Origin of the sequence: Desulfopila sp. IMCC35006 (genome assembly GCF_005116645.1) — a bacterium.
GTDB lineage: Bacteria > Desulfobacterota > Desulfobulbia > Desulfobulbales > Desulfocapsaceae > Desulforhopalus_A.
On sequence record NZ_SWCM01000004.1, the window covers coordinates 115,344 to 173,014 of the forward strand.

Sequence of the window (57,671 nt, forward strand, 5' to 3'; positions counted from 1 at the left end):
ATTCAATGGAAGAAAAGCAGACTTTCCTGGCAGGCCTTAACGGCTGGTGCCAGAGCAAGGGGTGGCATCCAAGCCCTTCAGGGTGCTATGGGACAGCGATAAAAATCTACACTGAGAAGTTTGGCAAAGAACCTTCCTCGCAGATCAACTGGCAAAAGGTTGATGTTGTTACAGAGGATGTTCGGAATTTCCTCAAACACAGAGCAATACGCAAGAAGAAGTCTGGGGTTCATACGAGGAAGGTCTCACCGAGAACGGTTGAATAGCACCTGTCTGACTATTACCGAATACGTTTGCAGATAGCATGGAAGTCTGACATCTGTACCACAACGATGTCAATTGGTTATGAGTAGGTCGACAAGGTTTAAATCTGGTGGGCGCAACAAAGTAAAGGAGGAAGCTACCAGTAAAGGAGTAGACAACACTCACGTCAAAGACACGGTCGTGAATTGCGTTAAAAATCGAGAAATCGGCGAAGAACCGTTTATTGGCCTTTTTCCACAAATGGAGTTGGCAATTTCTCAATGATCCAGACGAATCACCAGAACAATATTTTTAACTTAATTTAGGAGTAATGTAATGAACAGAATACCTTTTCAAAGTTTTGAATATAATTCAACAGTAGTAGACCAATGTGATTTTTGCAAATCCTTGCCTGATGAATTCCACGCATATGGCTGCTACTGTGAGGTATGCCCAGCGTGCGGATTTATACTTGGCACTTGCAATTGCCGAGCGTTAGACCACTCTGATGAAACAAGAACCATCAATGCTATCACAGAAAAGCTTAATCTTTTCCATGCATTTTCAAACTTGGAGGAAATGGCACTGGGAGAAAAATATTCTTACCCTGAATCCGGAGCAATACAGTTTATTGAAAAGCATTTCTCCGGACAATTTCCCAAATTGTCTAAGAAATTAAATACGTTTTTTCATGAAATGAAAATTACAGGAGATGATGCCAACAGTTTGCAAACGGCGGAGTCTTTGGCTGACAGTGTTGCTCTTGTAGATGAAGTCGTAAGGATTATCGAAATAATTCACCGTGCAGCAGAGTCTGAAATTATTGACAATAATTTCATGACCGAGGAGCGTTTGGCAGAAATTAACCCTGACCAGTTAGGATAGACCAACATCAAGGCACACTCCCTCTTTGAGATGATTAAGTGGGAGACGACCATCGACCTGAGAGGTATCAGCTCGATGGTCGATGCCTCTGGACATCCGGATGTAGAAAATGTCCAGAACATAAGAAAAGTATTACCCCATTAAATAATTATGACACAGGGAAGACTATGGCTGAAAATACAGGAGAAAAACAGCGGGGCAAACCATTTAAACCGGGCCAGTCAGGGAATCCTGCAGGTAAGCCACCGGGGGCAAAGAACAAGGCAACCATAATGGCCCAAGCCCTGTTTGATGGCGAAGCAGAAATCCTGACTAGAACTATCATTGAATTCGCCAAGAAAGGCGATATGCAAGCCTTGAAAATATGTATAGATCGACTTTGTCCACCTATGAAAGCCCAGGCCGCTCCGGTGCAGGTAGAAATTCCCGAAAGTGACAAGATAAGTGACATGGCCAACGCTTTCATCAGGGCTGCAGCGGAAGGCAAATTACCGCCAGATGTTGCGGCACAACTGGTATCAGCAGTTGGTACTCTTGCTCGGGTGGTGGAAATTGATGAACTAAAAGAAAGGCTGACTGCACTGGAAACAGCGGTAGGCCGAAATTAGGAGAAGGTTATGGATATTCACAAGAAAATCTACCAGGATTTGACACCGAAGCAACGGGCAATAGCTTGTTATTCGGCAGTCAACCGAGAGGACCAGGACGAGATCAATCGACTCATAGGGCATGTTCCTCAAGGCAAAAATAACGGACAAGCTCTTTCGGCAATATGCCAGGCTCTGCATGCCTACAATTACCTCACAGCAGAGGCAATGCACACTTACCTCCTTGTATCATGCAGGTTGCAGTCGGCACTGTCGTTCTGTTCAGCATGGCTTGCCGCCGGTGGTGCACCTGAGTCTGCAGAATATAGAAAAAAAGAGACACTGGTTGAAAAATTATTGCCGTTAAGTGAAAAGCTGGCAGGCGAGGTCGATGCTATTCGACAGGCTGCAGTGGAATGGTGCAAAATCAATAAAATTCCTATTGATATTTTTATGGGATCACTCTGTTTATTTCCAATGCCCAAAGATATAATAGAACAAAACGACAGCAAAACACTCGAGGCGAAAAGGTTAGTATTTAGCGAAATAACCTTTGATTGATCCAGGGTGGTGACTCGCTTACTCAGGAACACTAATACCAGAAGTGGCCCCGCTTCTTTGTCTTCACTGCATTGGTATCATGACGATAATCAGCTTTCTCTACAAACGAAAGGTGATAAAAATAATCTTGATTCATCTCGAGCTATTCGAAGAAGCCCAGCTTTAGCGGGAAAGGGCACCACTGTTTCCTTGAATGTATGAGCCGATAATAGAGCTACATGACTATGGGCGACCAGAGTATGAAGAGCCTTTTGTTGATGTCCAAACACTTTGATTACAGCGAACGGGGAAACATTGTCATTCAAAAACGTTACGTAAACTCGATGATATCAGAGATATGAGATGTTAGGTGAGAATGTATGACAGCGTCGGAGCCTGGAAGGGTCGGTTTGAAACAGTGGTGGATTGAAAAGACGGGGCACCTAACATGTGGATAATAGGTGGACTAAAAAATCTTGCAATATTGAGCTGAAAAAGATAAACTTTCGACCGTAAATGCAGTGGCTTTGACAGGGAAGCCGATAAATTAGGAGCACCATAGAAAGCGACTATTTATCACCATCACCATGATGGAGCCAGCATGAATAAAGCCCACCAAGCTGAACTTTTCAACCAGGAAGCGGTCAGGCTCCAGTCCCTTGGCTATTACCCCCAATCTCTCTCAGCCTTTCAACAAGCGCTGGAATTATTTAGAAAATTAAAGGACCGGGAAGGTGAGGGCAGATGTCTGAATGGTGTGGGGGCCCTCCATAAAGATCTGGGAGAAATGGCCAAGGCCAGGGAATATCTAGAACAGGCCTTGCTCATACGCCGGGAAGTTGGCAACCTGCGCGGGGAGAGCCTAACCCTGCTCACACTCGGCCCTGTATATCAGTATCTCGGGGAATTAGAAAAAGCCCTGTCCAGCTTATCCAGATCCCTCTCCCTCTATGAAATTATGGAGGATTTACCATCTACCGGGATGGCAAAGTACAATTTGGGGCAGGTTTATTACGGTCAAGGGCGGCTCCGTGAGGCGCGCCAGAGCTTTGCTGACTCTCTCCAGATAGCCCGCACAGTAGGCAACATCCTTGAAGAACAAAAATGCTTAAATGCTTTGGGCACTGCTTGTAAAGATCTGTGTCAGTACCAAGACGCGCTCCTTTTTTTCGATCAAGGTCTAGATCTGGCCCGAAAATTACGCAATCATCCGGGAGAGGCCTCAGCCTTACACAATCTGGGCAGTTTATATATCACCCTTGGTCAAAGCGGGGAAGCGGAACACTATCTCAAAGCCGCGCTAATGCGTTACTACCACTTGGATATGGTGAGTCTGACCTTTGAAACTCACTATTCTCTAGCCTGGCTATACTTTGATGTCGGCAACTATAACAATCCCCAAATGGCCGTCCCCCATATGCTCGAGGCGTTAGAAATTGCTCAACAGACCGGAAACCAATATAATATTGCCGGTGCTCTCAACGGCTTGGCCGGCCTTTACCTAAGACTGGGTGAGTTCGAAGAAGGATTTTCGCTGGCGAAACAAGCGAATGCCCTTTATCAGCAGTTAGGCAATGCATTTCTGCAAACCGGTTGCTTGATTACATTAGGGTCGCTCTATCTGTCCAAAGGCGAACCTCAAGAAGCTCTCCCTTGTCTGGAGACGGCATTGCGCTTGGCCAAAGAAGTGGGCAGCTCTCTAACCGAAGGGGAGGCCTACTATAATTTGGGAGCGCTGTACAGTAGCCTCGGCAAGACCGAACAAGCTTGCTCCATGTTGCAAGAGGCGACCGCTATTTTTGACCGAATGCGATACGAACTTAGGGGAGATGACTTTCGATTAAGCTTCTTCAATAAATCGTGGGTACAGGAATCTTACTACGTTTATACAGCTCAATTAATCAAGCGGTCTCAAGAAACCTTAAACCAAAGTTTCGTAGCACACGCTTTCCACGTTTGTGAAAGACGGCATGCTCGCGCTTTTCTCGACCTGCTTTTTAGCCGACGGGTTAGCCCCAAAGGTCACATCTCCAGCGAGTTGTCCAAACAAGAAGAGGCCATGCTCCTGGAACTCGCAGAACTGCAAAACCGATTGTCTAATCCGGGTCTATCCCTCCCTGATCGCCTGCTCCTCCTGGATCAACGGACTGAATTGAACTCCGCGTTTCAGCGTTTGCTTGCTCAGATAAGCAAGGCGGATTCCCGACTGGCTGAGATTACAGAGCATAACCCTTGGCAGGTTCACAAGATACAGAAACTTCTGCGGAATGAAGATACTACTTTGCTCCAGTATTCACTCCACAATCACGAAAGTTATCTGTGGGTAGTGACAGGAAACAGCCTGAATTTTTATGTCTTACCAGACGGACTCAAGATAAAAGCCAAAGTTCAAGAACTCTTGTCTATCTTAATAAAACCCAATGTGGAGGGCTTTGCCTCCTGCGCCCATGACCTCTACCAAATGCTCTTGGAACCGGCTGCCGCTGTTTTGTCAGGGAAGAGGCTCCTTATCGTGCCTGACCACCTGTTGCACCTCGTTCCCTTTGAAGTGCTCCTCATTGAAGCTCCAGTAAGCCAGAAGGAGCAAGGAGGAAGGGGGTTCAGGAAGTTCTGGCGGGATCAATCGGAACTCGGCCTAGCCGACCTGCCTTTTTTAATTAAGAAGTACGAAATTATATACTCTCCCTCGGCGACAATCTTCGCGGCGCTGCGGGAAGACCGCCCCACGCGGTTCCCAGCCCAGTGGAAAAAAGATTTTATCGGCTTCGCTCCAGTTCACTTTCAAAGAGATTCACATCACCCCGGGCCTTCTCCTCTTCCAGGAACTGAGAAAGAAGTCATATCCATATCCAAGCTTTTTTTGCAGAACCGGATTACCCTGAAATTAGGGGAGGACGCCAGTAAAAAGGCTGTACAATCACCAGAAATAAGTGATTATCGCTTTGTCCATTTCGCCACCCACGGTTGGGCAGATCAAAATAATTCTCAATTCTCATATCTCCTCTTAGCACCAACAGACGATGAAAGCGCTCTCCATGCGTTCGAAATAACCACTTTATCTCTAAACGCTGATCTGATCGTCCTGAGTGCCTGCGAAACTGGCCTGGGAAAGCTCCATCATGGCGAAGGCTTCGTAGGCTTGATGCGGGCCTTCTTTTACGCCGGGGGCCAAAGCGTCCTGGCCAGTCTTTGGCAGGTGCATGACGAATCCACCGCCGAACTCATGAAGCATTTCTATTCCTTCATGATAACCAAACGTCTAGATAAAGGCTCAGCCCTGCGAGAGGCTAAATTGGCTGTGCTGCAGAGCAAAGAGTGGTCTTCCCCTTATTATTGGTCTGCCTTTATCCTCTCCGGGGACTGGCAGTAAAGGTTGGTAACATGAAACTCTACGGGTTCTTAAACGTTTTCCTGGCCGGATGCTTCGGAGGGGTTCTGATCGAGTTGTTAAAATGGTACAACCTTCGGGATAGTCCCAACCTCCCCCATTATGTCAAACTTTGGCGTTATTGGGGGTGCACGGTTGCGATGATAATCGCAGGCGGCCTTCTGACTACGCTTTATGGCATCGAAGAGGTGGAAGCCTTATTGGCCGTTAATGTAGGGGCATCTGCCCCACTTCTCATTGCCTCACTTGCCCAATCGTTACCCAAAACCCTCCCTGCCGAACGGTCGGCTTTCAAATCAAAAATGCCGACACTCATGGATTTCTTGCGCAATCGTTAGTCTGGGAGACTCAAGGAAGATAACACCATAGGAGTAAACCTGTAGGAGGTTGATATGGGATTTTTCAAAAAAGTTTTTAAAGGCTCCGATCTCCTTAAGCAGAAGGAGAGCTTCACCCCGGTTAACATTAAAAACAGGACCGTTATTCATCTCACCTGCCCCCAATGCCACGAGATTTCAGACATGCTCCTGGGAGATCCTAAATGCACTTGGCACATGAGAGATGAAGAGAAAGGGACCTTAATCCCGGCGGAATGCCCTTACTGTCAGATTGGCCTGTTAGTATGTATAAAGAATAGCATTTTTTATCATCTGGAGCCTTTTGATGATGCCCCCCTGAGCTTCATGAACGCTATTCAAAAGGTGCCCAACCCTGTATAGTTGATAGGAAGTAAGGTAGATATCTTGCTTTATGGTCATATAGCAACTCCGTCACTCCATGCCTGATCACGAAGCGGTTCTGGAGTGTGAAAAGGAGCGCAGCGCTTTAGCGGAATTTGTCAGTCGCCCCGCAAGTTGTCGATTAAATCGGCGACGCCCATCATTGGGCATAAAAAAACCCACTCGACCAAGGGCCAAAGCGGGTGAGTAATTATCTCATCCCTCTTTAGCTGAATTTTTATAGCGCCCGCAAGCCGAGTTACAAATCGGCGCTTTTAATAACCTAACATTACAATATCAATTCAGTGCCATCAATGGCAATTTAATGTCAGATCGTATCTGGAGTCCTACCTTTTAGTAGCATATCTTGCACATACTCCATCCAAGTCAATTGATTCCCTTTTTTAAGTTAAGTACTTACCCCAAACCAAGTCTCATTTTTCACAATTTTCATTCTTTCTGCAATTTCATAACAGCCTGTTTCAACTGATTTTTATCGTTATGAGCATAGCGTTCTGTCATTTTCAAATCTCCATGTCCGAGCAATTCTTGGACCTTATAAATATCAGTCCCATCTTCAACTAACCAGCTCGCAAAAGTATGACGTAAGGTGTGAAAATTGACCCATTGCTTTTTGTCAGTAACTCCTTGATTGAAAAGTTTTTTAACTACTTCATAGTACATATGACTTATCATGTAATGTGGCTTGTTATCTTTTCCACGGGCAGGAAAAACCAGCCGACCGTGCTCTCCAGGGCCACGTCGTGCAAACATCTGTTGGACGTCCTGATTCATGTACGCAGTCCGATCTTTTCCATTCTTTGTCTGTCTCAATTTCATAGTTCCCTGAAAAACATCAACATTTTCCCATGTCAGCTTAGCTATTTCTCCAAATCGTAAACCTGCATAAAGACCAAGCATAGCCATGTCGTGAACCTCACTGGATCTCTTGGTGAGCTCCTTCAGCAATACATTGGCCTCTTCTCTGCTTAGGTATCGTTCTTTCTTATTGTCTTCTTGCGGATATTCAATACCGGATCTCTTCTTACTGACCGCCCTATTACTTTTTTCTAATGCTGGGTTAGTTCCAGAAAAATATCCTTCATCCATCGCGAAGTGAAAAACAATCCTAATCACATGAAAAGCATAGCGAATAGTTCGCGGAGTTAGACTCTTCGCCTCCATGTTTTTTTGGATGGCTCTAATATGTGGAACATGAGCGATTTTTGTTAAGGGAAGATCGGAAATTACAGGAAAGATATGCAACCTTGCTAACTGTTCTTCTCTTTTCCAAGAGCGTGGATTTTTCTTTTTTTCTTTTGATGCAACAAGGAATAGTTCAAAAATTCTTCCAAAGGATATGTTCTTATTATCCTCTTGCTGCTTACTCTCTTCAGTTTTTTTCTCAGCAATAGCACGAATTTCACGCTTTTCACACAGACTGACAGGTCCTATACCAATAGTGCTATTTGCTTTCAGTTCCGATAATACAGCTGCAGCTTTCTTTTCAGTCCAACCATCAGTGGCCCAACCAAGCCCCTCCTCTTTTTCCTTCCCTGCAATTTTATATCTGATTGTGAAATATTTATCGAATCCAACACCGTGCTTTCTTTCTTCATGATGTCTATATCTAATGCCAGTGGTCTTGCATTTAATCCATTTTGACATATTGTGCCGTCCACTTATTTGGGTCCGCTTATTTATTTAGTCCCGCTCCTGTCCCGCCTTTCATGTGTTAAGCAGGGTGAAGACAAATTATGTTACATTAGACATAGTACACGACATGTCACTGTTAATACAATATAAAAAACATCACTTATGACCTTAAATGAAACTATGAGAAACGCTATTCAGCGGACTCTGACTCCGCTTATCAAGGTTCGAGCCCTTGTCCCCCAGCCACGCAAATTCAAGCACTTGTCGGTTTATTCCGGTGGGTGCTTTTTTATTTTCTGCACCTCGTCCCGCCTCTGCATCGCCCGATTATATCCCGGCAAATACAGCAAACAATCCAATAAGTGTCTAGACCGTGTCTCCGTTCCATCGGAGGGTATCATATCGGCGGGGCTATGGTGACCACGATTCTCATGTCCGTTGTCGCCCGGACACCATGGGGTTCGCGTATCTGCGAGATGAGAATATTGCCGGTTTTCGCCGGAAGTTCTGCATCGTTTGCACCGATAAAGACGCCTTCCCCTTCGATCACCTGAATGGAAAGTTCACCATCCAGATCATGAGAATGGACGGGGAAGGTGACACCGGCTTTCAGATTAAAGTTTATTATTTTAAAGAATTCAGAATCTTCTACCAGAAAAAACCGTTTCATTGCCCCTTCGGTAAATTCACGGGTCGTATTCAGATCGAGCACTTTCATTGTTGCCTCCACCTACTTGGTTGTTTGGTATAGCTGTACTCTATAATAAGCATAGATTATCTGCTGTCCCCGCCTTACACAGACTATTTCCGCTGCAGCAATAGAACCTTGAGGGGAGCCGAATGTAGATTTTCATCAGGCGGCAACGAACAACACTGGAAAAAATCTTCAATTTGCCGTATTAATTGAAGGTTATAAGGATGGCTTGACAGGTTATTCTTAACCGTCGCCTCTGTCGCTTCTATGACGAATTGGCCTTCTTCATGCGACAGAGGCGTACTTATTTTTGAAATTATAAATTTTTACAGGTGCTTTTATGGCTCACCCGGAAAAAAACACCCCAGAAAGAGTACAAGCCAACACGGTTACCGATGAAACTATTTTAAAGATTGCTAAAGAAATATCGATAAAATTCATTGAAGTCGGTCGGATAACGCCGGCTACCTTTGAACAGTCTTTTAAAAATATTTTCTCGGCAATCGATGCGACAATAAAAAAAGGTAAATGATGCTTTCTTTAGAAAAAAATCTCAACGCCGCCCCAAAACAGATCAACCACATCCACCTGATGGGAATTTGCGGTACCGGCATGGCAGCGCTGGCCGGGATGCTGCAGAAATCAGGCTATACCGTTACCGGCAGCGACAGTCATGTCTACCCGCCGATGTCCGATTTTCTCGCATCTTTACACATCAGCGTCTGTAACGGCTATAGCGCCGCCAACCTCAGTCCGGCGCCGGACCTGGTAATCGTCGGCAATGTTATTACCCGGAAAAATCCGGAGGCGATAGCCCTCGGGGAACTGCGGCTTCCGTATCTCTCTTTTCCCCAGGCCCTGGCCCATTTCTTCATCCAGTCCCGGACCTCTCTGGTAATTTCCGGCACCCACGGCAAGACGACCACCTGTTCCCTGCTGGCCACGGCCCTCTATCATGCCGAACTTGACCCGTCCTTTATGATTGGCGGCATTGTCGGTGAATTCGGCACCAATTTCCGTCTAGGAGAAGGTGCTTACTTTGTCGCCGAAGGAGATGAATACGACACTGCCTTTTTTGACAAGGAATCAAAATTTCTGCATTATCGACCGAAGGTTGCGGTGATCACCTCCATAGAATTTGATCATGCCGATATTTTCAGTGATCTTGAGGCAATTAAGCGATCTTTTAAAAAGTTTGTCGCCCTCCTGCCTGCCGACGGTTTGCTGATTGCCAATCTTGATGATGCAAATGTTGCTGAAATCGCGGCAAATGCTCCCTGCGCTGTGCAGGCTTACGGTCTCAACCCTTCTTTCACCTGGACTTTGCAGAATATACGAATCGAAAATGCGGTCAGTCATTTTGACGTCGTAAAAGACGGGAAACCATGGGCCTCCATGACCGTCAATCTGCCCGGCAGACACAATTGCCTCAACAGCCTCGCGGTGTGCGCGGTTATGCATCACCTCGGGGTAAGCCCTTTACTTATAAACAGGGGGCTGAAAAATTTTGCCGGCGTCAAGAGAAGACAGGAGGTGCGCGGTATCGAGAATGGAATTACCGTTATCGACGATTTTGCCCATCACCCGACCGCTGTTCGGGAAACCCTGGCGGCATTGAAAAGCGGCTATGCCAATCGGCGACTGGTCACGGTCTTTGAACCGAGAACTAATTCATCAAGACGCGCCATTTTTCAAAAAGATTACGCCGGCGCATTCGATTCAGCCGATATCATTCTGCTGCGGGAACCAAATCCCATTGAAGGACTGGCAAAAGAAGAGCTGTTTTCCTCGGCCAAACTGGCATCGGATCTCTGCGCCAGAAATTTAACCGCCGAACCATTTCCAACAACCGACGATATCCTCAATCGACTGAAAACCATCCTCAAAAAAGGCGATGTCGTGGCCGTTCTTTCCAACGGAGGCTTTGACAATATCCACAGCCGTCTGTTGGAACAGATTAGGAATTCTATCGGCGGGCAAGAAGAGACCGTTTAGCGGAGGGCACAGCAGACTCATATACACTCAGGAAGGAAGTGTTTTCCAGTGCCCAAGACATAACGGATTCACTGCTGGTGAACACTCACGGCAAGGAGCTACTACTCGATGATGGGATCAAGCGCGTCACGCAGTTTCTCGAACAACTGCTGGTAATTGGCCGATCGATCCCCGGCTTTCCCCCGTTGTTCGATGTGCAGGGCAATGGCGGCGCAGTCGTCAAGACCAAGATTCAGGAATGCACCTTTTATTGTATGGCCAATCTCGCCTATTGCCAGGGGATTATCTGTCTTCAGAGCCATCTGCAGATTCTGCATGTGCGACTGCAGCGTGGCAATAAAACTTGGCATCAGCACGTCGATCTGCTCAGCGGGAAGGCTGAACTGTTCTGTGAGATGTGCCTTGATAGAGTCAATTTTCTGCTGCTGCATGGTACCTACCTGAAAAGAGTTCAAGCCACCAGATCATGCTTTGTTTATTAAAAAAGAAGGCTCCATATCATCAATCAGCTGGAGGTGGTGCAACTGTTCCAGCAGGCAGAGCTGGTTGATCGGTTTTGTCAGATACGCCGCACATTTGCCTTCAACCATTGCTTCCATGATATTTTTTGCATCATCCAGGGCTGTGACCATAATCACCTTGACGACATCAGGACCATAAATCCCTTTTTCCCGTTCGATTCTCCGTATTTCACGCAATACTTCATGCCCGCTCAGCTTGGGCATCATGATATCAAGACAGACAAGGTCGTACCGGGTACCGGAGGCGCAATAGGATTCCTCCATGGCATCAATTGCTTCAACTCCATTGATAACCACATCACAATCACCAAAAGGAGAAAGCATCTCTTTCAGCAAGGTTCGACTGATAAATTCGTCCTCAGCAATCAGAATTTTTATTTTATTTGCCATACGCTTTTATTCAGAGAAGATTCTGCGGATGCCAGGCCTTGCCGACCATGGTAAAGTATCATTTAGATATAACAACCAGAAACGAAGAATTAAACCAAAACTGTACTTTCAATCAAAAAAATCCAGCCTGATACATTTTTCATGGATATCCTCGACAGGATTGCACATCTCATCCGTTCCCATAATCTGTTTGTCGAAAATGACCGGATAGTTGTCGCCGTTTCCGGAGGGGCCGACTCCATGGCACTCCTGCATATTCTCGCCGGCATCACTCTGCCGCTGGAGCTCATTGCCGTCTATGTCGATCATGGGCTCAGACCGCAGGAAACGCCCCATGAACGAAATATTATTGCCGGCATATGTCGAACTCTTAATATTATTTTCAAGGTTCGGGCGGTAAATGTACAGAAAATTATGGCGAAGGAAAAAAAATCTCTGGAGGAAGCGGCCAGGATCCTTCGCTACAGGGCACTGGAAGAAGTCAGGCAACAACACGACGCCCGGTACATCGCCGTCGGCCATACTGCCGATGACCAGGTAGAAGAGTTTTTTATCCGTCTGCTCCGGGGCAGCAGCAGCAGAGGACTCTCCGGGATGAAAACCAAGAGGGACCGTATCGTTCGTCCGCTGCTCTTTGAAAACAAGGCCAGCCTGGTCACATTTCTGACCGATCGGGGGCTGCCCTGGTGCCTCGATTCGTCCAATATGGATCACCATTTTCTGCGAAACCGTGTCCGGCTGCATTTACTGCCGCTCTTGGAAAAAGAGTTCAATCCATCTTTGCGCAAAACGATCCTGCAACATATGGATATCCTGGCCGAGGAAGACAACTACCTTGACAGACAGGCCGCAAGTATCTTCAACCAATGCGTCGAGCTATCGGAGATGTCGGTGGAAAACGACAGGCGACCACAACTTGTCGTCAAGAACGAGTTCTTTCGTGCGGTGCATCCGGCAATCCAGAGAAGAATAATCGAAAAAAGCTGCTGGCGGATGGGCGTCCGCCCGACCTATGAGCAGATCTGCGCCATCATTGAGTGCATACGAAGCGGTAGAAACGGCAGTGAACTGCATCTTGAAAATGGTGTCCGGGCGGAAAAATCACCCCTTGGGCTGCGCTTTGCCAGACCTCTTCCGGGAGATCTGCTTCGCGGCTCAGCGCCGCCTGCCGCTTCCATCAGTCAATTCATTCCCGGACCAGGGACATACGCGGTAACCGGTACCGGCAAGGAACTTGTCGTCAAGGAAATATCGGCCGCTGACACCAAGGAAAAAAGCCCAGGAGAACTGAGACTCGATCTGGCCCGCATCTCCTTTCCGCTTCTGCTTCGTTCTTGTCGGGCGGGTGAAAGATTTCATCCCTGCGGCGGTCCGGGTAGCAAGAAAATATCGCGATACCTCAATGAACGAAAGATCCCGGCAAAAGAGCGGGCTGCATGGCCGGTTGTTCTCAGCGAAGACAAAATAATTGCCCTGGTCGGCCTGCAACTCGATCACAATTTCCGGATTTTGCGCTCAACCAGCAGGGTTCTTTCGCTCTGCTGGCAAGACCGCAAATCTTGAAATTCCGTCAGGACTTCTTCCTGAGAATCCGCTTGTCGCCAATCCTCATGGTTATTTTGATTCGATCCAGATACTCCAGAATCGGAATAGAGAATTTCCTGGTGAGCCCGGTGAGCTCTTTGAATGCCGGAGCATCGATCTCACCGTTTTTTTCCATATAGGCAACGACGGAATTTATGAGGGGCTCGATTATTTCCTTCTCATAGTAAAGCGATTCACTGATCTTCAACAGGGTGCCATCGCGCAGCTGAAGATCAAACACGTCTTTCAGCAATCGCTCCGGATATTCGGCAAAGTGTTCCATGGTCTCTTTTATTGTCGGGGTGGAAAGGCCTTTTTCCCGATACCATTGCTTGAGGTCCTTGCGCAATTGCTCCTCATCGGCCTTCAGCGCCACCTGATGCCCGGCCATGCGAACGACCGACTCTTCCTGCACGATTATCGATTTTTTGATAAGATCGTTAATGCAGTAAGTAAAGACTTTCAGATCAACCTTTCGGCCCAGACCGGTGCGCAGTTCTTCTTTGGCAAGACCTGCCTGCAAGGGATTTTTCTGGTGGTATGCCTGCAGATGATCCACCAGCATTGTCTTGATTTTTTCGGCAATTTCAACGACGACATATCGCTGGGTAGCGGAATCGACCACGGCAATTTTTTTGGTTGAAATAGGATCATTCAACGCCTTTTTCAGTTGTTTGCCAAACAGCCCAAGTCGAATACCAAGTTCATCGGCAGTTAACCCAAGTTCCCTGCTCTCCCGGAGTAAAAACAACGCTTTGTCTTCAACCGAGCCGTGTTGCAGAATTTCCAGTATTGTTTGATTGTACTGGCGATCTTTCTCGGAGAGTCGTTTTCTTTTGCGCGGGGAAACATTACCGAGAACCATTCCCCCGCCAATTGTCATAACTGGCGAGTAACTGCGAATAACATAACGGTCTCCGGGCCAGACAGACGCTTTATCTTCGAGCAATAACTGGACAGCCGCTTCTTCTCCGGGTTGCAGTTCATCTCGGTCCAGAAGCGATACCCTGCCGATAATTTCCGCAGTACCCAGATGCACGCGTACCCTGGCCCTGTGTTTCATTGGTTTGACATTGGAGGCGAGATACAGGAATTGGCAATCGAGCATATAATTGGGCTGCAGGGTCCCTGGCTGCGCCAGCACCATACCCCGCTCTATGTCTGCAACATCCACTCCCTGCAGATTTATTGCCGTCCGGTGCCCTGCCTCCACCTCGTCTACCGCCTCGGAGTGGACCTGTATCCCTCTTATTTTGGCAATTCTCTCGGTGGGATAAATACGCAGCTCTTCGCCAATGGCGGTTCTACCGGAAATTGATGTTCCGGTAATCACCGAGCCAAAGCCCTTCATGGCGAATATTCGATCGACGGACAACCGAAAGGGCCCGAAGACTTCATGAAAATCAAACACCTTGACTATTTTGTCCAGGGCGTCACGAACTCGATCAATACCTTCTCCGGTGGTCGAGGAAACATTGATGATCGGTGCGCCTTCAAGAAAGCTCCCGGCACAGAATTCCTCAACCTCATCGTTGACCATCTCCAGCCATTCCGGGTCGACCATATCCTTTTTGGTGACAATGACTATCCCCTGCTGGACTCCCATCAGGCGGCAAATCTCAAAATGTTCGATGGTCTGGGGCATGATCCCTTCATCGGCAGCAACGATGAACGCCAGAATATCGATCCCCGATACGCCGGACACCATGGTCTTGACGAACTTTTCATGCCCGGGTACATCGACTATGCCGATGCGGTGCCCGCAGGGCAGATCAAGATACGCAAAGCCGAGTTCAATGGTGATGCCGCGTTTTTTTTCCTCTTTGAGTCGATCTGTGTCAAAACCCGTCAGGGCCCGTATGAAGCTCGTTTTACCATGATCAACATGGCCGGCGGTACCAAGAACAATTTCGCGCATGAGTGCCTTACTCCCTGAAAGCTGCGATAAAAATAACAAATCCTGCGATACATTTGAAATCAGAAGCCAATATTCGCCTCCAAGGCACTTATCCCCGCAAAGCACGGGGGCTGAAAAGAGCACCCCTTAAAGGGGTATTATAAAAAATCCCGGCTTATTTCCCGTTTACCGGGATTTGTCATGTATTGGGGGAAGATGTCAATCTGACGGAGCTGTGCAGGTCCATCGGCAATCTCAGCGGCTCTCAATGGACATGGCCATCCCGATTTATAAAAAGGGATTCGAGCGCTTTTCTTCACCTATGGTCGATTGATGTCCACCATAACCATGACCGGGCCAGACTATTGTTTCCGGAGGCAAGACCAGTAATTTGGTGCGAATGGACGCTAGAAGTTCTTCATGGGAACCCCCGGGAAAATCCGTTCGACCAAGGCCCCCGACAAAAAGCGTGTCCCCTGTAATCAGATCAGGTGGGTTATACAGGCACATCCCACCAGGAGTATGGCCAGGGGTATGCAGAACCTGCAATCGCACTTCGCCGATGACTATTTCATCCCCTTCAGCAACTTCGACGTCGGCTGGCGGCGATGCCTCCAGGCCGAGCATGGAGAAATAATGCTTCACCTCAGGTTTACCAAAAAACCGTTCATCGGCACGATGCATGATGATCTTCGCACCGGTTGCTTGCTGAATTTTTCTATTACCGCAGACATGATCCGGGTGGCCGTGAGTGGCTATGATATACTCAACCGTCACGCCCATTTTTTTCACCTCGGCGAGAATTTTTTGTTCATCCCCTCCCGGATCGACCACGGCGGCCTTTTTCGTCTTCTCACATGCCACTATATAGCAGCAGACAGCCATGGACCCAACAATAATCTGTTTTATTATCATAGACTTATAGTTATAAGTAGTCATAAACAAGGTTGGTGACGCTCCCCCTTGTCACCAACCTTTTATTTCAAACCATCAGTTTTTGGCCTGCGATCCACATCCACCGCCGCCACAGGCGCAACTGCTCTCTTTCGGAGCCATGACTATGGGTGAAGCAACAGCGACCGGCGGCAAACGCACCGCAATCGCCTCGACCACCTTCATAAAGGCCCGGGTAGCCGGACTGTCTGCATCTGACGACAGATAAGGCGTCCCGTCATCTCCGGCCATGACGACCTGGGGGTCCATCGGAATTTTGCCGAGAAAAGGCAGGTCCAATTCGCGTGCCAGACTTTCTCCGCCCCCGGATTTGAAAATATCAACGGTCTCACTGCAGTGCGGACAAACAAACCCGGACATGTTTTCAACAACCCCGGCGATTTCCACCTTTACAGTCTTACAGAAATTAATTGATTTGCGCACATCTGCCAGCGCGACCTGCTGTGGAGTCGTGACGACCACGGCCTTCACGTTGGGAATGGTCTGGGCAACGGTAAGCGGCTCGTCCCCTGTTCCCGGGGGAGCATCGATGATGAGATAATCCAGTTCCCCCCAATCCATGTCCGATATAAACTGTCTTATTGCCTGAATTTTCAGAGGTCCGCGCCAGATTATGGCTTCATTTCTGTCGCGCATCATAAATTCCAGGGAGACAACTTTCAGGTTGTCACTGTACTTAAGCGGCGGTACCAGAGCATCTTTGGTCGCAGGCGGCTCAACACCACCTGTCAGGTTAAGCATCCGTACCACATCGGGTCCATGAATGTCGACATCCATCAAACCGACCTGATATCCTCTATTGGCAAGTCCCAGGGCCAGGTTAACGGAAACAGTAGATTTGCCGACGCCTCCCTTGCCACTCATGACTAAAATTTTATTTTTTATCTTTCCAAGCGATCTTTTTATTGCGAGTTCCTGCTGTGCAGCAGCAGCTTGCTGTGATTCCTGTGTAGCACAGGATCCTCCACAAGATTCAGCCATTTCCAACCCTCCTTAACATGAATAAGCGATATTACCGCAGACTGACGATTGCAGCCCGGCAATATCCGTCCCCAAAAAACAACATCCTCTAAAGTAATGCTGTTCCCTGGAATTGCAATCACTTTCATGGATATCGTAAACCGCCGGCGGCCCCAGAAAACCTTACGATGCACCGTGCTGCTCTTTTTCCAGGGTGACTTTTTGTTGCTTTCTTTGAAGTCTCTACGTAATATGCGATATTGTGCCTTCATCCCGGCGAAAGTGAAAGAAGTCGGGATTCTCTTTAATACTCGCTTGTCGTGTGCTCTGTTTTGTACCCCCTTGAGGGGTGCTCTTTTCAGTCCCCGTGCTGTGCGGGGATACGTACCTTGGGGACACATTGTATTCTTGCAGAAGCAACCAGAAACCAATTTGTAACGTACTAATAAACGGTAAATAGCCGAGATTTACTGACAAACTCCATCAGGAATAAACAATGCTAGGTTGGTTTAAGAAAAAATTTAAAAAACAAGAGCCTGTTGCGCCAGTAGTCGACACTCCCCCCGCCGCACCGGAGCCGGTTGACAAGACCGAAGCGCCAGTAGAAAAATCGCCGCCTGTGGTTAAGGAGCATGTACCAGGCACCGCAGTACTTCCAGAAGCCGCGCCAGTGGCTGAGGTTGAGGAGAAAGTTGAAGCCGTACCTGCCGCGAAGATAATGAAGCAAGTGCCCGAGCAGAAACCCGAAACGCTAGTGCAGCCTGAGCCTGATCAGGAAAAAAAGCCAGCACCCGCGCCACCACCTCCCCCGGAAGAAAAACCTTTAAAGATACGCAAAGAATCGGAAATCGACAAAGAGCCGGTTAAAAAGAAGAGAACCCTTTTTGCCCGGCTTACCGAACGGTTGGGGAAAACACGAGAAACTTTCACGTACCAGCTGGACGCCCTCTTTCTCGGCAAAAAAGAGATTGACGGCGAAATGCTCGATGACCTCGAGGAGATTTTGATCGCAGCCGATCTGGGCGTCGGGACCACCCAGGATCTGCTCGAAACCGCCAGGCGCAAGGTCAAAAGAAAAGAGATGTACGATCCTAAATCGCTGAAAGAGACACTGAAGGTCCAGATCAGAAAACTGATCGCCGACAACGATCAGGATGCTGCCCTGGTAATGCCCGACAAGGGTCCCTTTGTCATCATGGTTATCGGCGTAAACGGGGTCGGCAAAACCACCACTATAGGGAAAATTGCCAGAAAATTTCAACAGGCCGGCAATTCTGTACTGCTTGTGGCCGGCGACACCTTTCGCGCCGCAGCGGTCTCCCAGCTGAAGATATGGGGCGAGCGAAGTAATGTACCGGTTGTTGCCCACAAGGAAGGTGCCGATCCTTCATCGGTTGTCTTCGATGCACTGGGTATAGCGCAGGCCCAAAATATCGACGTTGTTCTGGTCGATACCGCCGGCAGAATGCACACCAAAGACAATCTGATGGAAGAATTGAAAAAGATAAAACGGGTTATGGGCAAGAAACTGAAAGGTGCACCCCATGAAGTCATGCTGGTCATTGACGCCACCACCGGCCAGAACGGCATATCCCAGGCCCGACTCTTCGATGATGCGGTCGGTGTCACCGGCATAACCCTCACGAAACTTGACGGCACCTCCAAGGGAGGTATTGTCGCCAACATCTGCAAGGAACTGAAGATCCCTATCCGCTTTATCGGTATCGGCGAAAAGACCGCGGATCTCCGGGATTTTGATGCAGGTGAGTTCGTCGATGCGCTCTTTCACAGCGGAACCAACCAGTCAGAATAATACATTACCCCACTTTCTCTCATGCAATATCAACGACAGCAACAACCCGGTTGCGGCGGATGTCTGCTTATAGCCCTCCTGATTGTTTTTATATCCGGCGGGGCTCCCGCCCTGATCCAGTTTCTGGGTACCATAATCTACACGGGTCTTGCCGGTATCCTGCTCTTTATCGCCCTGTTTTTCGGTTTTTCCTACTGGATACAAAAAAAGGTTGCCACCTATGAGCAGTCTCAGTCAGAGAGCCATAACCGGTTTGTCTGGCTCCTGGTCCAGATCCTGATTCATACCGCCAAGATCGACGGGCAGATCACCAAAAACGAGATCCAGACCATTCACCGGTTCTTTCAATATAACCTGCGCTACAGCCAGACACAGATGAACTGGGTCAAGGAACTGATCAAAGAGGCGATCAACTCGACCCAGTCCCTTGATGCGCTGCTCCAGGAATTTAAATCGACCTTTGCCTACGAGCCCAGAATTATCCTGCTGGAGCTTGTTTATCAAATACTCTACACCAAGTCGACGGTCTCCGAGGAGGAGCTGAAATTTGCCCGATATATTGCCGCGTATCTCGACATTTCCGATTACGACCAGCGTACGGTCGAGGGCAAATACCGCTATAAACAGCAATACGGTGCGGCAACAGCGCAGGATACGGCCGGACAGCACTATGCGACCCTTGGTCTGAAAGAAGGGGCAAGCCCTGAAGAAATCAAGAAGGCCTATCGTACCCTCAGCATGCAATACCACCCGGACAAGGTTGCGCATCTCGGCGATGAGTTCCGGGCGGTCGCCGAGGAAAAAATGAAGGAAATCAATGCGGCGTATGACTTTTTAAAAAAGCGATAGGTTTTCATCGGTAAACGTCTGGCAGCGAGAAGACCTGTTTGTTACACCCCAATATGTCATAATGGAATTTTAAGGAGATAGAATGGCTATTTCAGATAAAATGCGAATGTTCGCCGAAAAGTCTTCATGGATACGGAAAATGTTCGAGGAAGGGGCAAAAATGAAGGCTGCCCACGGTACCGAAAATGTCTGCGATTTCAGTCTCGGCAATCCCGATGCACCCCCGCCGCCTGAATATAATCGGGTAATCCAGGAAATCGTCCAGGACACCAGCCCAGGAGTTCATTCCTACATGCCCAATGGCGGCTATCCCTGGGTCCGTGAAGCCCTTGCCGCAAGGATGTCTGTCGAGCAGAAGATGACCATCGGTCAGGGCGATACGCTGATGACCTGCGGTGCGGCCGGCGGCTTGAATGTGGTCATGAAAACACTGCTGAATCCCGGTGACGAGGTCATTATTCTCGCGCCCTATTTCGTTGAATACGGTTTTTATATCGACAACCATGGCGGCGTCAGCAAGACGGTCAAAACCGATGCCGAATTCAACCTCGATCTGTCGGCTATCGAAGCGGCTCTTTCCGATAAAACCAAAGCAATTATCATCAATTCGCCCAATAATCCCTGCGGCCAGATTTATTCGGAACAATCGCTGGCGGCGCTGGGGGAGCTTCTTGAAGCCGTTTCCGCCAAACTGGGGACCACTATCTACCTGATCTCCGACGAACCATACCGCAAAATTGTTTTTGATGACCATGAGGTGCCGAGTATTTTCACCGCGTATACCAACAGTATCGTGGTCTCCTCCTACTCCAAGGATCTCTCCCTGCCCGGCGAGCGCATCGGCTATATGGCAGTCCATCCGCACATCGAAGAAAAACCCCAGCTTCTCGACGGCCTCACCCTGGCCAACAGGATTCTAGGTTTCGTCAACGCCCCGGCGCTCATGCAGCGGGTGGTGGCCGAGCTCCAGGACGTGACGGTGGACACCACAATTTACAGCCGGAGAAAAGAGATCATCTGCACCGTTTTGCGTGAAGCCGGTTTTACCTTCACCGAGCCGAAAGGCGCTTTTTATGTCTTCCCCAGGACACCTCTGGCCGACGATGTCAAATTCGTCGCCCTGCTGCAGGAGCAGAAAATCCTGGCTGTTCCGGGCGTCGGCTTTGGTTCGCCGGGCCATATGCGGATTGCATTCTGTGTGCCCGATGAAGTGATAACCAGATCGGCGGATGGGTTCAAAAAAGCCGTCGCCAAGGCCCGTTCACTATAAGAACACACGGGGCAACAGGGACCCGAAGATTATTGTCTTTGGGTGCAAACTTCACGCCGGGCAGCTTCTCTGGGTCGCATGGCTCTTGTTGAAACAAAGAAGGCTACGAAAAAAATGAAAAAGATAACCATTGGTATTACCGGCGCCAGTGGCGCTATCTACGGTATTCGCGCCGTGGAAATGCTTAACAGCGCGGGCGTTGAGACCCACCTCGTGGTGAGCGAGGCGGCGGGCATTACCATGGCTCTTGAAACTGATTACGATATCGAGACAGTACGTAAATCAGCCCACCGGTGCCACGACAATAGAGACATCGGGGCGTCAATTGCCTCAGGCTCCTTCGGCATGGACGGAATGGTCATTGCCCCGTGCTCTATGCGAACGCTTGGAGCCGTAGCCAATTCGCTCGGCGACAATCTGATTGTACGGGCTGCCGATGTCACCCTCAAGGAAGGCAAGCCTCTGATCCTTGTCGTTCGGGAGACCCCCCTCCATCGCGGCCATCTCCGTCTGCTCGACCTTGTGGCCAGGGCCGGCGGCATCATCTTCCCACCGGTCCCGGCACTGTACGGCAGACCGCGCACCATCGAGGAGATGGTCGACGGGACGGTGGGTCGCTTTCTGCATCGTCTGGGAGTGGACACTCCGCATTACCATCGCTGGCAGGGAATTGCTTGAGAAGGACCTTGTATTATAGCACATGAAAAAAAACCGGCAGGTGGAGACAATTCCATGATCCAAGCCCCGAGATTTTTCCGGATAGACCAGGACGGGTTTACAGTCGAGGCATGCTGCATGCGGATGGGGGATGACTACCTGCTGTCCATCTGGGGTGGCACCCCGCATATCGGGGCCGTGGCGATGGCACAACCCCGGGACAGCTTGCAGGACCCTGCCCGCCGCTCGGCAACAGCTTCGGTATTTTGCTATGTCGGCCACAAGGAAGACCAGGTAGTCAAAGAGGTATCCGAGCGGATGTCCAGGGAACTCAATACAAAGGTCGTTGTGGCAGCGGGCCTGCATTGGGATGAGTTAACACCAGCCGGAGCTGCGCAGGTCCTGCGCAGCGTCAACGTTCTGATCACGGAGATCATCCAGCAAATGCTGACAGCATCAAAGTAAGACCGCTACTTTTTCTCCCCTCTCTGTTCGGATTTATCCTTGAAAAAGAGCTTAATGTTCACCTTGTCAAGGCCCAGACCTTCGCGGAATCGGTTGATCAGATAACGCTCGTAGGAAAAGTGCACCCCCTTATAACTGTTGGTCATAACGACAAATTTAGGCGGACAGGTACCAACCTGGGAGGTGTAGTAGAATTTAAGCCGTTTGTTTTTATAGATTGGCGGAGAATGCTGCTCAACCGCCTCACGCAACAGTCTGTTGAGGGCCGAGGTGGGAAACGTCGCCGTATACTGCCGGTAGACGGAACCGATCACCGGAAAGAGACGTTTTATCCCATGACCGGTCAAGGCTGAGACGTTCAGAATCGGCGCGTAGCCGACAAAGGGCAGCGCCCGGCCGACCTCCTGCATAACCGCTTCCTGGCGTTTTTTGTCGTTTTGTATAAGGTCCCATTTATTAACAATGACAATGAGCCCCCGTCCCTCCTCCAGAACATAGCCGATGACCTTGGTGTCCTGCTCGGTAATGCCCTCATCGGCATCAAGCAGAACCACCGCAATATCACATCTGGCCATCGCGGCCAGGGATTTCAGGATACTGAATTTTTCCAGTTTTTCTTTGGTCTTGCCCTTGCGGCGGATACCGGCAGTGTCAATAAACAGATAGCTGTAATTGCCATGCGTTACCAGGGTATCGACGCTGTCTCTCGTGGTACCTGATATATCCGAGACGACCATCCTCTCTTCCCCGAGGATTGTGTTTATGATGGAAGATTTACCAACATTGGGCCGGCCGAAAAAGGCGACCTTCACCGTCCCCTCCGGAAGCTCAATATCGGTATCGTCACTCTGAATTGTATCACACAGCCCTTCCATCAGTGTTCTGAAACCGTAGCTGTGTTCGGCGGAAACTGACCACAGCTGATCGATTCCCAGCTCATAAAACTGAGCGAGCAGCTCTGTCTCAACCTCCGGGCCGTCAATTTTATTGACCAGATGAAAAACAGGCTTTTTGGTCCGCCGAAGGATATCTACCACTTCCCAGTCGGCAGGCGTCAATCCCTGCTTGCCGTCCATCAGAAAGAGCACGATATCGGCCTCGTCAATTGCCAGCATGGCCTGCGCGCGGATGTGCTGCACCATGGCGTCTTCCGGGTTGTCGTCTATACCCCCGGTATCGACCAGGATAAAGGCTTTGTTTTCCCAGACCACCCGTTCGTAATGACGATCTCTGGTCACCCCGGGAGTGGGGTCTACCAGGGCTTTACGCGACTTGGTAATCCTGTTAAAAAGCGTTGATTTTCCTACATTTGGGCGCCCGACCAGGGCGACGATGGGGAGATTGCTGGTTGATGCCATAGGTATAAAGTATCCTGCGAAGGCTCTATCCGCTCGAAACAAGACAAAGCTGATTGTTATATGTGGGCTGGCAAAACAGCTTTGCCACGCATTGTCACCTGTTTCAAGCAGGTACCAATTCTTTTATTCCCCTGTTGACCATGGTGCGGATAAGCGGATAATCCTGAAAGAGAGGTTCCCCCAGCCGGTGGCTGAGAGATACCAATGAAGGCCTTATAAAATCCATGAAAAACGGTTTTTGTCTCACCTTATATAAAAATGAAAATGCGCCGACTATCTGCAAGTTTCGCTGCAGGGCGAGCAGAGTATACTGTTTTTTGAAGTCGACCGCATCGATTGTAAGGTAGCGATCGATGGCTTTGAGATAGAAGGCCACCAGCTCGTCCTGAACCGAAAGGGGCAGAGAACAGTAGGGATCGATAAGCAGCGAGGCCAGGTCATAGCCCAGCGGACCGAGACGCCCCCCCTGAAAGTCGATAAACCGGACAGTACCTTCCTGCACCATAATATTTCGCGACTGAAAATCCCGGTGCAGAAAAAAGTCGGCAGGCGCCTCGCCGGCCTGTCGGGCAATCTCCTGCAATTCTTCGACAACGCCCTCATCATACTCCTTGCCGAGAAGATCCTGCCAGAAGGCCCGTAAAAAATAACCCGACTCCTTTTCGACCATCAGCTGCGTATCGTATCGCGCGCTGTCCCAACACCAGGACTGGTCAAAGTCGACTGCTCCCTGGTATTGCATGGCGGCAAGATGCTCCAGGACAGACCGGTAACAGGCCAGCGCGGCTGCGCCAGGCGGCGCCTGTGGCTCACGTTTCTGCACCACGATATCCTGCAGGCGGGTATCGCCCAGGTCCTCAAAGAGCAGGACGCCGGAGCTTTCGTCCCAGCCATACAGTTCGGGAACCGGTGCACCTTTTTTAAAGAGGTGTCTGCCGATGAACCAGGCAGAACGGGACTCAGCCAGCTCGACAGGGCTTGTCCCGGCGGGTGCAGCGAGAAGGCAGAAAGGACCATCACCCCCCGTGAGCCGCCAGAATCTCCTGGTCGACCCATCGCTGTCAATTTTGCGGCATCGACCGGCGGTCCCCAGGTCCTCGGCTTCGGCCTGCGACAGCTTTCCGCAGGCAACCAGCATTTTTTTAGCGCATTCCAGCAGAGCCTTATCCGGCAGTTTTTCGGTAGTCAACAGGATCTCAATTTTCAGGGTCTCAATTTTTAATATCGTGAGAAGACACAATCATGTCCCCCAGCCTTCGGCCGCATGGGATGGAGACGTTATCCCATATCACGACCCGTTCAAGACGTGTACCGTTTTCGATATGGGCTTCACCGATACAGACCCAGTCTTTCAGTTCGAAATGTGCCGGCAGTTTGGCCCTTTTCGCGATGCAGTAGGGTTTTCTAACCGGACCGATTTCCTGCCAGCAGGGAACAGTCTCAGTAAGCAGCCCCTGATGCAAGGCCAGATAATCACTGATGCTGCCCATATCCGTCCAGTAACAGTCATCCACCCGATAGCAATCGATCGCCTGGTTATCTTGCAGCATTTTACGATATCGATCGATTATGCACGAATATCTGTTGCGGGTAATGTCCTCCAAGACGGATGGTTCTATGACATGCAGACCCGCAAAGGCCAATTTGTTTATGCTGTCCTGGTTATCAAAATTTATTATCCTGCCGTTTTTCACCAGCACCGTATTATAACGGTGGTCGTTGCGCATCGCCAGAGTAACCAGATTTTCATGAGTCACATGATGCTGGTAGAATCGACGCAGATTGACCGTATGGTAAATATCTCCATTGCTGACCAGCAGTGGCTCGTCCCGCACATGCCTGAGAGCCTTGCGCAATCCGCCCCCGGTGCCGAGTATAATCTCTTCCTCCTGGATAACGACCCCTTTCATTCCCCGCAGAGCATCGACTATCTGCTGCCTGAGATGGTGGCAGTTGACGATGATATGATCAAAGCCAAACGTTCGCAGCCTTTTTATGGTAAGAAAAAGAAGCGGTTGATTGAGGATGGGGAAAAGAGGTTTGGGACGGACTAAAGTGTGCGGCAGGAGCCTGGTTCCGAAACCGGCGGCCAAAATCATTGCTTGCATAGTACCTCTTCCGTTATTTTGAGATTAAAACGACATCACAGCGGTTAAGAGTGTACAACCTGGAATTTACCTCAATTGTTCTTTATATTCCATCTATTCCATCACCAGGGAACCATCTTCACGTTCTGCGACACCCACGACAACTATACCCGCTTTGTTCGCCTCTTCAATCATTAACTCTTTATCAAAAAGCAGGGATTGCCCTGCTTCCACGGCAAGAACTGCTCCCCTGACCCTCTGCAGACTCCGGATGGTCGTAAGTCCTGTCGCCGGCAGATCAAAACGAAAATCCTGCCCCGGTTTACGCACCTTGACAACCACGGCCTGCTCCTTGGCCAGAGCGCCACCCCGCAGTATCGTTGCATCGGTTCCATCAATCGCTTCAACGGCAAGCACGGTACAATTCCTGACCACCACGCATTGGCCGATATCCAGTTTTCCGATTGCTCTCGCGTTGTGCCAGCCGAATTCAATATCCCGTCGCTGTTTTTGGGTCGGCCTTTTCCTGGTAATCACCCCGGCGGGAAAGAGCAGATGCCGAAGGTACAACGTCGACTCAAGGACCACTATTCCCTCCGCTTCGAGAGCATTGGCAATCGCCCGCAGAATTGCGTCATCCTGTTTTCGATCAATCTTGTTCCACAGCGAAATACCTTTCAAATCCGGAAGAATATCTCGAAATATTCGAGTCTTCGTAATGGTACCCAAAAAGACTGTTTCGCCAACCCCTTCGGCTATGAAAAATGATATCAGCTTACCGAGCTGACCAAGCTTTACCCAGCAGACAGCATCGGCTGCCAGGGCAACTTTCTCGTCGGTTTCCCCTTTGTGGGCCACCACCACGACCCGCCTGCCGGCCTTATGGGCCGCCTCGATGAACAGTAAGGGAAATTGGCCGCCACCGGCTATGATACCGATATTATTTGGGTTGATACTTTTCGACAACCGATTCTAATCCTCAATCGTCTGCTTGACGACGCCGCGTTTCGAATCCTGGAAAAACTTCACGAGGGTTTGCACCTCCTGGCAATCGGGAAATTCTTTCTGGGCCAGTTCAATGGCATCTTTCATTAAAAGGTTCGGCGATCTGAAAATGATCCTGTACGCTTTTTCAAGCGTTTTAATCGTGTCACGGGAAAAACCGTTGCGTTTTAAGCCCACCTTATTGATGCCGGAAATTCTGGTCCGATTCCTGGTTCCGGCAATGATCACATAGGGCGGAACATCCAGTGAAATCCCGGATACTCCGCCGATGTAACTGAAGGTGCCGATCCGGCAGAACTGGTGTACGGCGACCAGACCGCCGATTGAGGCCCGGTCACCGACCTCGACATGACCGGCAAGGGTTGCAACATTGGCCATTATGACATGGTCGCCGATTTTGCAGTCGTGGGCAATGTGGGTGTAGGCCATAAGCAGATTATGGTTGCCGATGACCGTTTTCATATGACCATTAGGAGTTCCTCGATGAATTGATGCATACTCGCGGATCTGGTTGTCGGAACCGATAATCAGCTCGGTCGGTTCTCCTTTATAGCCAAGATCCTGGGGAGCACCACCAACTACCGCAAAGGATCCGATCAGGTTTCTCTCGCCGATGGTCGTCGGCCCGGAAACAACTGCATGCGGTAAAACCCGGGTGTCGGCACCTATCCGGACTCCTGCTTCAATTACAGCATATGGGCCGACATAGACAGACGAGTCGAGTTCTGCTTTGGGGTCTACAACGGCAGTGGGATGTATGGACATTATCTTTTACAGGCTCATTGGTAGAATAATTTCTAGATACTTCGTAATACCTTCATTTCGCAGGCCGGGGCGTATTAAGGGTGCTTTAAATACCTGCTCTCTCGAACAATAGCAAGAAAATTTACTTTTAGCACCTTACAGATTATCATCTTGTTTTTTTTCGAGCTATTAATCTGTTTCAAGGGGCTTCCCCCTCAAGGGGGTACTCAAAAGAGCACCCGTCAAGCGAGTATTATAAAGAATCCCGGCTTTCTTCCCGATTTTGTGCACCGGGGTTAGCACCTTACAGACTATTCTGCTGATCCTCGCCGCACATTTTTACTGCCTTTTACGAAAATGAAGCCATGAGTTCAGCCTCGGCAACTACCTGGTCATCCACCGTAGCTTTGGCCGACATTACCATAATCGAACGTTTCTGCCTTAAAAGTTCAAGGGTAAAAATTAACTGGTCGCCCGGCACGACGGGTTTTCTAAATCTGGCTTTATCAATGCCTGCGAAAAAAAGCAGCTTCTTGCCGATGGCCTCGGGATTGGCATAATATGCCATTATCCCACCAACCTGAGCCAGCCCCTCCAGAATCAACACCCCGGGCATAACCGGTCGCCCTGGAAAATGGCCCTGAAAAAACTGCTCGTTTATGGTTACATTTTTCAAACCGACAATCTGCTTGCCAATCTCCATGGAGAGTATACGGTCGACCATCACAAACGGGTATCTGTGCGGCAGCACCTTCAAAATCTCTATTATATCAATATTTTCCGGGATAACCACCTGACTCATTACGCCGTCTCCTTGTTCAGATATTCTCTTTTTTGCGGTCGGGCATGTTGCAGAGTTCTGCAATCGCCTTGCTATTTTTTCTCACTGTACTCTGCAACTCCGGGAGTTTGGCAAAAACGGCACAAGCCTTGGCCCATTGCCGAACAGGGATTGCCGGTGTCCCGCCAACTACGGCGCCTTTAGGCTGATCACCGTGCACCGCGCCACGGGCTGCGACCATCACCTGATCCCCAAGGGTGAGGTGCCCGGAAGACGCAGCCTGCCCGCCCATCACCACGTTTCTCCCCAAGGTCGTTGAACCGGAAAGCCCTACCTGCGCTACCAGCAGGCTGTTCTCACCGAGAATGACATTGTGGGCCACCTGCACGAGATTGTCTATTTTGACGCCGGACTTGATCCAGGTAACGCCGTATGCCGCTCGATCAACGCACGTATTAGCGCCGATCTCCACATCATCGTCAATCCGGACGGTACCGATCTGCGGTCGTTTAATATGCTCGCCACGCTCATTGGCGGAGTACCCGAAACCATCGCTGCCGATAACCGTACCGGAATGGATGGTCACTCTTTTGCCAATTTTGCAGCCATCATATATGGTCACGTTGGCCTTGATCGTGGTATCGTCCCCTAGCTCAACATCATCGCCGATGACTGCTCCGGCCTCGATGCTCACCCGCTCTCCTGTTTTGACCCTGTCGCCAAGCACCGCCAGGGGCGCGATAGAAATCTCTTTACCCAACAGACAATTCTCGCCGACAAAGGCCCGAGGATGGATCCCTTTGGCAACAAAAGGAACAGCGACGAAAAAACTGTGGATTATCGCGACTGCCAGATACGGATCTTTTACCCTGATCACCGGAAGGCTGCCAACTGCCTCAACCCCGGGAGGAACGAGCACTGCGCCGGCGCTCGTGGTTGCAAGCAGGCTGGCCATTTTTGCCTTGGCCAGAAAAGATATTTCTTTGGGACCAGCGGTGTCCAAAGGGGCAAATCCGCCAATAAGGACTGTTGCATCACCCAGTACCTGCCCTTCGACCATTTCCGCAAGATCGGCAACAGAAAGTATTTTTTCAGTCATAATTATTTAGAGTTAGTAAAGAAAATATTTTTTCCTCTGGGTATCAAAACAGAGTAGTTCCTCCTGCCAGTGCTCTTCAATCTCGCCAATCGGTCGCCCCTCCTCCAACTGAAGACGAACCCGTTGGTCGCCCAGAATGAGATCCATCGGCAGCCGTTCGAATTCATACTCATAAGGCGGCTGCTTATACTGAAAGTTCTCCGGATAAAGAAGCAGGGCTGCCTGCAACAGGGCAAGACTGGTCCGATAGGGTAAAAAGCGCGCAGGGTTGGTCACATGGACCTGAAAACCGCAGCACGACTCTGCCGCCCACTTGCCGGACGTCGGTTCAAAGACTATTGGCCGAAGATAACAGCCGGGTAATTCGGTCTTTTCCAGCAGTTGCAGCATGGCCGGATGCTGCCAATACGGGGCACCGACGAATTCAAAAGGCAGGGTCGTGCCCCTGCCTTCGGAGACATTGGTCCCTTCCCAGATAACCTGGCCGGGATACACAAGTGCCGTCTCGGGGGTCGGCATATTGGGTGAAGGGCAGAGCCAGGGAAAGCCGGTATCTCTGAACAGCATGGATCGCTGCCATCCTTTTAATTTAACAACCTCCAGTTCGGCACCTATACCGAATTCCCGGTTGATGAACAGTGCCAGTTCGCCAAAACTCAGACCATGCCGCATCGGCAGGGGATACAAGCCAACGAAAGAGCGACAATCGGATTGCAGCAGGTTGCCCTCTATTTTTTCGCCGCCGATCGGGTTCGGGCGGTCGAGGACCACCACCTTTTTACCAAGTTGCGCGGCAACCTCCAGACAATAGGCCATGGTATACAAAAAGGTGTATACTCTGGTGCCGACATCGATGAGATCGATAAGCAGAACATCGAGCGCACCAAACATCTCAGGGGTTGGCCGGCGATGCTCGCCATACAGACTGTAAATTGGCAGACCCGTTACCGCATCGACATCATGATCGGATTCAACCATGTTGTCCTGTTTCTCGGAGAAGAATCCGTGTTGAGGCGAAAAAAGACAGGTTAACCTATCGCCATATTTCTGCTGCAGCAGGACCCGGCCATGGATGAAGTGCCGGTCTGTTGAGGCCTGGTTGGACAAATATCCGATTCGCTGTCCCGCAAAAGACTTCGATTCATCATGCACTAATACCTCAAGTCCAACCTGCATCATAGAGACCCGACCACGAAAAAGTTAAAGGAAAATGAATATGACAAAGTGCTATCTTAATGGCGGGAGCTGAAAAAGTCAAAAAGTAGATGGACAGAACGATGGACAACGAGAAAAATCTTCGATGGATGGAAAAAAACGGGGCTCCCGCGATTTCATGGGAGCCCCGACAGGGGGGCAACGCTAGGTCCCTGACTCGGTAAAACGATCATAGTGCACGAAATCGCCGAGTGCTCTGCGCGATGGCGCGGAAGGAGCATGGTCCGGATAGCCTATCGGTATTAAAGAAACAAGCTCAAGACCGGCAGGAATCCGGAGCAGCTCTTCAGCCGCATTATGGTCAAAGGAGCCGACTATGACCGAGCCCAGCCCCAGTTCAAATGCTTTCAGACAGATATTCTGGCTGATGAGGCCTAAATCATATAAAAACCAATGCTGGTAACGGGTTACCTGCTGGCCGTTATAATATCCCGATTTTAACGGATTGCCGCATACCCCGATGACGACCGGGGCCATCTCCATGCATTTTGTGGCCGGATTCTTTTTAGAGAGAAGGCCGGCAAGCGTTTTTTTATCTTCTGCAGCCCGCACCACAACGAGCTCCCAACACTGCAGATTTCCCCATGACGGCGCCATCCGGGCCGCTTCAAGAAGATCGGTCAAGACCTCGGATGCCACAGGCCTCTCCTGAAAGCGCCTGATACTTCTTCGTTTACTGAACAAATCTTCCAATTTTTTCCCCCCTCATTGAAAAAGAGACGCCGCTTTTCTTCCCGCTCACGACAACCTATGCATTCTGTCGACTGTTTCGCCCCTTCAACTGAACTCATGCAGGATTTCTCTGGCGATAATCAATCGCTGAATCTCACTGGTCCCTTCGTAGATTGTGGTAATTCGAGCGTCCCGGGTAAACCGTTCGATGGGAAAATCTTTGGTGTAGCCGTAGCCGCCAAAGATCTGCATCGCCTCGTAACAGGCCTTATTGGCAGCTTCCGACGCAAACAGCTTGGCCATCGACGCCTCTTTGGCAAAGGAGCGGCCCTGTTCTTTTTTGTAGGCCGCGCTCATAAGCAACAGACGCGACGCCTCAAGGGCCGTGTACATATCGGCAATTTTCCACTGCGTTGCCTGGAACGCACTGATTTTCTGGCCAAACTGCGATCTTTCCAGGGAATACCCGGTGGCCTTATCCATGGCCGCAAGACCGATGCCGAGCGCGAGTGAACCGATGCCGATCCGCCCTCCGGCAAGTTCCGTTACCGCAGCCCGGAAACCGTCGTTCAGTTTTCCCATCAGCGCGTCGGCAGGGATGCGGCAATCCTGGAACAGCAGCTCATTGGTGGGGGAGCCATGCTGGCCCATCTTATCTTCCTTTTTGCCGATTATAAGCCCTTTGGTGCCCGCTTCGACGAGAAAGAGACTGATCCCCTTACCCTTTCTGGCGGCCGGGTCGGTTACCGCCCAAACCACAAAGACTCCGGCAAAAGACCCGCTGGTAATAAATATTTTCGAGCCGTTCAACACCCACTCGTTCCCATCTTTTACCGCCGTGGTGGTCATAGCCGCCGGGTCGGATCCTGCGCCCGGCTCGGTCAGGGCAAAGGCCCCCGCCAGATACTCGCCGCTGCATATTTTTTGTATATACCGGTGTTTCTGTTCCTCGCTGCCCAGTGCCTGGATGACCTCGTTGACCATGTTGTTGACCGACACCGTCACCGCTGTTGCCGCGCAAACTCGGGCAATCTCGGTCATAGCGACACTAAAAGCGACAACCCCCGCTTCCGTGCCGCCATATTCGTCCTTGATGTTGAGACCCATAAAACCAAGTTCGGCGAGTTTTTTCAGATTATCGTAAAAGCTGCCGTCATTTCCCCGGTCAAGGTCAGCGGCGACCGGCTCCAACTCCGTTGTGGCAAAATCCCTGGCGGTATCCTGAATGAGTTTCTGCTCTTCCGTCAAATCGAGATTCATAGGTATCCTTGCGTAGTAATGTTTGATAACAATGTACAGGTCCTAAAATTGAGGTGGACGTTTTTCCAGGAAGGCGGCCATCCCTTCTTTCTGTTCGCTCCCGGCAAAACAGAGGGCAAAAAGATCCGCTTCATAGGAACAGGCCCTGGTCAGATCCATTTCCATGCCGTTGTTAACCACTTCCTTGCAAAGCTGCACTGCGGCAGGCCCGCGGGAACCGATTAATGCGGCCAGCTCCCGACATTCTGCCATAAGTTTCTCCTGGGGGACGACCCGGTTGACCAGCCCGATCCGGCTGGCTTCAGCGGCATCGATTATCTTGCCGGAATAGATGAGCTCACAGGCCAGCCCCTTGCCTATCAGCCTCGGCAGCCTCTGGGTGCCGCCAAAACCGGGAATGATGCCGAGGTTCACCTCCGGCTGCCCGAACTTGGCATTGTTGCTGGCCAGGCGCATATCGCAGGAGAGAGCCAATTCGCAGCCGCCGCCCAGGGCAAAGCCGTTTATTGCCGCGATAACCGGTTGCGGCAGATTTTCAATGGTCCGGGCAACGGTATGGCCAAGCCTGCCGAACACCTTCCCCTCATCAGGGGTCAGCCCCTGCATAAAGGCAATGTCCGCACCGGCGACAAAGGCTTTTTCCCCGGCTCCGGTTATAATCACCACTTTTATCGTCCGGTCCCCGCTCAGCTCAGTAAAACATGCGAGCAGCTCCTCCAGCGTTGTTTTATTCAGGGCATTGAGTGCTTTGGGCCTGTTGATGGTTACTATGGCTAAAGTCTTGTCTTTTTCTACCAGTATGTTCGTATAGTCCACTGCAATTCTCCGTTAATTAAATAAGTGATTTATGGCTCGAGGATAAATTTCCAGGCACAATACCATTCATCCGGGTGTTTGTCCGGAGGACAGCCCAGACATTCGGTGCGTATTCTTTTATCAATCGCACTGGCAAAATAGGTATACTCAACGAGTCCCGCCGATTTGCACGGATAATCATCGAGTCCTTTGCGTTTTCGTGCGTCCTGAACGCGGCAGCGATTCATCTGGAAAACAAAGCTGGTTGGTGTTTCCTCGACAATCGACTGACTGTTGATGCTTTCATAGATTCTGAAGCCCAGGGCCTTTTTCAGCCCTTCAAGTCCCGGGTTTTCCGGCAAGCCGAGAAAAGCACTGATCGACTTGGCTTCAACCGGCGAAAATTGTGCCCAACAGGAATCATTACACCGTTTGGCATCGTTCATGCCAGAGGAAAACTCAATCGTCTGAAACCAGACACCATCGTTGACCAGCCAGTTTTTGGCCATTCGGTCTTTGAGTCTATTGAGGGTATCACTGTCCATGTCGAGCAGAAACGAGGGAACGCCGTCTTCCATGGTAAAACCGAAAAGCTCGGAGAGATGCTTCATCTGAATCCCGAAACTCTTTCTGGAACTGCTGCTCAATGCTTCAAGCGCTTTCTCCATACCCATCTGATGTTTCACTTCGGCAAACCAGAGTCCGTGATGGATAATCAGCCGATGAAAAAGATCGACGATAAAACGAGCAGTTTCCCGCGAGTCCAGCTCGCTGGCATTATTGGCCTGGATTGACATACTCCCTCCTTTGTCTGATGGATCGATATATCCGTGCCGTTATGGCAGAACAGTTATTTCATCTGGAAATCTGCTGGGCGATTCGAGACCGTCTTCCGTTACCAGATGGGTGTTTTCGATACCGACAACTCCTCGACCGGGGAAAATTGTTTTTGGTTCAAAAGCTATGACCATCCCTTTTTGCAGCTCAAGCTGCTGGCCCTTGGCAATAAAGGGGAACTCATCGAGTTCCAGACCAACCCCATGGCCGGTAAAACGAATTCGTTTCTCCCCAACTCCCATAAAATTTTCTGCATACCCTTTTTTCTGAGCCAGCGAGACCATCAGCTCATAAAGCTCTCCGGTCACTGCGCCGGGTCTGGCCTGGGCTTTCATTTCGTTTTGTATTTCAAGCATTGCCTCATGGGCCGCTTCAAGCTCGGCGGAGAGTCGACCAATAGAAAAAATCCGCGTATGATCGGAGATATATCCATCAAGAGCGAAGACATAATCGACCAACACCGGTTCATTGGCACCAATTTTTCTAAATCCAGCGCCCTGCCCGATGACACTGCTTACCCCGGTCCCACCGGTTGGAGAAGCCAGGTAACTGCCAACAGCAGCGTCATCGCCGGCCATCAGATGACCGTAAAACAGCTCACTGCCCCACATCCGCATTCGGACAATTCCCTGGTGACCAAGACTTCGGGCATACGCTTCCAGTTCCCCGGCCAGGGCAACCTCGGTCTTTCCGACTACGAGCAGCTCCGGCACATGGGCGGCAACAGTATCCGATAATTTAATGGCAGCCCTGATTTTTTCGAGTTCGAACTCCGATTTCACCGCCCGAATCAAGCGGATTTCCAGGGAAATGTCTTCAATCCGTGCGTCTTTAAAATTGGCCCTATACTGAAAGTACAGGTTGGTCGGCAAGACATCGAGTTCCAGGCCTAAAACAGCCGGCGGCTGATACCCGTAGCGGGCAAGAATGGCCGGAATCTCCTTTAGACTGACCAGAGAAACAATATTTTCAAGCGGAGATTCCCGACATGCCCGTTCATACTCCTTAAAGACCATCAGCATCGGTTTTCCGGCCACAGGGACATAAAGCCAGCCCTGCTGCGATGTTGCCGCAAAATAGAAAAGATCGGTTTTCTGAACGATCAGGGCCCCATCGATGCCTTTTTCCGCCAGGGACTTTTGCAGTTTTGCCAGCCTGGATTGCAGTTCCTCACTCGGAACACATACACTGTCGCTTGCCATCTTCTCTCCTGACACATTGCCCTTAAGGCTGGTTCCTATGCGGCGCATGGGAACCAGTAGTAATGTCCAATTTCAAGATGGCCAAGTAAAAAGCTTCATATACGCCCAAAGGAAGTGCCCTTGGGGGACAACGAAGGAGATCCGGCTTTTTCCTTAGCCATCAGTATTGGTAGAAGCCTCTGCCGGTCTTTCTGCCCAACCAGCCAACCTCTACATATTTGCGCAGCAGCGGGCATGGTCTGTACTTGGAATCCTTGAACCCGTCATAAAGAGTTTCCATAATGGCCAGACAGGTATCCAGGCCAATCAGGTCGGCAAGGGCCAGCGGCCCCATGGGATGATTCATGCCAAGCTTCATCACCGTATCGATATCTTCTGCCTTGCCGACTCCCTGATAGAGGCAGAAAACAGCCTCGTTGATCATCGGCAGCAATATTCTATTGGCGATAAAACCCGGGAAATCATTGGCTACTGCTGCGGTTTTGCCGAATTTCTGGCAAAGAGACCAGGTGATATCAAAGGTTTCCTGACTGGTCGCCAGACCTTTGATGACCTCAACCAGCTTCATTACCGGCACCGGATTCATGAAATGCATGCCGATCACTTTGTCCGGTCGTTTCGTCTGGGCGGCTATACGGCCGATAGGAATAGAAGAGGTATTGCTGGCGAGAATGGCATGCGCCGGACAAAACGTATCCAGATCCTGAAAAATCTTAAATTTGAGGTCCTCCCGTTCAACGGCCGCCTCCACGACATAATCTACCCCGGCCATATCGGCGAGATCGGTAGTGGTCGAGATGCGGGCAAGAATTTCATCCCGTTCGGAGCCGGTGATCTTTTGCTTTTCGACACTCCGGGCGAGGTTTTTCTCAATTGTGGCCAATCCCTTGGCGGTAAATTCTTTGTTGATATCACTCATCAACACATCTAAGCCACTGGTCGCCGCCACCTGGACAATACCATTGCCCATCTGGCCGGCACCGACAACACCAAATTTCTTTATTTCCATCTGCTCCCCCGCACAATAAAAGACGCTTATCCAATTGATGATTTCTTACAATTTCACAAAGCGATGATTACGTAAAAAGCCTTCATCTGTTGACTACCATTGCTACAGCCTCACCGCCGCCGAGACAGAGTGAGACCAATCCCCTTTTGGCATTTCTCCGGCCCATTTCATGCAATAAGGTCACCAGCAACCGGCCGCCGCTGGCACCAATGGGATGGCCCAGGGCGACTGCCCCCCCGTTGACATTGACAATGGCCGGGTCAAGCTCCAGCACCTTATTTATGGCAACCGACGTGCCGCTGAAGGCCTCGTTGATCTCAAACAGATCGATATCTGCCAGGGAGACCCCTTCTTTTTTCAGCACTTTCGGAATAGCCAGAATAGGCGCCATAAGCACATATTTGAGTTCGATCCCCGCCGAGGCCTGGGCGCCGATTTCAGCCAGGATGGTGCAGCCCAGCTCTTTGGCCTTGTCCTTGCTCATCACCACGACCGCGGCGGCCCCATCACTTATGATCGAGGCATTGCCGGCGGTACCGACACCATCTTTTTTAAAGGCCGGACGCATCTTCTGTAAACTGGCAAAACTGGTCTCCTGGGGACATTCATCGGTGGTAAAATAGGTTATCTCCCCTTTTTTTGCGGGAAGCGGCACCGGAACAATCTCATCTTTGAAGACTCCCGCCCGAACCGCGCTAAGTGCACGCCGGTACGATTCTTCCGCAAAACGATCCTGCTCTTCTCTGGTCACCTGCCAGTTCTCACTACTCAGTTCATTGGACATGCCCATATGGAAGTCATTGACGACGTCCCAGAGCCCATCATGGACCATATGATCTTCGATCTTCCCGGGACCCATGCGGTGGCCCCACCTGGCCTTCTCTAGATAGTATGGCGCTGAGCTCATACTCTCCATGCCCCCTGCGACGATCACCTCGGCGTCGCCGCACTGGATAGCCTGGGCCGCGAGCATGACCGCCTTGAGGGCCGAACCACACACCTTGTTGACCGTGAATGCCTCCACCTCTTGCGGCAACTCAGCCTTGATGGCCGCCTGCTTGGCCGGATTCTGACCATAGCCGCAGGGGAGAACCATGCCCATGATACATTCGTTGACAAGCGATTTATCTATTCCTGCCCGAAGAACCGATTCTTTAATCACCAGGGCGCCGAGATCCGTTCCTCCTATTTTACTGAGAGTTCCGCCAAAACTGCCGAAAGGTGTCCGTACCGCACTGACAATTACCGCCTTTTTCATAATCCGCCTCATTTTCAGAATCGTTTGTCTCAAGCCGGTTTATATGGCCTCATGTTCCAGCAAACCTATAACGCACGCAGTGGAGTTTGCATGGACCAAAACTAAACCGACCAAGCGCTCAATCGGCCTTCATGTTTATCTACCGACAGCACTTTGTCAATCATTTTCAGCTGAAAACTATAAAATATTGCTCCGGTAAAATCATCCGGGCCCACGACCATAAACCCTACCTGAAAAAAGTAGCTGAAAATCATTTTTTTTACTCCATCCAGATAAAGGATAAAAAAATCCTTTGACAAACATCAACAATTATTATTTAGTTCGACGACAAAACCGACCGAGCGCTCAGTTGTGCATTCGGCATCCGAGGGAGAAGTTTTCAGCACCCTTCATCATTCAGAAACCTGAACTGTAAGGAGTCACCTATGGGCATGGCAGATCTGTACAGAGAAGTAATGGACCTCAACATGATGGATGATAATGACCAGAAAAAGGATGTTGCGAAGGCTTTTTTTGAAAAACTCAACTACATGAAACTCCCGGAATATTTCAACTGGGCCGACGAGATTTTTGAAGGATTGCACGTCAAGGAGCGAGGTGACAAAAAGGCCTTCATCTGGGCTGACATCAACACTGAGGAAAGTAAAAGCTACACCTATCGCGAATTTGCCGCTCAAGGCAACCAATGTTTGAATGGACTGCGAAAGGCAGGTGTCAAAAAAGGCGATAATATGTACATGATGGTGCCGATCGTCCCGGAGACCTGGTTTACCAGCTATGCCAGCATTAAAGGCGGGCTTGTTGCCGTACCGACGGCCACCACCATGACGGAAAGAGAGCTCGAATTCCGCTTCCAGACCTATCCGCCCGATTCGATTCTCGCCGAAGAAATCTATACCGATATCATCGATGCCGCCCTGAAAACGACCCAGATGACGCCAAAAATCAAACTGGTTCGCGGCAAAAAAGCCGGGTGGACCAGCTATACCGAGCTTGCCAAAGAGCCGGTAGAGGCGGAGCCCGCCAAGACGAAGTCAAACGACCTGCTTTTCTGCTTCTTCACCTCCGGGACGACCGGACTGCCGAAGAGGGTTGGCCATACCGCCACCTCCTACCCTCTGGGCCATCTCTCCACCTCGGTTATGACCGGCATACAAACCGGCGACATTCACCATAACCTTGGCGCTCCCGGCTGGGCGAAGTGGGCCTGGTCAAGTTTCTTTGGGCCGCTGAACGTGGGTGCCACCGCCACCGGGTTCAACTTTACCGTGCTGGATGGCGATAAATACCTGAAGATGATTACCACCCATAAAATTTCCACCTTCTGCGCCCCGCCGACCGCCTGGCGTATGTTCATCAATCTCGATACCTCCAAGTTTGATTTTTCCAACCTCCGCCAGTCAATCGGCGCCGGCGAGCCGTTGAACCCTGAAGTCATCACCCGGTGGAAGGCGCTCACCGGCACAGAGATCCGCGATTTTTATGGCCAGACCGAATCAACGGCCATGATCGGCAACCATCCCTGGATGAACGGCAAAATGAAAAGCGGCTCCTTCGGCCATCCATCATTCATGTACGATGTGGCCCTGGTGGATGATGAAGGCAAGGAGCTCACTGTCCCCAACGAGCCTGGCCATATCGTCGTCAAGCTCGATAAATGGCGGTCGATCGGTCTCTTTACCGAATACATCGGCGCTCCGGAAAAAATGGCCAGCGTCTTTATGAACAACTATTATTACACCGGCGATCGCGCCTCGATCGATGAAGACGGCTACTGGTGGTTTGTCGGCCGCAGCGACGATGTTATTAAATCCTCGGATTTTCGTATCGGTCCTTTTGAGGTGGAAAGCGCCATTCTTGAGCATCCGGCTGTCGCCGAATCAGCCATCGTCGGGGTGCCGGATGAAAAGCGGCACCAGCTCGTTAAGGCTTTTGTCATACTCAAGCAGAATCAGAAGCCATCAAGAGAACTTGCCCTTGAGCTGTTCCAACATACCATAAAGATCCTGGCTAAATTCAAAATCCCGAGAATTATCGAGTTTGTCCCACAGGTTCCGAAAACTCTGAGCGGCAAGATTCGCCGGGTTGAATTACGCCAGCAGGAAATCGATCGTCAGGAAAAAGGCGATCAATCCGAAAAACAAGAATACTTTTACAGTGATTTTCCTGAGTTGAGCTCGAAATCAAAGAAGTAACCGCTACAGACACCCAGGGATATTCTCCCTGGGTGCTTAACCAACCCAGTTTCTCCGGAGTAGAATCCATGAATTTTGAATTAACTGAAGAACAGAATCTTATTCGCGATATGGTTCGTGAATTTGCCGTTGCCGAAGTGGCGCCGACCGCAAAAATTCGTGACGAAGAAGAACGATTTGACCGCGCCCTGATGTTTGACCGACTCGGGGAACTCGGCCTGACCGGTATTGTCTTCCCGGAAGAATATGGCGGGGCTGGAGCAGACTACATCAGTTATTCGATCGCTGTCGAAGAACTGAGTCGGGTATGCGCATCGACCGGCGTGACCCTTTCCGCCCACCTCTCCCTCGGTGCCAACCCTATTTACCTTTTCGGCACGGAAGAACAGAAGCAGCAGTATCTCGCCCCGCTGGCCAGAGGGGAAAAAATGGGCGCCTTCGGCCTCACCGAACCGGCAGCAGGCTCTGATGCCGGCGGCACCAAAACTACTGCTTTCAAGGAAGGCAATCAGTGGATTCTCAATGGCACAAAGATTTTTATCACCAACGGCGGGGAAGCGGAAACCTATGTTGTTTTTGCCAGAACCGACAAGGACGCACAAAAGCACCACGGCATCAGCGCCTTTATCGTTGAAAAAGGAACGCCGGGATTTTCCTTTGGCAAAAAAGAACAGAAATTAGGCATTCGCAGCTCCCCTACCCTGGAGCTGATTTTCGAAAACTGCGCCATTCCGGCGGCAAATCTTCTCGGCGAAGAGGGACAGGGCTTCAAAATTGCGATGAAAACCCTTGATGGCGGCCGAATCGGGATAGCTTCCCAGGCCCTAGGCATCGCCCAGGGGGCTCTTGATGTCGCGGTAAATTACGCCAAAGAACGCAAACAGTTCGACAGCCCTATCGGCAGATTCCAGGGCGTCCAGTTCCAGCTCGCCGATATGGCGACGCAGACAGAGGCAGCACGATTTCTCATTTACAACGCCGCCTACAAGGCCAGCCACGGTCTTTCTTATTCCCAGGCTTCAGCCATGGCCAAGTTAATGGCCAGTGAGACCGCAATGAAAGTAACTACCCAGGCGGTCCAGATTCTCGGCGGGTATGGCTACACCAGAGATTTCCCGGTCGAGAGGATGATGCGGGATGCCAAGATCACCGAAATATATGAAGGAACCAGTGAGATTCAACGCCTGGTCATCGGTGCGGCGCTGCTGAGGTAAGTGTTTGGTAAAAACGAATGACACCCTGCTGAAGACGCTGATTTCCTGCAGGGTATTGAAATTTCGCTTTTGTTCTCGGGGATTTTTGTATACCTTCTCACGGCTGTTGATTTGACACTGAGCAACATTACACAAAAATGACATCTCTGGGAGAGAATTAAATGCAGGACAAGGATACAGAATCACCTGAAGTTGTAACCCATATTAAAAACCAGGAGCTGGTGAAAGAACGCCGGCGCCAGATTGTTGACGCTGCGGTGAAGCTGTTTATAGAGAACGGCTATCACAAAACCACGACCCGGGCTCTGGCCAAGGAAACCGGACTTTCTATCGGCTCACTGTACGAATATGTATCCACCAAGGATGATGTTTTATACCTGGTTTGTATCGCCATTCATACCGAAGTTGAACAAGGGGTGAAGGAAGCGCTTGCCCGCCCAACCGTTGGCAAAGCCGCACTCGCCGAGGTTATTCGTGAATTTTTCCTGGTCTGCGACCGGATGAGCGACCATGTGCTGTTGATGTACCAGGTCACCCATTTTCTCCCGTTGAAATGGCAGGAAAAGGTCCTTGAAGCGGAATTGCGCATTACCAATCTCTTTATCGAGGCAATGCGCGAACTCCGGGAGCTGGGCAAACTGCCGCAACTGGACGACGACACCATCAATCTGATTGGTCACAACATCTCGGTGATCGGCCACATATGGGCTTTCCGGCGCTGGTATTTTGCCAAGAATTTCACGATTGAACAGTACATTGAACAACAGACAAAATTTATCATGAGCTTTCTTGAGGACACAAATAAGTAACGACGAAGGAGCAACCATGTACGCGGATGTTGAAATTTACCGACCAAAGAACGTTGTCAGAGTTATCACCGCCACGTCTCTTTTTGACGGTCACGATGCCTCGACAAATATCATGCGGCGAATCCTGCAGGATTCTGGCGTGGAAGTTATCCATCTGGCGCACAACAGATCGGTCCAAGAACTGGTCGACACCGCTATTGAAGAGGACGCCCAGGGCATCGCCATGTCCAGCTATCAGGGCGGACATATGGAAGCCTTCAAGTACATGATCGATCTGCTGAAGGAAAAGGAGTCCTCCCATATCAAGGTGTTCGGCGGCGGCGGCGGCGTCATTGTTGCCGAAGAGATAAAAGAACTTGAGGCCTATGGGGTGGCGAAAATCTACTCCCCGGAAGATGGTGCGTCCATGGGCTTGCAGGGAATGATCAACCATATGATCCAGCTCCTCGATTTTCCGACTCTGCCCTTCCATGAGCTGCGTCCGGAAAAACTGCGCTGTACCAACCCCAAGACTATCGCCGGGTTTATTTCGGCGGTGCAGCAGGCAAAAGCCGGTGGCAATGGCAAGTTGCAGGAATTGACGGCAATGCTTGCGCCTCTGGCCGAAAAAAACAATCCGCCGGTTATCGGCATTACCGGCACCGGCGGTGCGGGCAAATCCTCGCTGACCGATGAAATAATTGTCAGATTTCTCCATGATATCAAAGATATTAAAATCGCTATTATCAGTTGCGATCCATCCAGGCGAAAGACGGGTGGTGCCCTTCTCGGCGACCGGATCCGCATGAACTCAATCAGCAGTTCCGACCGGGTCTACATGCGCAGCCTCGCTACGCAAAATTCGGCGAGCGAAATTTCCGAGGCCCTGCCGGAGGCCATCCAGGTTGTCAAGGCCGCAGGCTTTGACCTGATCATCGCCGAGACCGCGGGTATCGGCCAGGGTGACTCAAAGATCACCGACATCTCCGACATCTCGATCTATGTAATGACCAGCGATTACGGCGCCCCTTCGCAACTGGAAAAGATCGATATGCTCGACTATGCCGACCTTATCGTGGTCAACAAATTCGAGAAAAAAGGCAGCGACGATGCCATCCGCGACATCAGGAAACAGGTGCAGAGAAACCGCAAACAGTGGACGACCGCAGCAGAAGATTTTCCGGTGTTCGGTACCATTGCTTCCAAATTCAACGATGATGGCATTACCGCGCTTTATCATGGCATCATCGAACAGCTCGCGAAAAACACCAGTCTTAATCTACAGCCCGGCCTGCCCAAACCACCACAGAAGACATCCTCCTCAAAATCCATCGTCATACCGTCGGAACGGCTCCGCTACCTCTCTGAAATTTCTGCCACCATTCGCGACTATCATAACAGGTCGATAGTGCAGGCTCAGGCAGTGCGGCAAAACTACCATATCCGGCAGACCATTGAGCTGCTTGGCAAAAAACAGGGAGAGGATATCGATCGCGCCCTGACAATTCTGCAGACTGAGGCCGAATTGGCGGCGAAGGCAGTGGACCGTGAGACTGAAGACAGCCTGACGACCTGGGAAGAAACAAAGAAGGCCTATGGCGGTGACGAGCTGATCTATACCGTTCGCGGCCGGGAAATCCGCGTGCCGCTGTATTCAGAGTCCCTGTCGCACTCGAAAATTCCCAAGATCTCCCTGCCGAAATTTACCGATCCGGCCGATGTTTATATCTGGCTGCGCAAAGAAAACCTGCCCGGCTACTTTCCGTATACCGGCGGCGTCTTTCCCCTGAAACGCACCGGCGAAGACCCCACCCGGATGTTTGCCGGAGAAGGCGGCCCGGCCCAGACCAACAGGCGGTTCAAACTGCTTTCGGCCAACTACGAGGCCAAGCGCTTGTCAACCGCCTTTGACTCGGTCACCCTGTACGGCTGGGATCCGGCCATCCGCCCGGATATCTACGGCAAGATCGGCACCTCCGGAGTCAGCATCTGCACGCTTGATGACGTCAAACTGCTCTACGACGGTTTCGAACTCTGCTCGCCCACCACCTCGGTATCCATGACCATCAACGGGCCGGCACCGATCATACTGGCGATGTTCATGAACACCGCCATCGACCAGCAGGTGGCCAATTTTGTTGCTGAAAAAAGCCGGCAACCCGATAAGGCCGAGTACGAGGCAATCAAAGCCATGGTCCTGTCCAATGTTCGCGGAACCGTCCAGGCGGATATCCTGAAAGAGGACCAGGGCCAGAACACCTGCATTTTCTCCATTGAATTCGCCCTCAAAATGATGGGTGATATCCAGGAGTATTTTATCGCCAAAGACGTCAAGAATTTCTATTCGGTCTCCGTCTCCGGCTACCATATCGCCGAAGCCGGGGCCAACCCGATTACCCAGCTGGCCCTCACCCTGTCCAACGGCTTCACCTATGTGGAATACTATCTGGCCAGAGGTATGGATATCGATCAGATTGCGCCGAACCTGTCGTTTTTCTTCTCCAACGGCATGGATCCCGAGTATACCGTCATTGGCCGTGTGGCCAGACGCATCTGGGCTGTGGCAATGAAAGAGAAATACCGGGCGTCATCTTCTTCCCAGCGGTTAAAATATCATATCCAGACCTCCGGCAGGTCCCTGCATTGCCAGGAAATTCAGTTCAACGATATCCGAACAACCCTGCAGGCGCTCTGTGCCATCTACGATAACTGCAACAGTCTCCACACCAATGCCTATGACGAGGCCATTACCACGCCCAGTTCCGAGTCGGTTCGCCGTGCCCTGGCCATCCAGCTCATCATCAACCGGGAGTGGGGCCTGGCCAAAAACGAGAATCCGAATCAGGGCAGCTTTATTGTCGAGGAACTGACCGACCTGGTCGAAGAAGCGGTTCTTGATCTCTTTGACCGGATCACCGACCGGGGCGGGGTACTCGGCGCCATGGAGACCGGGTTCCAGAGGAGCAAGATCCAGGAAGAATCAATGTACTATGAGCGGCTGAAACATTCCGGCGAGTATCCTATCATCGGGGTCAACACCTTCCGCAACCCGGATCTGGATATCGATGCCCAGGCGGCAACCCTGGAACTGGCGCGGGCCACCGACGAGGAAAAAGACGAACAGATAGCCAGACTGGCCGATTTTCATGCCAGACATAAAGAGGATTGCCCCGCCGCCCTTGATCGTCTGAAAGATGTGGCTCTCAGCGGCGGCAATATCTTTGAGGAACTCCTTGAGACGGTCAAGCACTGCAGCCTGGGGCAGATCACCAATGCCCTCTACGAGGTCGGCGGGCAATACAGAAGAAACATGTAAAAAAAGAAGTTACAGCAATGTGATTACCACTAAACCACTGCTATATAGGGATATAAGGCAACCTTTTCACGGGACGCCATAAACCCATCCCTGGGGGCTTGACCGCAGCCATCCAGGCTGCAGAACACCCGTGCAGAGGTCACCTCATATCCCTCTGGACCTTCTGGGCTGAACTTTAGTGGTAATCAAATGCAGCAATAAGCTGGAAAATGGATTAACTCCAGGCGAACAAGGGTTGCTCGAAATGGGCAACCCTTGTTGCTCTTCCGGCAAGTGCCACCTCGCGAAATTGATACAGCATGGCCGCGGTCGGGGTGGCGATGCAGGTGTGGCCCACCGGCATGAAGAGAACAGGTTGGCCGTTTCCTGCTCCCCCTTGCAGAACAGGCGCATCTGGTCGGAAGAGTTCCTCGCAGGGGATTCTGTGGATTGAAGCCACTTCCTGTTCGTTTTTATAGAGGTGCGGCACTGTGCCGCCCCAGATTATCAGAGGGGTGATGTGAAATCCCGACCTGGTAATGAAATCATCCAGACACCCGAGGAGTCTATTCTCGGGAAGGCGAAGGCCGACCTCCTCTTCAAGTTCGCGAAACGCCGTCTGGTCAGGGCTTTCCCCCGGATCGATTCTGCCACCGGGAAAGGCCCATTGACCAGCATGATTTTTCAATCCTCCGGCCCTCTTGGTAAGGATGATTGCCGCACTGGTGTCCGGGGTATCTCCAAGGCTGAACAGGCCACCCTCCCCACGGTAATCAACGATAGTGAGGGCCACGGCCGCCCGCCTGAGCTCTCCAGGCTCGAGACTGATTTTTGAGAAGCTGGCAAGGTTGGCGGTGATAACATCTCGAAATGCCAGGGTACATAAGAAATTATTCATGATTTCAGCATGATGCTAAATGTATTTTCCGGTGACAGAAACGGTTTTTATTATTTTACCATGTTCGGAACCGTGCGTATAACCGACCACGTCAAAATCTACGCTTATCTTTTTGACCAATTCCTCATACCCGGGGTGTTTGCCCCGCATGCAGGTTGACACATGAATCACCTGCACGCCGGCTTCCTTCATCTTTGCCAATTTATAATCCAGATCCCCGCCACTGTGCAAGAATCCAATCAATTCGATGTCGACACCGCGATAGCGGGAGAAACTCTCGGTTTTGGCAAAAAAGCTCCGCAAACATCCATGGCCGGTGCATCGAGCTGTTGTTTCCTCTCGGACCAGAATGGCAATCTTCAACATACCCTCTCCCATCAAACCGACAAAATAATATTTCCCAGCCGCGAGACAACCGGTTATAGCCGAGAGGTATACTTTAAGAAAGCGGCGGGTTTGTGCAAGCCCATGCCTTCCCTGCTCTCTCCTTTCACAATTATGTGCTGGAACTCTCGAGCCTCCTTGTTACATTGCAAAACTGCACTACTTTTGTCCATACAATCTTCCAATAAAAGGATACACCAATGAGCAAAGAAGTTTTTTACCTGGTAGAAAAAAAGCCGCCTGTGGCCTGGGTATTTTTGAATCGCCCGGAAAAGAAAAACGCCATGGGTCCGGCGGCGTGGACTGAACCCGTCGATATTTTTGCAGCTCTTGACAACGACCCGGCGATCCGGGTGGTAATCCTTGCCGGCAAAGGCTCCTGTTTCTCAGCCGGTATCGATCTCATGGGCATGGTCCCACAATTGACCGAACTTATGGATAAAAACCAGACAGGGGGCACGAAATGGAAGTTGCTGCCGAAAATTAAACACCTCCAGGACGGCATCTCGGCCATTGAAAAATGCCGAAAGCCGGTTATCGCCGCCATCCATGGCCATTGCGTCGGCGCCGGTCTGGATATGGCAACCGCCTGTGACATCCGTATTTGCTCAGAAGATGCGCAGTTCTCCCTCAAAGAGGCGGCTGTTGGCTTTGTCGCTGATGTGGGGGTGCTGCAGAGAATTCCCCTCATCGTCGGCCAGGGGCATGCCCGTGAACTCGCCTATACGGCGAGAACCATTACCGCCAGCCGGGCAAAAGAAATCCACCTGGTCAATGCAGTGTACCCCGACCCCGCAACACTCATGGTCCAGGCACAACAGCTGGCGGACGAAATTGCCGACAATTCGCCCCTGGCTGTCCAGGCATCCAAGGACGTGCTCAATTATGGTGTTGGCAAATCCACCGACGACGGCTTGAAATACGTCGCCTCAGTCAGCGCAAATATTATTCCTTCAAGCGATCTGATGGAGGCAATAAACGCCTTCAGCGAAAAAAGAAAACCTCACTTTACCGGGAACTGACAGTATGTCTGAAGATTTACAAAACTACCTTAAGCCAACCTTTTTCCTCGACTTTGACAATGAAGAACTGGTCCATTTTGCCGCAGCTGTCTGCGCCGGCCGCAACACCCCGGCTGAAAAGGCCATAGCTCTCTACTATGCAGTCCGGGATCAGATCTTATACAACCCATACGACCTGAAATATTCCCGGACGGCCATGAAAGCCAGCTCGATTTTACAGCAAAAAAGCGGCTATTGCGTGTCGAAGGCGCTGCTGCTTGCCGCTCTTGCCCGACAACAGAAAATTCCCAGCCGTCTTGGATTTGCCGATGTCACCAATCATTTATCCACCGCCAGATTACGGGATGCGATGGGCACGGATTTGTTTGTTTACCACGGCTACACCGAGCTGTATCTCCATGACAAATGGGTGAAAGCAACGCCCGCCTTCAACCTGTCACTCTGCACCCGGTTCGATGTACAGCCGCTTGAGTTTGACGGAACAGCGGATTCCATCTTCCACGAATACAATACCCTTGGGCAAAAGCACATGGAATACGTCAGAGATTACGGTCATTTCGCCGACCTGCCATTCGAGGAGATATTTGCCGCCTATCGCAGGGTCTATCCCAAATTCTTTACCCGGGAAGCAACCAACCCAGGTAAACGGAAAAGAGGCCGGGATACCTCCCTTGAGACCGATTTATTTCTTGAAAAGAACACCAAATAAATCGGTAAGGTGCCAGAAAAGCCGATGATTGTGCCGCGAAAGCCCACACGGCACGATGGTGGCTACTCCTGCCTTTTCTGGAACAGTATGACATCATCGGCAGCAAAAGAGAGCTCGGCGTCAAAACATGCAGCCAGATAGGAAAAAGTAGGCTGACTGTAAAAACAGATATGCGTCAGATCACGGATATAGTGCCATGAAGCAAAGGCCTGTTTATCAGTAACCAGCTTGGTCATGATGCCCAGCCATCCGCCTTTCTTGAGCAGGACAAATAATCTTGTCCATTGTCGATACGGATCGCGCAGGTGTTCCACAACCTCGGTGGCGGTGATAAAATCATATCTTCTGGTAAACACTGCCGGGTCATCGGCAAAAAATGGATCGTACAGGTCCATCTGATGCCCATGTTCTTCCATCATTTTTGACAGAGTCGGGCCCGGCCCACACCCGAAATCCAGGCCCCTCTGTCCCGGTTCCGCTTTAAGTTTTGCCAATAATTGCGAGCTTAACCGGCTCAGAAAGTGCCGATACCCCTGGTCGCCAGGATCATTTTCATGCAGGTCGTAAACAGCCTTTTCCTGATCGGCAGGCAGCCAATATCGACTGGGGACAAAAACCAGCCGGCATTGCTGACATTGCCGGTACCTTCGTTTTTTATCCTGAAAAAACAATACCGTTTCGCGGCAATTGCACAAGGGGCACGTGGCTATGTCAGTTTCGGTTTTCATGTCTCTTGGTCAATCTCCACGATAGTAAACAACAGGCTTCCCCGTATGATCTTTGTCTGCTCCGCCAACCCTTGCCTGCAAAGCCCTGGAGGCCGGGACAGCCAGGGCAAAGAGCCGGTTGCCAGCATCATGAGCCATGATAAGGAGTGGTGTAAACGATAATCCCTTCAGATAAGCACAAGATGAAGATCCGGTAAAGAGCATTTATGTTCTGTTCGGCCCTTTCGGCCATCGCATCACAACCCGGTTGCGGAACCAGAAAGAGGCGCAGCCAAGTCCCCAAAGATGGGTGTAGGCGTCCCGGGAAACAAACAGCTCGCACCTGGTGCAGTAGCTGAACACTAGGGGAAAGCAGAAAAAGCATTGTGCAAGCGTTAAGTTCTCGGTAATACTATATCATCAGACAAATCCCCCCCGGTAAACGTGGAGAGGGCCAGATACATCCTTTGCGACGACTCGCTTTTCCCATGCGGTTGCCGCACACAATTTTTATGCAGGCAGGAAACAAAAGGAGCCGCGGTTAAACGACACCCTGCTGTCCGTTCAACAAAGTTGTGAGACCTGGGCTTGAGATGGACAAGGAGATTTGCTTGGATAAAGAGACCATCGATAAAAATTTACGCGAACTGCGTGAACGGGCGACAAAGTTTCTTACTGTTGCGCCGGAACAGGCTGAGATAACGGTGGAAGAGGCCAAGAAACTGATCCATGAACTGCACACCTATCAGATCGAACTGGAGCTGCAAAACGAGGATCTGCGCAATACCCAGGAAGAGCTGGAGCAATCCCGTCGTCGCTATGCCGACCTCTATGACTTTGCCCCGGTGGCCTATTTCACCATCAGCGATAAAGGACTGATCGTCGAAGCCAACCTGACTGCCGGCACCATGCTGGGGGTGGCCCGGGGACATCTGCTCAGCCAGCGCTTTTCCAACATTATCGTCAGCGAAGATCAGGACGTATTCTACCTGCACCGAAAGAAGCTGCTGGAGACCGGACAGGAGCAGTCTTTTGAACTGCGCCTGCAGAAAAGAGAGGGATCTCTTTTTTATGCCCAGCTGGAAATGATCCTGTACTCGGATGGCAGCGACCCTCCCGGGCAGCTGCGCATGTCTGTATACAATGTCACCATCCGCAAGGAAGCCGAACTGGCTGCCCTCCTCCAGATGAAAAACAGATACCGGGCGATAGTCATGGATCAGACGGAGCTGATCTGCCGCTTCGACCCCGAAGGACGGATGACCTTTGTCAACGATGCCTACTGTCGATATTTCGGGGTTGACTTCAAGGACATACTCGGCACCAACTATCTGCCGAATATCCATGCAGACGACCTGCCACTGGTACGGAATCATTTTACGACGCTTACCCCTGACCAACCGGAGAGGATTATCGAACATCGCGTCTATCTGCCGGATGGAAAGCTCCGCTGGCAGCAGTGGAGCGGCAGGGGCTTATTCGATCAACAGGGCAGGCTGATTGAATATCAGGCGGTTGGCCGGGATATCACCCAACTGAAAGTTGCCGAAGAAAGATTGCAGAAAGAGAGTCGACTCCGCCAGCTCTTTCTCGACGCGCTTCCCTGCATCGCCATGCTGCTGACATACAACACCCGGCTGATTGTCGCCTCGAACAAGGCCGCTGCTGCCGTAGGCGCTATCCCCGGCCATCGCTGTTATACAGGCTGGATGCAGAGAGAATCCCCCTGCCCCTGGTGCCTCGCGCCAAAGAGCGGCGCAGAGAGCCAGGCACAGAATGGACAGTTCTGGGCCCACGGCAGATATTGGGACGCTTTCTGGATTCCCGTTGATGAGGAGTTCTATCTGCACTACCTCTTCGATATTACCGAGAAACAAAAAGATAAAGAAGCCCTGAGAAAAGCCTATGACGAGTTAGAACAAAGGGTTATGGAACGAACACTTGAGCTGCAGCAGTCGCACGCCCAGTTGCTCCATTCTGAAAAACTGAGTGCCGTGGGCAATCTTTCCGCGTCTATCGCCCATGAATTCAACAATCCCCTGCAGAGTGTCATGACCATTATCAAGGGGATAAGCCAATATGCAACCCTTGACAAAAATGAACAGGAGCTTGTCGCTCTTGCTCTGCAGGAATGCAACAGAATGAAGAACCTGATCGCCGACCTGCAGGATTTTTTCCGGCCCACCTCGGGCAAACCCGGTCCGGTTGATCTGCACTCTGCAATTGATGCGTTACTGCTGCTCTGCAAGAAAGATTTTCATAACCGGAAAATCACCATTGTCAGAAAATATGGCGCCAACCTTCCCCACATTACCGCGGTGGCCGATCAACTGAAACAGGTCTTTCTCAACCTCCTCAACAACGCCGCCGATGCATGTGCCGGGCGCGGCATAATAACGCTCAGCACTGAAACAGCCGGCGAAAAGTATATTGTCGTCCGGGTTCAGGATAATGGTGAGGGCATAAGTTCTGCCAATATGAAACGTCTCTTTGAACCATTTTTCACCACCAAGCCGGAGATGAAAGGTACCGGTCTTGGTCTCCCGGTGAGTTACGGCATTGTCAAAAAGCATGGCGGCAGAATTGAGGTGCGCAGCGAACCCGGCAAGGGTTCCATCTTTTCAGTGTTCCTGCCCATTGAAAGTGCAATTGAGAGTGAGATTGATGAGCAATAAATCGATACTGCTGATCGATGACGAAGAGAGCATTCTCACCTCAATCAGTTGGGTTCTGCAAAAAAATAACTTCAGCGTAACGACCGCATCAGATGGCCAGAGGGCCATAGAGCTTCTTCGGGCAAACCGCTATGACCTGGTGATAACCGATCTGATTATGCCCAGGGTGGACGGCATCGCGGTTTTGAAACATGCCAAAACGCTTCATCCCGACATCGGCGTTATCGTTCTGACCGGCTATGGCGATGTCCGTTCGGCCGTGGAAACATTAAAGCTGGGGGCTGACGATTACCTGCAGAAACCCTGCGATTTTGAAGACCTCTTAAGTAAAGCCAACCGGAGCTTTGAAAAACAGGACCTGGTTGCCAGACTGCGCAGCCAGAATGAACAACTGAAAAATGAAATAACCGCTCGGAAAAAAATAGAACTGCAGCTGCAGCAGACCCAGGCCAGCCTGGAGCAGCAGGTAAAAGCAAGAACGGCAGAATTGACCCATACCGTCGATGAACTGCAGACCGTCTTGACTACCTTATTAATAAGGGAGAAAGAGCTCCAGGATAAAAATCAGGAACTCCAGGATACCAACACCACACTCAGTGTGGTCATGAAAAGAAGAGAAAGGGAGCTCCGTGATATCAGGCAGGAATTTGCCGCAAAAACGCTAGAGACGGTCCTGCCGCTGTTAAAAAAGGCGCAGAGCAGAGCGAGTGGTCCGGCCAGGGATTATATGGCCACCGCCCAGGCCAATCTGCTTGATGTCTTCACCGATCAACCGCATGACAATCTCCTTATCCAGGCCAAACTGGCCCCGCGGGAACTGCAGATAATCAACTATATCAGACAGAACAAAACTACCAAGGAGATAGCCGATCTACTCGGCCTTACCATCAGTACGGTAGAATCTTATCGAGAAAATATCCGGGAAAAACTGCGGTTGAAAAACAAGAAAATAAACCTCAAGAAATTCCTTACTTCCAGGCTTTAGTACGGTATTTTAATACCGTACTTTTTCGCTCATCTGCGGTATTGTCCCCATCCTTCTCCTGCTGCATACTTTCTGCCAGGACACAGTGGTTTTCCTCTGGCGGGAAATGAGAGCCGTACAGCGCAGGCTCTGCCCGCCTGCATCAATCCGCTCAGTCCAATCGCGACACAGGTCGCAGCAATAAGATCTCCTCTTCCTGGCGAGGATCACATTTTGACGAAAAAGAAAAGTCGGAGAGATGCGGTGCAACTCCTGTCAACACCCCCCATAAAGACCCAAAAAACCGGCGAAACTTTACCTGTTGCTGACAACCGGCCACGCATGGCCGCCTCCGGTCAAAATAAAATTGACAGGGAATATACCTATATGCCCGGCACGCTGCTGGCGACTCATCACGCCAAACGTTCATCAAACCGAACCAGGGCCAACGGTATCGTTGCACTGACGAATTTTGCCAAGCCCGTCGTAGGCAGAATTTATGATATAGCTCCAGGAGGACTCTCGTTTCTGCACGCCAGCGAAACCGATATCCCGGCGAGTGCACTGGAAATGGAGATCCTCATCTTTGACAACCTGACGAAATTTGAATTTCTGGTCAATGAAATCAAGGGAAGCATTAAAGCGAAAATTTCAATCGCAGATCCCATCAGTAAGACACCAACCTGGCGATACAGCGTTGAGTTTCTCGATCTTGACCTGGTACAGCAAAAGAGGTTGAAAATTCTTTTTGACCAGGTGCCACCGTTCAATGATCAGAACTCATATGAACGTTACCAGAAAACGTTATACGATTCTTGAAGAATAGATGCTCGAGCTCTATTTGCGGGATGTTTTTCAGACACACTGAATAATTTTTCGAGAGGAGGACATAACATGTTTGATTTATTGCCGTTTAAAAAGCGCAGTTCGTCCCCGAGTGTTTTTTCGGATATGGATGACATGGTCAAAAAGATGTGGTTCGGTTTTCCCTTTCATAACCTGGACGAGGATATGGATATTGGCTGGAGCCCGCGTCTTGATGTGAGCGAAACGGAAAATGGCATGGAGGTAGTAGCCGATCTGCCGGGCATGGAAAAAAAGGATATTCATGTCTCCCTTGACGGTGACCTTCTGACCATTAAAGGTGAAAAAAAAGAGGAAAAAGAGACGAAAGGCAAGCAGTATCATACCATCGAACGGCGCAGCGGTTCATTTTACCGCGCGGTACGGTTACCCGTCGAAGTTGAGAAAGATGGAATTGAGGCGGGTTTCAAGGATGGAGTCTTGACTCTTAAACTGCCCAAGTCCAAGGCCGCCAAGGAAAAAGTTGCCCAGATTGAAATAAAATAGAAGCGGCGAGAGGGGGAAATAAGGACAGGGAGTATCCGGCAGGACGTGGTCGGCTTTCCCTGTCCAACCTTTCGTGCAATTCTGGGCAACTGGATACCCCGCGACGCTGCTGACAAGTATGAAGGAAGAACTGGATCCGATCGACTTGAACCAGACAGATGTGTACCTAGCACACACGTTCCCATTTACCGGAGTTCCAACTGCTGAACCCGACCATTTTAAAAAAATGACGAGGAATGACGATGTCTTCCATGGGAAAAACAACTTTACAATCTCTTTTTTACGACGCTCTTGCCCAGCTCGATGACGCAAATTTCACTGTCAGATTCTGGGATGGCAGTGTACGGCAGTTCGGAACCGGCAATGATTTCAAGCTGCATTTTAAGAGCAGAGAGGCCCTAAAAAGAATGCTCGTTGATATGCCGCTTGGCTTTGGTGAAGGCTATATGAACGGCGATATCGAGGTCGAGGGCGATCTCAAGGAGGTCGTCAGGGTTGGCTTATCGTCCGAGAAACTGCAGGCGACAACCAGTCAGGCCCTGTTCAATATCTTCAAGCTGAATATCCTGCAGAGAAACAGCAGAAAAGCCGACAGACAAAACATCTCCTTCCATTATGATCTTGGCAACGATTTTTACCGGCTGTGGCTCGATCAAAACCTGATCTATTCCTGTGCATATTTTCAAGACGATCAGGATTCCCTGGAACAGGCCCAGACGCAAAAAATAGACCTGTGCTGTCGCAAACTCCAGCTGCACCCCAATGAACGTCTCCTTGACATCGGCTGCGGCTGGGGAAGTCTGCTCATCAATGCAGCGAAAAATTACGGTGTGCAGGGATTCGGCATAACTCTCTCAAAAGAACAGTTAGAATACGGCCGGCAGCAGATCAGACAGGAGGGGCTCCAGGATTGTATCCGCCTGGAATATCTGGACTATCGGGAACTTGCCCAAAGCAAGGAAAGCTTTGACAAAGTTGTCTCGGTCGGCATGTTCGAACATGTGGGGAAGGCCAACATGAAACAGTTTCTGGCCAATGCCCAAAACGTACTGCGACCAGGCGGACTCCTTCTCTTGCACACCATCGGTAAAACCGTAGAAGAGCCAACGAACAGTTGGATTAAAAAATATATTTTCCCGGGATGCCACATCCCAGATCTTGGTTCGATCCTGAAAAATGCCACCGGGATGGGGTTGGACTTTATAGACTGTGAGAACATGCGGATACATTATAGCAAGACGCTTGACAAGTGGCGGGAGCGTTTTGATCGAAATGAAAAACGTGTCCGTTCCATGTTTGATGACCGCTTTATTCGCATGTGGCGATTTTACCTCACCGGCTGCTCCGCTTCGTTTCTGCATGGCAGCATGCACGTGTTTCAGCTGTTATTTTCCGCCGGCGTCAGAAATGATCTGCCGCTGACCAGGGAATGGATGCTGCCCGATATCCCCAACGGTACCGACACGTTCGATTACCGCAATTGACAGCCAAATAGGCGAGAGAGGTGCACAATGAAAGAAATCCATAAAATTATCGTACCCATCGATTTTCTTGAGCATACCGACCAGTTAGTGGAATATGCGGGGTACATTGCCAAGAAATTCGACGCGAAACTGTACTTAATCCATGCAGTGGAACCAGTGCAGACATATGCCGGCTATGAATATCCCTCTCTTGGGTCGTTGGGTGAGGAGATGACCGAACTTGCCGAAAAAATGATGCAGGAGCTTATTGACAAGAATCGAGGCACGCTTCCCGGGGTTCGGGGAAAGGTTATCCGGGGGGATATAGTCGACTCTATTATCGATTTTACAGAAGAGCAGAAGGCGGACCTGATCGTAATTGGTACCCATGGTCGCAAAGGATTGAGCAAAATGTGGCTTGGCAGTGTTGCCGAGCAGGTCATCAAGAAGGCTCCCTGCCCGGCCCTTACCTGCAACCCTTACAAATCTGCGTCGTAAAAAATTCAGCGTGTCACACGAGAAGTCAGCCAGGATAATATGTCCGGGGCAAAAGAAGTTGAGCGGAAAATACTGCTCGAAGGCGGCAGCAAGAAGTAATTTTTATTCATTTAACAGGAGTATGAAACATGCCAGAGGGAAAAGTAAAGTGGTTTAACGATGCAAAAGGTTATGGTTTTATCGAACAGGATGGCGGCAACGATGTTTTTGTACACCATTCGGCAATTCAGGCCGTTGGCTTCAAGTCTCTCACCGAGGGAGAGCGGGTGAGTTTCGATATTGTCCAGGGCCAGAAAGGCCCTGCTGCAGATAAGGTTATAAAAATTAAGTGACGGGAAAACAGACGCTGAAGCGTTTGACGGGCATACGGCAAAAGGCATCAGCGTCTGTTCTGCGTGGTCAAGAGAACACCTAAGGCAAATCCGGTAGATCGAAAAAAAACGACCAGGGAGGTTTCAATGCAGAATTTCGCGGAAAAAACCACGAAGGCCGGCGCAAATGACAAGGACCTGAGATGTGAAAACGGGCTACATAACTTAGTGGCATATTACCAGAAATTATTCGACATAAAAGAAAACATCGACCATTACAGCCCGAGCGATTACCAGAATGCCAAACGAATTTTTGTGAAGTACCTGCTGGAAAAGAGAGCCATGTAAGGGTGCTGCGCTGTCTGGCAATAAGCGATCAGACCCTGGAAAAACAGATAAAGGAACACACCATGAAATTAATCGAAGTACAGGAAAAAGCCAGGCAGATGGGCATAAAACCAAGAAAAATCAAAAAAGCGGACCTGATCAGAATAATCCAAACCGGAGAAGGCAATCAGCCATGTTTCCGGATGGGCGACAAATTCTGTGACCAAATGGACTGCTGCTGGCGGGACGACTGTCTGACCTGAACAGCTGCGTGCAACCCCGGCTCCTCACTGGTAGGATACTGCAACATTTTTTGTCTTGAAGGAATCAAGAAATGTCCGATAAATCAATACTCCTGGTGGATGACGAACAACCTATTTTAAAATCGCTGGGGAGCTATCTGGAAAAGAATTCTTTTCATGTGCAGCCGGCATCAAGCGGGGAAGCGGCATTAGCAGAACTCCACTCCACCACCCTCTTCGATCTCGTTATAACCGATCTGGTAATGCCTGGAATGAGCGGGCTGGAACTTTTGCAAAAGATCAGGAAGTCGCACTATGAAACAGGCGTCTTCATCCTCACCGGCCACGGCAATATGGATCTTGTGATCGATGCACTGCATGCAGGGGTCGATGATTTTATCCTTAAACCGTGCGACGTCGAACAACTTATCAGCAAGATGGTACTTTTTTTCAACAGGCAGGACGCGCTGCGAAAGATAAAGATCTACGAAAAAGTTTTACCAATTTGCATGTATTGCAAAAGAATCCGGGACGACAGCGGCAAAGAACCAGGGACTGGGCAATGGGTCCAGATAGAAGAATATCTCCGCACCAAAAGTGGTACCGAGCTATCGCATGGCTGCTGCCCCGAATGTTTCGATTATCAGCTGATCAACTGGAAATTAAAATGACTGTGAAAAACCCGGGCACTGCTACGAATATCGTGCCCGGGTGTTCTTTGCAGAGGTCAAATCAGCTTAGCCGATCCGCTTCTTCCCTTCCCATTCCTTGGCTCTCAATTTGAATTTTTGTATTTTACCGGTAGCCGTTTTAGGCAGCTCACTGAATTCGACGTATTTAGGGGCCTTGAAACGGGCCAGATGCTCTTTGGTAAAGTTGATGATATCCTCCGCTGACGCAGTTCTGCCTGCCTTGAGCACGACAAAAGCCTTGGGCACCTCTCCCCACTTCTCATCCGGCACTGGAACCACCGCCACTTCCTGCACATCAGGATGGCTGTAGATCACGCTTTCCACTTCAACTGTAGAGATGTTTTCGCCACCGCTGATGATGATGTCTTTTTTCCGGTCCATGATCTGGACATAGCCGTCCGGATGCGTGACGCCAAGATCGCCGCTGTGGAACCAGCCTCCGGCGAAGGCCTCTTCGGTCCCTTCTGGATCCTTATAGTACCCGGCCATGACATTGTTGCCGCGCATGACAATTTCTCCTATGGTCTTGCCGTCTCTTGGCACCGGGA

Annotated in this window: 58 protein-coding genes and 1 riboswitch (2 of these 59 cut by a window edge); of the genes, 31 read left to right on the forward strand and 27 right to left on the reverse strand. The window is 50.4% G+C overall.

All coding sequences use genetic code 11. The annotated features are described in order from the left end of the window. From FCL47_RS08830 to FCL47_RS08860, 7 genes are all read left to right on the forward strand, one after another. A protein-coding gene (locus FCL47_RS08830) for a DEAD/DEAH box helicase (RefSeq protein WP_136813136.1) crosses the window boundary here: on the forward strand, positions 1 to 266 show its 3' end. It extends 1,255 nt beyond the left edge of the window; 266 of the gene's 1,521 nt are visible here — the last part of the coding sequence; its start codon lies off the left edge, out of view; it ends in the stop codon at positions 264 to 266. A 313-nt stretch (positions 267 to 579) separates the two neighbouring features. After that, positions 580 to 1,128: a hypothetical protein gene (locus FCL47_RS08835; RefSeq protein WP_136813137.1), complete on the forward strand. Its 549-nt coding sequence runs from the start codon at positions 580 to 582 to the stop codon at positions 1,126 to 1,128. A gap of 167 nt (positions 1,129 to 1,295) precedes the next feature. Continuing rightward, the gene (locus tag FCL47_RS08840; RefSeq protein ID WP_136813138.1) at positions 1,296 to 1,736 is read left to right on the forward strand and encodes a DUF5681 domain-containing protein; all 441 of its coding nucleotides are present in this window, start codon (positions 1,296 to 1,298) and stop codon (positions 1,734 to 1,736) included. 9 nt (positions 1,737 to 1,745) lie between these two features. Next, positions 1,746 to 2,276 (forward strand): hypothetical protein, encoded by a 531-nt coding sequence (locus FCL47_RS08845; protein ID WP_136813139.1) that lies wholly within the window; start codon positions 1,746 to 1,748, stop codon positions 2,274 to 2,276. 580 nt (positions 2,277 to 2,856) lie between these two features. Further along, entirely contained in the window at positions 2,857 to 5,625 is a 2,769-nt protein-coding gene (locus FCL47_RS08850; protein WP_136813140.1) for a CHAT domain-containing protein, read from the forward strand. Between the two features lie 11 nt (positions 5,626 to 5,636). Next, entirely contained in the window at positions 5,637 to 5,981 is a 345-nt protein-coding gene (locus tag FCL47_RS08855; protein WP_136813141.1) for a hypothetical protein, read from the forward strand. 54 nt (positions 5,982 to 6,035) lie between these two features. Beyond that, positions 6,036 to 6,362 (forward strand): hypothetical protein, encoded by a 327-nt coding sequence (locus FCL47_RS08860; protein ID WP_136813142.1) that lies wholly within the window; start codon positions 6,036 to 6,038, stop codon positions 6,360 to 6,362. Between the two features lie 205 nt (positions 6,363 to 6,567). Then, positions 6,568 to 6,645, reverse strand: a riboswitch (SAM riboswitch). A gap of 167 nt (positions 6,646 to 6,812) precedes the next feature. Here the strand turns inward: FCL47_RS08860 and FCL47_RS08865 are convergent. Together FCL47_RS08865 and FCL47_RS08870 are read right to left on the reverse strand one after the other, a co-directional pair. Then, on the reverse strand, positions 6,813 to 8,030 hold the full coding sequence (locus FCL47_RS08865; RefSeq protein ID WP_136813143.1) for a site-specific integrase: 1,218 nt from the start codon (positions 8,028 to 8,030) through the stop codon (positions 6,813 to 6,815). 385 nt (positions 8,031 to 8,415) lie between these two features. Beyond that, the gene (locus tag FCL47_RS08870) at positions 8,416 to 8,736 is read right to left on the reverse strand and encodes a cupin domain-containing protein (RefSeq protein ID WP_136813144.1); all 321 of its coding nucleotides are present in this window, start codon (positions 8,734 to 8,736) and stop codon (positions 8,416 to 8,418) included. 316 nt (positions 8,737 to 9,052) lie between these two features. On the opposite strand from FCL47_RS08870, the gene FCL47_RS08875 reads away from it, so the two are divergent. Beyond that, the gene (locus tag FCL47_RS08875) at positions 9,053 to 9,244 is read left to right on the forward strand and encodes a hypothetical protein (RefSeq protein ID WP_136813145.1); all 192 of its coding nucleotides are present in this window, start codon (positions 9,053 to 9,055) and stop codon (positions 9,242 to 9,244) included. Further along, complete coding sequence (gene mpl, locus FCL47_RS08880) at positions 9,241 to 10,707, forward strand: UDP-N-acetylmuramate:L-alanyl-gamma-D-glutamyl-meso-diaminopimelate ligase (RefSeq protein ID WP_136813146.1); 1,467 nt, start codon at positions 9,241 to 9,243, stop codon at positions 10,705 to 10,707. The genes FCL47_RS08875 and mpl overlap by 4 nt, the downstream gene beginning before the upstream one ends. Positions 10,708 to 10,808: 101 nt before the next feature. Here the strand turns inward: mpl and FCL47_RS08885 are convergent, their stop codons facing one another. Further along, on the reverse strand, positions 10,809 to 11,138 hold the full coding sequence (locus FCL47_RS08885; RefSeq protein WP_136813147.1) for an Hpt domain-containing protein: 330 nt from the start codon (positions 11,136 to 11,138) through the stop codon (positions 10,809 to 10,811). 33 nt (positions 11,139 to 11,171) lie between these two features. Next, entirely contained in the window at positions 11,172 to 11,618 is a 447-nt protein-coding gene (locus tag FCL47_RS08890) for a response regulator (protein ID WP_240744181.1), read from the reverse strand. A gap of 141 nt (positions 11,619 to 11,759) precedes the next feature. Here FCL47_RS08890 and tilS point away from each other — a divergent pair, with 141 nt between their 5' ends. Beyond that, the gene (gene tilS, locus FCL47_RS08895) at positions 11,760 to 13,181 is read left to right on the forward strand and encodes a tRNA lysidine(34) synthetase TilS (protein WP_136813148.1); all 1,422 of its coding nucleotides are present in this window, start codon (positions 11,760 to 11,762) and stop codon (positions 13,179 to 13,181) included. Positions 13,182 to 13,188: 7 nt separating this feature from the next. On the opposite strand, the gene selB is transcribed toward tilS, so the two are convergent. The 3 genes from selB to FCL47_RS08910 all read right to left on the reverse strand — a co-directional run bounded on the left by selB (position 13,189) and on the right by FCL47_RS08910 (position 17,034). After that, on the reverse strand, positions 13,189 to 15,120 hold the full coding sequence (selB, locus tag FCL47_RS08900) for a selenocysteine-specific translation elongation factor (RefSeq protein ID WP_136813149.1): 1,932 nt from the start codon (positions 15,118 to 15,120) through the stop codon (positions 13,189 to 13,191). Positions 15,121 to 15,387: 267 nt separating this feature from the next. Further along, positions 15,388 to 16,014: an MBL fold metallo-hydrolase gene (locus tag FCL47_RS08905; RefSeq protein ID WP_136813150.1), complete on the reverse strand. Its 627-nt coding sequence runs from the start codon at positions 16,012 to 16,014 to the stop codon at positions 15,388 to 15,390. Positions 16,015 to 16,089: 75 nt separating this feature from the next. After that, complete coding sequence (locus FCL47_RS08910) at positions 16,090 to 17,034, reverse strand: Mrp/NBP35 family ATP-binding protein (protein ID WP_136813151.1); 945 nt, start codon at positions 17,032 to 17,034, stop codon at positions 16,090 to 16,092. 475 nt (positions 17,035 to 17,509) lie between these two features. Between FCL47_RS08910 and ftsY the strand changes: the two genes are divergently transcribed. The 5 genes from ftsY (at position 17,510) to FCL47_RS08935 (ending at position 22,067) form a co-directional block, all read left to right on the forward strand. Further along, the gene (gene ftsY / locus FCL47_RS08915) at positions 17,510 to 18,826 is read left to right on the forward strand and encodes a signal recognition particle-docking protein FtsY (RefSeq protein ID WP_136813152.1); all 1,317 of its coding nucleotides are present in this window, start codon (positions 17,510 to 17,512) and stop codon (positions 18,824 to 18,826) included. A 21-nt stretch (positions 18,827 to 18,847) separates the two neighbouring features. Then, complete coding sequence (locus tag FCL47_RS08920; protein ID WP_136813153.1) at positions 18,848 to 19,675, forward strand: DnaJ domain-containing protein; 828 nt, start codon at positions 18,848 to 18,850, stop codon at positions 19,673 to 19,675. A gap of 82 nt (positions 19,676 to 19,757) precedes the next feature. Beyond that, on the forward strand, positions 19,758 to 20,945 hold the full coding sequence (locus FCL47_RS08925) for a pyridoxal phosphate-dependent aminotransferase (RefSeq protein ID WP_136813154.1): 1,188 nt from the start codon (positions 19,758 to 19,760) through the stop codon (positions 20,943 to 20,945). Between the two features lie 114 nt (positions 20,946 to 21,059). After that, positions 21,060 to 21,623, forward strand: coding sequence for a UbiX family flavin prenyltransferase (locus FCL47_RS08930; RefSeq protein ID WP_136813155.1), 564 nt, complete (start codon positions 21,060 to 21,062; stop codon positions 21,621 to 21,623). Positions 21,624 to 21,677: 54 nt separating this feature from the next. Continuing rightward, positions 21,678 to 22,067, forward strand: a complete 390-nt coding sequence (locus tag FCL47_RS08935) for a hypothetical protein (RefSeq protein ID WP_136813156.1) — start codon at positions 21,678 to 21,680, stop codon at positions 22,065 to 22,067. A gap of 5 nt (positions 22,068 to 22,072) precedes the next feature. Here the strand turns inward: FCL47_RS08935 and der are convergent, their stop codons facing one another. The 16 genes from der to FCL47_RS24375 form a co-directional block, all read right to left on the reverse strand. After that, entirely contained in the window at positions 22,073 to 23,425 is a 1,353-nt protein-coding gene (der, locus tag FCL47_RS08940) for a ribosome biogenesis GTPase Der (protein WP_136813157.1), read from the reverse strand. A 103-nt stretch (positions 23,426 to 23,528) separates the two neighbouring features. Then, positions 23,529 to 24,614 (reverse strand): aminoglycoside phosphotransferase family protein, encoded by a 1,086-nt coding sequence (locus FCL47_RS08945; protein ID WP_136813158.1) that lies wholly within the window; start codon positions 24,612 to 24,614, stop codon positions 23,529 to 23,531. A gap of 22 nt (positions 24,615 to 24,636) precedes the next feature. Continuing rightward, on the reverse strand, positions 24,637 to 25,533 hold the full coding sequence (locus FCL47_RS08950) for a nucleotidyltransferase family protein (RefSeq protein WP_136813159.1): 897 nt from the start codon (positions 25,531 to 25,533) through the stop codon (positions 24,637 to 24,639). A 93-nt stretch (positions 25,534 to 25,626) separates the two neighbouring features. Continuing rightward, a complete protein-coding gene (locus tag FCL47_RS08955; protein ID WP_136813160.1) occupies positions 25,627 to 26,478 on the reverse strand; it encodes an LpxI family protein in 852 nt (283 codons plus the stop codon). 6 nt (positions 26,479 to 26,484) lie between these two features. After that, positions 26,485 to 27,282, reverse strand: a complete 798-nt coding sequence (lpxA, locus tag FCL47_RS08960; protein WP_136813161.1) for an acyl-ACP--UDP-N-acetylglucosamine O-acyltransferase — start codon at positions 27,280 to 27,282, stop codon at positions 26,485 to 26,487. Between the two features lie 328 nt (positions 27,283 to 27,610). Continuing rightward, the gene (gene fabZ / locus FCL47_RS08965) at positions 27,611 to 28,063 is read right to left on the reverse strand and encodes a 3-hydroxyacyl-ACP dehydratase FabZ (protein ID WP_136813162.1); all 453 of its coding nucleotides are present in this window, start codon (positions 28,061 to 28,063) and stop codon (positions 27,611 to 27,613) included. Between the two features lie 16 nt (positions 28,064 to 28,079). After that, entirely contained in the window at positions 28,080 to 29,141 is a 1,062-nt protein-coding gene (gene lpxD, locus FCL47_RS08970; protein WP_136813163.1) for a UDP-3-O-(3-hydroxymyristoyl)glucosamine N-acyltransferase, read from the reverse strand. A 12-nt stretch (positions 29,142 to 29,153) separates the two neighbouring features. Next, a complete protein-coding gene (locus FCL47_RS08975) occupies positions 29,154 to 30,320 on the reverse strand; it encodes an exo-beta-N-acetylmuramidase NamZ domain-containing protein (RefSeq protein WP_136813164.1) in 1,167 nt (388 codons plus the stop codon). 180 nt (positions 30,321 to 30,500) lie between these two features. Continuing rightward, positions 30,501 to 31,049 (reverse strand): nitroreductase family protein, encoded by a 549-nt coding sequence (locus FCL47_RS08980; RefSeq protein WP_370459546.1) that lies wholly within the window; start codon positions 31,047 to 31,049, stop codon positions 30,501 to 30,503. 84 nt (positions 31,050 to 31,133) lie between these two features. Next, entirely contained in the window at positions 31,134 to 32,288 is a 1,155-nt protein-coding gene (locus FCL47_RS08985; protein WP_136813165.1) for an acyl-CoA dehydrogenase family protein, read from the reverse strand. Positions 32,289 to 32,330: 42 nt separating this feature from the next. After that, positions 32,331 to 33,104 carry an enoyl-CoA hydratase-related protein gene (locus FCL47_RS08990; RefSeq protein ID WP_136813166.1) on the reverse strand — a complete coding sequence of 258 codons (774 nt, stop codon included), beginning with the start codon at positions 33,102 to 33,104 and terminating at the stop codon, positions 32,331 to 32,333. A 29-nt stretch (positions 33,105 to 33,133) separates the two neighbouring features. After that, positions 33,134 to 33,880 carry a DUF6125 family protein gene (locus tag FCL47_RS08995; RefSeq protein WP_136813167.1) on the reverse strand — a complete coding sequence of 249 codons (747 nt, stop codon included), beginning with the start codon at positions 33,878 to 33,880 and terminating at the stop codon, positions 33,134 to 33,136. A 39-nt stretch (positions 33,881 to 33,919) separates the two neighbouring features. Beyond that, positions 33,920 to 35,122, reverse strand: a complete 1,203-nt coding sequence (locus tag FCL47_RS09000; RefSeq protein WP_136813168.1) for a Xaa-Pro peptidase family protein — start codon at positions 35,120 to 35,122, stop codon at positions 33,920 to 33,922. A gap of 160 nt (positions 35,123 to 35,282) precedes the next feature. Continuing rightward, complete coding sequence (locus FCL47_RS09005) at positions 35,283 to 36,131, reverse strand: 3-hydroxybutyryl-CoA dehydrogenase (protein ID WP_136813169.1); 849 nt, start codon at positions 36,129 to 36,131, stop codon at positions 35,283 to 35,285. 82 nt (positions 36,132 to 36,213) lie between these two features. After that, positions 36,214 to 37,389, reverse strand: a complete 1,176-nt coding sequence (locus FCL47_RS09010; RefSeq protein WP_136813170.1) for an acetyl-CoA C-acetyltransferase — start codon at positions 37,387 to 37,389, stop codon at positions 36,214 to 36,216. 101 nt (positions 37,390 to 37,490) lie between these two features. Continuing rightward, positions 37,491 to 37,643, reverse strand: a complete 153-nt coding sequence (locus FCL47_RS24375) for a hypothetical protein (RefSeq protein WP_153306363.1) — start codon at positions 37,641 to 37,643, stop codon at positions 37,491 to 37,493. 171 nt (positions 37,644 to 37,814) lie between these two features. Here FCL47_RS24375 and FCL47_RS09015 point away from each other — a divergent pair, with 171 nt between their 5' ends. The 4 genes from FCL47_RS09015 (at position 37,815) to icmF (ending at position 44,902) form a co-directional block, all read left to right on the forward strand. Continuing rightward, positions 37,815 to 39,584 (forward strand): acyl-CoA synthetase, encoded by a 1,770-nt coding sequence (locus FCL47_RS09015; RefSeq protein ID WP_136813171.1) that lies wholly within the window; start codon positions 37,815 to 37,817, stop codon positions 39,582 to 39,584. A gap of 68 nt (positions 39,585 to 39,652) precedes the next feature. Then, positions 39,653 to 40,798 (forward strand): acyl-CoA dehydrogenase, encoded by a 1,146-nt coding sequence (locus FCL47_RS09020; RefSeq protein ID WP_136813172.1) that lies wholly within the window; start codon positions 39,653 to 39,655, stop codon positions 40,796 to 40,798. A 161-nt stretch (positions 40,799 to 40,959) separates the two neighbouring features. Further along, positions 40,960 to 41,607: a TetR/AcrR family transcriptional regulator gene (locus tag FCL47_RS09025; protein ID WP_136813173.1), complete on the forward strand. Its 648-nt coding sequence runs from the start codon at positions 40,960 to 40,962 to the stop codon at positions 41,605 to 41,607. A 16-nt stretch (positions 41,608 to 41,623) separates the two neighbouring features. Next, a complete protein-coding gene (icmF, locus tag FCL47_RS09030) occupies positions 41,624 to 44,902 on the forward strand; it encodes a fused isobutyryl-CoA mutase/GTPase IcmF (RefSeq protein WP_136813174.1) in 3,279 nt (1,092 codons plus the stop codon). Positions 44,903 to 45,116: 214 nt separating this feature from the next. Here icmF and FCL47_RS09035 read toward each other — a convergent pair whose 3' ends face one another. Then, on the reverse strand, positions 45,117 to 45,779 hold the full coding sequence (locus tag FCL47_RS09035) for a CoA pyrophosphatase (protein WP_136813175.1): 663 nt from the start codon (positions 45,777 to 45,779) through the stop codon (positions 45,117 to 45,119). A 15-nt stretch (positions 45,780 to 45,794) separates the two neighbouring features. Beyond that, a complete protein-coding gene (locus FCL47_RS09040; protein ID WP_205747265.1) occupies positions 45,795 to 46,145 on the reverse strand; it encodes a CGGC domain-containing protein in 351 nt (116 codons plus the stop codon). Between the two features lie 218 nt (positions 46,146 to 46,363). Here FCL47_RS09040 and FCL47_RS09045 point away from each other — a divergent pair, with 218 nt between their 5' ends. Continuing rightward, on the forward strand, positions 46,364 to 47,185 hold the full coding sequence (locus FCL47_RS09045) for a crotonase/enoyl-CoA hydratase family protein (RefSeq protein ID WP_136813176.1): 822 nt from the start codon (positions 46,364 to 46,366) through the stop codon (positions 47,183 to 47,185). Between the two features lie 4 nt (positions 47,186 to 47,189). Then, positions 47,190 to 47,894: a transglutaminase family protein gene (locus tag FCL47_RS09050; RefSeq protein ID WP_136813177.1), complete on the forward strand. Its 705-nt coding sequence runs from the start codon at positions 47,190 to 47,192 to the stop codon at positions 47,892 to 47,894. A 62-nt stretch (positions 47,895 to 47,956) separates the two neighbouring features. Here FCL47_RS09050 and FCL47_RS09055 read toward each other — a convergent pair whose 3' ends face one another. Continuing rightward, on the reverse strand, positions 47,957 to 48,604 hold the full coding sequence (locus FCL47_RS09055) for a class I SAM-dependent methyltransferase (RefSeq protein ID WP_167496444.1): 648 nt from the start codon (positions 48,602 to 48,604) through the stop codon (positions 47,957 to 47,959). Between the two features lie 608 nt (positions 48,605 to 49,212). Here FCL47_RS09055 and FCL47_RS09060 point away from each other — a divergent pair. From FCL47_RS09060 to FCL47_RS09105, 10 genes are all read left to right on the forward strand, one after another. Then, positions 49,213 to 51,276 carry a PAS domain-containing sensor histidine kinase gene (locus FCL47_RS09060; RefSeq protein WP_167496432.1) on the forward strand — a complete coding sequence of 688 codons (2,064 nt, stop codon included), beginning with the start codon at positions 49,213 to 49,215 and terminating at the stop codon, positions 51,274 to 51,276. Further along, the gene (locus FCL47_RS09065; RefSeq protein WP_167496433.1) at positions 51,266 to 52,261 is read left to right on the forward strand and encodes a response regulator; all 996 of its coding nucleotides are present in this window, start codon (positions 51,266 to 51,268) and stop codon (positions 52,259 to 52,261) included. Before FCL47_RS09060 ends, FCL47_RS09065 begins: the two co-directional genes overlap by 11 nt. Before the next feature lie 213 nt (positions 52,262 to 52,474). After that, positions 52,475 to 53,059: a PilZ domain-containing protein gene (locus FCL47_RS09070; RefSeq protein ID WP_136813181.1), complete on the forward strand. Its 585-nt coding sequence runs from the start codon at positions 52,475 to 52,477 to the stop codon at positions 53,057 to 53,059. 75 nt (positions 53,060 to 53,134) lie between these two features. Continuing rightward, positions 53,135 to 53,590: an Hsp20/alpha crystallin family protein gene (locus tag FCL47_RS09075; protein ID WP_136813182.1), complete on the forward strand. Its 456-nt coding sequence runs from the start codon at positions 53,135 to 53,137 to the stop codon at positions 53,588 to 53,590. Positions 53,591 to 53,841: 251 nt separating this feature from the next. Then, positions 53,842 to 55,074 (forward strand): cyclopropane-fatty-acyl-phospholipid synthase family protein, encoded by a 1,233-nt coding sequence (locus tag FCL47_RS09080; RefSeq protein WP_167496434.1) that lies wholly within the window; start codon positions 53,842 to 53,844, stop codon positions 55,072 to 55,074. 27 nt (positions 55,075 to 55,101) lie between these two features. After that, positions 55,102 to 55,551 carry a universal stress protein gene (locus FCL47_RS09085; RefSeq protein ID WP_136813184.1) on the forward strand — a complete coding sequence of 150 codons (450 nt, stop codon included), beginning with the start codon at positions 55,102 to 55,104 and terminating at the stop codon, positions 55,549 to 55,551. 128 nt (positions 55,552 to 55,679) lie between these two features. Next, positions 55,680 to 55,883, forward strand: a complete 204-nt coding sequence (locus FCL47_RS09090; RefSeq protein WP_136813185.1) for a cold-shock protein — start codon at positions 55,680 to 55,682, stop codon at positions 55,881 to 55,883. Between the two features lie 126 nt (positions 55,884 to 56,009). After that, on the forward strand, positions 56,010 to 56,210 hold the full coding sequence (locus FCL47_RS09095) for a hypothetical protein (protein ID WP_136813186.1): 201 nt from the start codon (positions 56,010 to 56,012) through the stop codon (positions 56,208 to 56,210). A 62-nt stretch (positions 56,211 to 56,272) separates the two neighbouring features. Continuing rightward, positions 56,273 to 56,452 carry an SAP domain-containing protein gene (locus FCL47_RS09100; protein WP_136813187.1) on the forward strand — a complete coding sequence of 60 codons (180 nt, stop codon included), beginning with the start codon at positions 56,273 to 56,275 and terminating at the stop codon, positions 56,450 to 56,452. 71 nt (positions 56,453 to 56,523) lie between these two features. After that, entirely contained in the window at positions 56,524 to 57,102 is a 579-nt protein-coding gene (locus FCL47_RS09105) for a response regulator (protein ID WP_136813188.1), read from the forward strand. Between the two features lie 66 nt (positions 57,103 to 57,168). Here the strand turns inward: FCL47_RS09105 and FCL47_RS09110 are convergent, their stop codons facing one another. Next, positions 57,169 to 57,671 carry the final stretch of an acyl--CoA ligase family protein gene (locus FCL47_RS09110; protein WP_136813189.1) on the reverse strand. It continues 1,099 nt past the right edge of the window, so only the last 503 of its 1,602 coding nucleotides appear in the window; its start codon lies off the right edge, out of view — the gene reads right to left on this strand; the stop codon is at positions 57,169 to 57,171.

Coding starts and splice junctions, on each gene's coding strand:
- FCL47_RS08835 (WP_136813137.1), top strand. CDS start 580: ATGAACAGAATACCTTTTCAAAGTTTTGAATATAATTCAACAGTAGTA.
- FCL47_RS08840 (WP_136813138.1), top strand. CDS start 1,296: ATGGCTGAAAATACAGGAGAAAAACAGCGGGGCAAACCATTTAAACCG.
- FCL47_RS08845 (WP_136813139.1), top strand. CDS start 1,746: ATGGATATTCACAAGAAAATCTACCAGGATTTGACACCGAAGCAACGG.
- FCL47_RS08850 (WP_136813140.1), top strand. CDS start 2,857: ATGAATAAAGCCCACCAAGCTGAACTTTTCAACCAGGAAGCGGTCAGG.
- FCL47_RS08855 (WP_136813141.1), top strand. CDS start 5,637: ATGAAACTCTACGGGTTCTTAAACGTTTTCCTGGCCGGATGCTTCGGA.
- FCL47_RS08860 (WP_136813142.1), top strand. CDS start 6,036: ATGGGATTTTTCAAAAAAGTTTTTAAAGGCTCCGATCTCCTTAAGCAG.
- FCL47_RS08865 (WP_136813143.1), bottom strand. CDS start 8,030: ATGTCAAAATGGATTAAATGCAAGACCACTGGCATTAGATATAGACAT.
- FCL47_RS08870 (WP_136813144.1), bottom strand. CDS start 8,736: ATGAAAGTGCTCGATCTGAATACGACCCGTGAATTTACCGAAGGGGCA.
- FCL47_RS08875 (WP_136813145.1), top strand. CDS start 9,053: ATGGCTCACCCGGAAAAAAACACCCCAGAAAGAGTACAAGCCAACACG.
- mpl (WP_136813146.1), top strand. CDS start 9,241: ATGATGCTTTCTTTAGAAAAAAATCTCAACGCCGCCCCAAAACAGATC.
- FCL47_RS08885 (WP_136813147.1), bottom strand. CDS start 11,138: ATGCAGCAGCAGAAAATTGACTCTATCAAGGCACATCTCACAGAACAG.
- FCL47_RS08890 (WP_240744181.1), bottom strand. CDS start 11,618: ATGGCAAATAAAATAAAAATTCTGATTGCTGAGGACGAATTTATCAGT.
- tilS (WP_136813148.1), top strand. CDS start 11,760: ATGGATATCCTCGACAGGATTGCACATCTCATCCGTTCCCATAATCTG.
- selB (WP_136813149.1), bottom strand. CDS start 15,120: ATGCGCGAAATTGTTCTTGGTACCGCCGGCCATGTTGATCATGGTAAA.
- FCL47_RS08905 (WP_136813150.1), bottom strand. CDS start 16,014: ATGATAATAAAACAGATTATTGTTGGGTCCATGGCTGTCTGCTGCTAT.
- FCL47_RS08910 (WP_136813151.1), bottom strand. CDS start 17,034: ATGGCTGAATCTTGTGGAGGATCCTGTGCTACACAGGAATCACAGCAA.
- ftsY (WP_136813152.1), top strand. CDS start 17,510: ATGCTAGGTTGGTTTAAGAAAAAATTTAAAAAACAAGAGCCTGTTGCG.
- FCL47_RS08920 (WP_136813153.1), top strand. CDS start 18,848: ATGCAATATCAACGACAGCAACAACCCGGTTGCGGCGGATGTCTGCTT.
- FCL47_RS08925 (WP_136813154.1), top strand. CDS start 19,758: ATGGCTATTTCAGATAAAATGCGAATGTTCGCCGAAAAGTCTTCATGG.
- FCL47_RS08930 (WP_136813155.1), top strand. CDS start 21,060: ATGAAAAAGATAACCATTGGTATTACCGGCGCCAGTGGCGCTATCTAC.
- FCL47_RS08935 (WP_136813156.1), top strand. CDS start 21,678: ATGATCCAAGCCCCGAGATTTTTCCGGATAGACCAGGACGGGTTTACA.
- der (WP_136813157.1), bottom strand. CDS start 23,425: ATGGCATCAACCAGCAATCTCCCCATCGTCGCCCTGGTCGGGCGCCCA.
- FCL47_RS08950 (WP_136813159.1), bottom strand. CDS start 25,533: ATGCAAGCAATGATTTTGGCCGCCGGTTTCGGAACCAGGCTCCTGCCG.
- lpxA (WP_136813161.1), bottom strand. CDS start 27,282: ATGTCCATACATCCCACTGCCGTTGTAGACCCCAAAGCAGAACTCGAC.
- fabZ (WP_136813162.1), bottom strand. CDS start 28,063: ATGAGTCAGGTGGTTATCCCGGAAAATATTGATATAATAGAGATTTTG.
- lpxD (WP_136813163.1), bottom strand. CDS start 29,141: ATGACTGAAAAAATACTTTCTGTTGCCGATCTTGCGGAAATGGTCGAA.
- FCL47_RS08975 (WP_136813164.1), bottom strand. CDS start 30,320: ATGATGCAGGTTGGACTTGAGGTATTAGTGCATGATGAATCGAAGTCT.
- FCL47_RS08985 (WP_136813165.1), bottom strand. CDS start 32,288: ATGAATCTCGATTTGACGGAAGAGCAGAAACTCATTCAGGATACCGCC.
- FCL47_RS08995 (WP_136813167.1), bottom strand. CDS start 33,880: ATGTCAATCCAGGCCAATAATGCCAGCGAGCTGGACTCGCGGGAAACT.
- FCL47_RS09000 (WP_136813168.1), bottom strand. CDS start 35,122: ATGGCAAGCGACAGTGTATGTGTTCCGAGTGAGGAACTGCAATCCAGG.
- FCL47_RS09005 (WP_136813169.1), bottom strand. CDS start 36,131: ATGGAAATAAAGAAATTTGGTGTTGTCGGTGCCGGCCAGATGGGCAAT.
- FCL47_RS09010 (WP_136813170.1), bottom strand. CDS start 37,389: ATGAAAAAGGCGGTAATTGTCAGTGCGGTACGGACACCTTTCGGCAGT.
- FCL47_RS24375 (WP_153306363.1), bottom strand. CDS start 37,643: ATGATTTTCAGCTACTTTTTTCAGGTAGGGTTTATGGTCGTGGGCCCG.
- FCL47_RS09015 (WP_136813171.1), top strand. CDS start 37,815: ATGGGCATGGCAGATCTGTACAGAGAAGTAATGGACCTCAACATGATG.
- FCL47_RS09020 (WP_136813172.1), top strand. CDS start 39,653: ATGAATTTTGAATTAACTGAAGAACAGAATCTTATTCGCGATATGGTT.
- FCL47_RS09025 (WP_136813173.1), top strand. CDS start 40,960: ATGCAGGACAAGGATACAGAATCACCTGAAGTTGTAACCCATATTAAA.
- icmF (WP_136813174.1), top strand. CDS start 41,624: ATGTACGCGGATGTTGAAATTTACCGACCAAAGAACGTTGTCAGAGTT.
- FCL47_RS09035 (WP_136813175.1), bottom strand. CDS start 45,779: ATGAATAATTTCTTATGTACCCTGGCATTTCGAGATGTTATCACCGCC.
- FCL47_RS09040 (WP_205747265.1), bottom strand. CDS start 46,145: ATGTTGAAGATTGCCATTCTGGTCCGAGAGGAAACAACAGCTCGATGC.
- FCL47_RS09045 (WP_136813176.1), top strand. CDS start 46,364: ATGAGCAAAGAAGTTTTTTACCTGGTAGAAAAAAAGCCGCCTGTGGCC.
- FCL47_RS09050 (WP_136813177.1), top strand. CDS start 47,190: ATGTCTGAAGATTTACAAAACTACCTTAAGCCAACCTTTTTCCTCGAC.
- FCL47_RS09065 (WP_167496433.1), top strand. CDS start 51,266: ATGAGCAATAAATCGATACTGCTGATCGATGACGAAGAGAGCATTCTC.
- FCL47_RS09075 (WP_136813182.1), top strand. CDS start 53,135: ATGTTTGATTTATTGCCGTTTAAAAAGCGCAGTTCGTCCCCGAGTGTT.
- FCL47_RS09080 (WP_167496434.1), top strand. CDS start 53,842: ATGGGAAAAACAACTTTACAATCTCTTTTTTACGACGCTCTTGCCCAG.
- FCL47_RS09085 (WP_136813184.1), top strand. CDS start 55,102: ATGAAAGAAATCCATAAAATTATCGTACCCATCGATTTTCTTGAGCAT.
- FCL47_RS09090 (WP_136813185.1), top strand. CDS start 55,680: ATGCCAGAGGGAAAAGTAAAGTGGTTTAACGATGCAAAAGGTTATGGT.
- FCL47_RS09095 (WP_136813186.1), top strand. CDS start 56,010: ATGCAGAATTTCGCGGAAAAAACCACGAAGGCCGGCGCAAATGACAAG.
- FCL47_RS09100 (WP_136813187.1), top strand. CDS start 56,273: ATGAAATTAATCGAAGTACAGGAAAAAGCCAGGCAGATGGGCATAAAA.
- FCL47_RS09105 (WP_136813188.1), top strand. CDS start 56,524: ATGTCCGATAAATCAATACTCCTGGTGGATGACGAACAACCTATTTTA.